The 57,671-nt window shown below is 69.3% G+C and carries 46 protein-coding genes, 1 tRNA gene, 2 pseudogenes and 1 riboswitch (2 of these 50 running past the window's edge); of the genes and pseudogenes, 24 read left to right on the top strand and 25 right to left on the bottom strand.

Annotated elements, in window-relative coordinates:
* The 4 genes in view from pcaG to pcaD are tightly spaced (at most 3 nt apart) and all read right to left on the bottom strand, a layout consistent with a single transcriptional unit that may run on beyond the window.
* Positions 1-161 carry the 5' end (the start) of a protocatechuate 3,4-dioxygenase subunit alpha gene (pcaG, locus tag ACLJK8_RS01065; RefSeq protein WP_413148102.1) on the bottom strand. 466 nt of this gene lie to the left of the window's left edge, so 161 of the gene's 627 nt are visible here — the first part of the coding sequence; it begins with the start codon at positions 159-161; its stop codon lies beyond the left edge, outside the window.
* 3 nt (positions 162-164) lie between these two features.
* Entirely contained in the window at positions 165-923 is a 759-nt protein-coding gene (pcaH, locus tag ACLJK8_RS01070; RefSeq protein ID WP_413148103.1) for a protocatechuate 3,4-dioxygenase subunit beta, read from the bottom strand.
* Positions 920-1,300 (bottom strand): 4-carboxymuconolactone decarboxylase, encoded by a 381-nt coding sequence (gene pcaC / locus ACLJK8_RS01075; RefSeq protein ID WP_413148104.1) that lies wholly within the window; start codon positions 1,298-1,300, stop codon positions 920-922. Before pcaC ends, pcaH begins: the two co-directional genes overlap by 4 nt.
* The gene (gene pcaD / locus ACLJK8_RS01080; RefSeq protein ID WP_413148105.1) at positions 1,293-2,087 is read right to left on the bottom strand and encodes a 3-oxoadipate enol-lactonase; all 795 of its coding nucleotides are present in this window, start codon (positions 2,085-2,087) and stop codon (positions 1,293-1,295) included. Before pcaD ends, pcaC begins: the two co-directional genes overlap by 8 nt.
* Before the next feature lie 90 nt (positions 2,088-2,177).
* Between pcaD and pcaQ the strand changes: the two genes are divergently transcribed.
* A complete protein-coding gene (gene pcaQ / locus ACLJK8_RS01085; RefSeq protein ID WP_413148106.1) occupies positions 2,178-3,071 on the top strand; it encodes a pca operon transcription factor PcaQ in 894 nt (297 codons plus the stop codon).
* 2 nt (positions 3,072-3,073) lie between these two features.
* Here pcaQ and prfB read toward each other — a convergent pair whose 3' ends face one another.
* Positions 3,074-4,207 (bottom strand): peptide chain release factor 2, encoded by a 1,134-nt coding sequence (gene prfB, locus ACLJK8_RS01090; RefSeq protein WP_413148107.1) that lies wholly within the window; start codon positions 4,205-4,207, stop codon positions 3,074-3,076.
* Between the two features lie 178 nt (positions 4,208-4,385).
* Between prfB and ACLJK8_RS01095 the strand changes: the two genes are divergently transcribed.
* Positions 4,386-4,820, top strand: a complete 435-nt coding sequence (locus ACLJK8_RS01095; protein WP_413148108.1) for a hypothetical protein — start codon at positions 4,386-4,388, stop codon at positions 4,818-4,820.
* Positions 4,821-4,886: 66 nt separating this feature from the next.
* Here the strand turns inward: ACLJK8_RS01095 and ACLJK8_RS01100 are convergent, their stop codons facing one another.
* Both ACLJK8_RS01100 and ACLJK8_RS01105 read right to left on the bottom strand, forming a co-directional pair.
* Positions 4,887-7,430: a penicillin-binding protein 1A gene (locus tag ACLJK8_RS01100; RefSeq protein ID WP_413148109.1), complete on the bottom strand. Its 2,544-nt coding sequence runs from the start codon at positions 7,428-7,430 to the stop codon at positions 4,887-4,889.
* Positions 7,431-7,530: 100 nt separating this feature from the next.
* Positions 7,531-8,820, bottom strand: coding sequence for an N-acetylmuramoyl-L-alanine amidase (locus ACLJK8_RS01105; RefSeq protein ID WP_413148110.1), 1,290 nt, complete (start codon positions 8,818-8,820; stop codon positions 7,531-7,533).
* A gap of 469 nt (positions 8,821-9,289) precedes the next feature.
* Between ACLJK8_RS01105 and ACLJK8_RS01110 the strand changes: the two are divergent.
* A pseudogene (locus tag ACLJK8_RS01110) lies at positions 9,290-12,085 on the top strand (Rne/Rng family ribonuclease); the annotation flags it as partial.
* An 877-nt stretch (positions 12,086-12,962) separates the two neighbouring features.
* On the opposite strand, the gene ACLJK8_RS01115 reads toward ACLJK8_RS01110, so the two are convergent.
* On the bottom strand, positions 12,963-14,102 hold the full coding sequence (locus ACLJK8_RS01115; RefSeq protein ID WP_413148111.1) for a pyridoxal phosphate-dependent aminotransferase: 1,140 nt from the start codon (positions 14,100-14,102) through the stop codon (positions 12,963-12,965).
* Between the two features lie 76 nt (positions 14,103-14,178).
* On the opposite strand from ACLJK8_RS01115, the gene ACLJK8_RS01120 reads away from it, so the two are divergent.
* The 5 genes from ACLJK8_RS01120 (at position 14,179) to aat (ending at position 19,067) form a co-directional block, all read left to right on the top strand.
* Positions 14,179-15,582: a M48 family metalloprotease gene (locus tag ACLJK8_RS01120; protein ID WP_413148112.1), complete on the top strand. Its 1,404-nt coding sequence runs from the start codon at positions 14,179-14,181 to the stop codon at positions 15,580-15,582.
* 10 nt (positions 15,583-15,592) lie between these two features.
* Positions 15,593-16,363 (top strand): DsbA family protein, encoded by a 771-nt coding sequence (locus ACLJK8_RS01125; RefSeq protein WP_413148113.1) that lies wholly within the window; start codon positions 15,593-15,595, stop codon positions 16,361-16,363.
* Positions 16,364-16,488: 125 nt separating this feature from the next.
* Positions 16,489-16,977 (top strand): acetyl-CoA carboxylase biotin carboxyl carrier protein, encoded by a 489-nt coding sequence (gene accB / locus ACLJK8_RS01130; RefSeq protein ID WP_413148114.1) that lies wholly within the window; start codon positions 16,489-16,491, stop codon positions 16,975-16,977.
* A 43-nt stretch (positions 16,978-17,020) separates the two neighbouring features.
* Positions 17,021-18,364 carry an acetyl-CoA carboxylase biotin carboxylase subunit gene (accC, locus tag ACLJK8_RS01135; protein ID WP_413148115.1) on the top strand — a complete coding sequence of 448 codons (1,344 nt, stop codon included), beginning with the start codon at positions 17,021-17,023 and terminating at the stop codon, positions 18,362-18,364.
* A gap of 28 nt (positions 18,365-18,392) precedes the next feature.
* Positions 18,393-19,067 carry a leucyl/phenylalanyl-tRNA--protein transferase gene (aat, locus tag ACLJK8_RS01140; protein WP_413148116.1) on the top strand — a complete coding sequence of 225 codons (675 nt, stop codon included), beginning with the start codon at positions 18,393-18,395 and terminating at the stop codon, positions 19,065-19,067.
* Between the two features lie 80 nt (positions 19,068-19,147).
* Here aat and ACLJK8_RS01145 read toward each other — a convergent pair whose 3' ends face one another.
* The 6 genes and pseudogenes from ACLJK8_RS01145 to tig all read right to left on the bottom strand — a co-directional run.
* A complete protein-coding gene (locus ACLJK8_RS01145) occupies positions 19,148-19,525 on the bottom strand; it encodes a DUF2155 domain-containing protein (RefSeq protein WP_413148117.1) in 378 nt (125 codons plus the stop codon).
* The gene (locus tag ACLJK8_RS01150) at positions 19,522-19,968 is read right to left on the bottom strand and encodes an outer membrane lipid asymmetry maintenance protein MlaD (RefSeq protein WP_413148118.1); all 447 of its coding nucleotides are present in this window, start codon (positions 19,966-19,968) and stop codon (positions 19,522-19,524) included. Before ACLJK8_RS01150 ends, ACLJK8_RS01145 begins: the two co-directional genes overlap by 4 nt.
* 27 nt (positions 19,969-19,995) lie before the next feature.
* Positions 19,996-20,370, bottom strand: coding sequence for an NADH:ubiquinone oxidoreductase subunit NDUFA12 (locus tag ACLJK8_RS01155; protein ID WP_413148119.1), 375 nt, complete (start codon positions 20,368-20,370; stop codon positions 19,996-19,998).
* A 263-nt stretch (positions 20,371-20,633) separates the two neighbouring features.
* Positions 20,634-21,899 carry an ATP-dependent Clp protease ATP-binding subunit ClpX gene (gene clpX, locus ACLJK8_RS01160; protein ID WP_413148120.1) on the bottom strand — a complete coding sequence of 422 codons (1,266 nt, stop codon included), beginning with the start codon at positions 21,897-21,899 and terminating at the stop codon, positions 20,634-20,636.
* A gap of 136 nt (positions 21,900-22,035) precedes the next feature.
* Positions 22,036-22,656 carry an ATP-dependent Clp protease proteolytic subunit gene (locus tag ACLJK8_RS01165; protein WP_413148121.1) on the bottom strand — a complete coding sequence of 207 codons (621 nt, stop codon included), beginning with the start codon at positions 22,654-22,656 and terminating at the stop codon, positions 22,036-22,038.
* 360 nt (positions 22,657-23,016) lie between these two features.
* Positions 23,017-24,345: pseudogene (gene tig, locus ACLJK8_RS01170) on the bottom strand (trigger factor); the annotation flags it as partial.
* A gap of 349 nt (positions 24,346-24,694) precedes the next feature.
* On the opposite strand from tig, the gene ACLJK8_RS01175 reads away from it, so the two are divergent.
* A tRNA-Leu gene (locus ACLJK8_RS01175) sits at positions 24,695-24,779 on the top strand.
* 245 nt (positions 24,780-25,024) lie between these two features.
* Positions 25,025-25,870 (top strand): hypothetical protein, encoded by an 846-nt coding sequence (locus ACLJK8_RS01180; protein ID WP_413148122.1) that lies wholly within the window; start codon positions 25,025-25,027, stop codon positions 25,868-25,870.
* 30 nt (positions 25,871-25,900) lie between these two features.
* Here ACLJK8_RS01180 and ACLJK8_RS01185 read toward each other — a convergent pair whose 3' ends face one another.
* From ACLJK8_RS01185 to ACLJK8_RS01205, 5 genes are all read right to left on the bottom strand, one after another.
* Positions 25,901-26,260 (bottom strand): DUF1850 domain-containing protein, encoded by a 360-nt coding sequence (locus ACLJK8_RS01185; RefSeq protein WP_413148123.1) that lies wholly within the window; start codon positions 26,258-26,260, stop codon positions 25,901-25,903.
* Positions 26,257-28,329: a TRAP transporter permease gene (locus tag ACLJK8_RS01190; RefSeq protein WP_413148124.1), complete on the bottom strand. Its 2,073-nt coding sequence runs from the start codon at positions 28,327-28,329 to the stop codon at positions 26,257-26,259. The genes ACLJK8_RS01185 and ACLJK8_RS01190 overlap by 4 nt, the downstream gene beginning before the upstream one ends.
* A gap of 34 nt (positions 28,330-28,363) precedes the next feature.
* A complete protein-coding gene (locus ACLJK8_RS01195; protein WP_413148125.1) occupies positions 28,364-29,314 on the bottom strand; it encodes a TAXI family TRAP transporter solute-binding subunit in 951 nt (316 codons plus the stop codon).
* 87 nt (positions 29,315-29,401) lie between these two features.
* Positions 29,402-30,037: a response regulator transcription factor gene (locus tag ACLJK8_RS01200; protein WP_413148126.1), complete on the bottom strand. Its 636-nt coding sequence runs from the start codon at positions 30,035-30,037 to the stop codon at positions 29,402-29,404.
* A complete protein-coding gene (locus ACLJK8_RS01205) occupies positions 30,034-31,533 on the bottom strand; it encodes a hypothetical protein (RefSeq protein ID WP_413148127.1) in 1,500 nt (499 codons plus the stop codon). The genes ACLJK8_RS01200 and ACLJK8_RS01205 overlap by 4 nt, the downstream gene beginning before the upstream one ends.
* Before the next feature lie 258 nt (positions 31,534-31,791).
* Between ACLJK8_RS01205 and ACLJK8_RS01210 the strand changes: the two genes are divergently transcribed.
* Entirely contained in the window at positions 31,792-32,769 is a 978-nt protein-coding gene (locus tag ACLJK8_RS01210) for a formylglycine-generating enzyme family protein (RefSeq protein ID WP_413148128.1), read from the top strand.
* Positions 32,770-32,794: 25 nt separating this feature from the next.
* Here ACLJK8_RS01210 and ACLJK8_RS01215 read toward each other — a convergent pair whose 3' ends face one another.
* Entirely contained in the window at positions 32,795-33,085 is a 291-nt protein-coding gene (locus ACLJK8_RS01215; protein WP_413148129.1) for a hypothetical protein, read from the bottom strand.
* Positions 33,086-33,159: 74 nt separating this feature from the next.
* Positions 33,160-34,497: an aspartate aminotransferase family protein gene (locus ACLJK8_RS01220; RefSeq protein ID WP_413148130.1), complete on the bottom strand. Its 1,338-nt coding sequence runs from the start codon at positions 34,495-34,497 to the stop codon at positions 33,160-33,162.
* 268 nt (positions 34,498-34,765) lie between these two features.
* Between ACLJK8_RS01220 and ACLJK8_RS01225 the strand changes: the two genes are divergently transcribed.
* The 7 genes from ACLJK8_RS01225 to ACLJK8_RS01255 all read left to right on the top strand — a co-directional run bounded on the left by ACLJK8_RS01225 (position 34,766) and on the right by ACLJK8_RS01255 (position 46,025).
* The gene (locus ACLJK8_RS01225) at positions 34,766-36,232 is read left to right on the top strand and encodes a SulP family inorganic anion transporter (protein WP_413148131.1); all 1,467 of its coding nucleotides are present in this window, start codon (positions 34,766-34,768) and stop codon (positions 36,230-36,232) included.
* 156 nt (positions 36,233-36,388) lie between these two features.
* On the top strand, positions 36,389-37,561 hold the full coding sequence (gene pobA / locus ACLJK8_RS01230) for a 4-hydroxybenzoate 3-monooxygenase (RefSeq protein ID WP_413148132.1): 1,173 nt from the start codon (positions 36,389-36,391) through the stop codon (positions 37,559-37,561).
* Positions 37,562-37,648: 87 nt separating this feature from the next.
* Positions 37,649-39,832, top strand: a complete 2,184-nt coding sequence (locus tag ACLJK8_RS01235) for a glycoside hydrolase family 3 protein (protein WP_413148133.1) — start codon at positions 37,649-37,651, stop codon at positions 39,830-39,832.
* Positions 39,833-39,969: 137 nt separating this feature from the next.
* Complete coding sequence (locus ACLJK8_RS01240) at positions 39,970-41,751, top strand: N-acetylglutaminylglutamine amidotransferase (protein ID WP_413148134.1); 1,782 nt, start codon at positions 39,970-39,972, stop codon at positions 41,749-41,751.
* The gene (ngg, locus tag ACLJK8_RS01245) at positions 41,748-43,517 is read left to right on the top strand and encodes an N-acetylglutaminylglutamine synthetase (protein ID WP_413148135.1); all 1,770 of its coding nucleotides are present in this window, start codon (positions 41,748-41,750) and stop codon (positions 43,515-43,517) included. Before ACLJK8_RS01240 ends, ngg begins: the two co-directional genes overlap by 4 nt.
* Positions 43,514-44,707: an osmoprotectant NAGGN system M42 family peptidase gene (locus tag ACLJK8_RS01250; RefSeq protein WP_413148136.1), complete on the top strand. Its 1,194-nt coding sequence runs from the start codon at positions 43,514-43,516 to the stop codon at positions 44,705-44,707. The genes ngg and ACLJK8_RS01250 overlap by 4 nt, the downstream gene beginning before the upstream one ends.
* A gap of 73 nt (positions 44,708-44,780) precedes the next feature.
* Positions 44,781-46,025 carry an AGE family epimerase/isomerase gene (locus ACLJK8_RS01255; protein WP_413148138.1) on the top strand — a complete coding sequence of 415 codons (1,245 nt, stop codon included), beginning with the start codon at positions 44,781-44,783 and terminating at the stop codon, positions 46,023-46,025.
* A gap of 18 nt (positions 46,026-46,043) precedes the next feature.
* Here the strand turns inward: ACLJK8_RS01255 and ACLJK8_RS01260 are convergent, their stop codons facing one another.
* The gene (locus tag ACLJK8_RS01260; protein WP_413148139.1) at positions 46,044-47,684 is read right to left on the bottom strand and encodes a Na+/H+ antiporter; all 1,641 of its coding nucleotides are present in this window, start codon (positions 47,682-47,684) and stop codon (positions 46,044-46,046) included.
* A 202-nt stretch (positions 47,685-47,886) separates the two neighbouring features.
* On the opposite strand from ACLJK8_RS01260, the gene yecR reads away from it, so the two are divergent.
* Positions 47,887-48,198 (top strand): YecR family lipoprotein, encoded by a 312-nt coding sequence (yecR, locus tag ACLJK8_RS01265; RefSeq protein WP_413148140.1) that lies wholly within the window; start codon positions 47,887-47,889, stop codon positions 48,196-48,198.
* A 509-nt stretch (positions 48,199-48,707) separates the two neighbouring features.
* Positions 48,708-49,688, top strand: coding sequence for a threonine-phosphate decarboxylase CobD (gene cobD / locus ACLJK8_RS01270; protein WP_413148142.1), 981 nt, complete (start codon positions 48,708-48,710; stop codon positions 49,686-49,688).
* Between the two features lie 66 nt (positions 49,689-49,754).
* On the opposite strand, the gene ACLJK8_RS01275 is transcribed toward cobD, so the two are convergent.
* The 3 genes from ACLJK8_RS01275 to cobO all read right to left on the bottom strand — a co-directional run bounded on the left by ACLJK8_RS01275 (position 49,755) and on the right by cobO (position 52,583).
* A complete protein-coding gene (locus tag ACLJK8_RS01275; protein WP_413148143.1) occupies positions 49,755-50,231 on the bottom strand; it encodes a hypothetical protein in 477 nt (158 codons plus the stop codon).
* 227 nt (positions 50,232-50,458) lie between these two features.
* On the bottom strand, positions 50,459-51,910 hold the full coding sequence (locus ACLJK8_RS01280) for a cobyric acid synthase (protein ID WP_413148144.1): 1,452 nt from the start codon (positions 51,908-51,910) through the stop codon (positions 50,459-50,461).
* 25 nt (positions 51,911-51,935) lie between these two features.
* Entirely contained in the window at positions 51,936-52,583 is a 648-nt protein-coding gene (gene cobO / locus ACLJK8_RS01285; protein ID WP_413148145.1) for a cob(I)yrinic acid a,c-diamide adenosyltransferase, read from the bottom strand.
* A 38-nt stretch (positions 52,584-52,621) separates the two neighbouring features.
* A riboswitch (cobalamin riboswitch) is annotated at positions 52,622-52,838 on the top strand.
* A 91-nt stretch (positions 52,839-52,929) separates the two neighbouring features.
* Here cobO and ACLJK8_RS01290 point away from each other — a divergent pair.
* The 4 genes in view from ACLJK8_RS01290 to cobG are tightly spaced (at most 7 nt apart) and all read left to right on the top strand, a layout consistent with a single transcriptional unit that may run on beyond the window.
* Positions 52,930-53,334: a DUF1636 family protein gene (locus ACLJK8_RS01290; RefSeq protein ID WP_413148146.1), complete on the top strand. Its 405-nt coding sequence runs from the start codon at positions 52,930-52,932 to the stop codon at positions 53,332-53,334.
* Entirely contained in the window at positions 53,331-54,374 is a 1,044-nt protein-coding gene (gene cobW, locus ACLJK8_RS01295; protein ID WP_413148147.1) for a cobalamin biosynthesis protein CobW, read from the top strand. Before ACLJK8_RS01290 ends, cobW begins: the two co-directional genes overlap by 4 nt.
* Before the next feature lie 7 nt (positions 54,375-54,381).
* Positions 54,382-57,627: a cobaltochelatase subunit CobN gene (gene cobN / locus ACLJK8_RS01300; protein WP_413148148.1), complete on the top strand. Its 3,246-nt coding sequence runs from the start codon at positions 54,382-54,384 to the stop codon at positions 57,625-57,627.
* A protein-coding gene (cobG, locus tag ACLJK8_RS01305; protein ID WP_413148149.1) for a precorrin-3B synthase crosses the window boundary here: on the top strand, positions 57,624-57,671 show its 5' portion. Its footprint extends 1,131 nt past the window's final position; 48 of the gene's 1,179 nt are visible here — the first part of the coding sequence; the start codon lies at positions 57,624-57,626; its stop codon lies off the right edge, out of view. Before cobN ends, cobG begins: the two co-directional genes overlap by 4 nt.

Below are 57,671 nucleotides of genomic sequence, written 5' to 3' on the forward strand. Positions count from 1 at the left end.
ACGGTGATCCGCTCGCCCTCCGCGTTCGGACCCGCGATGTCGGTGCCGAGCTCCGTCTCGAAGATCTCGAAACCCGCCGCTCCGGGTGCCAGACCGATATGGACATAGGGGCCCGCCGTCTGCGACGCGGATTCGTGGAGGTAGTTCAATGGCTGCGGCATGGCTCAGTTCCCCTCCAGACGGTTCTCGAAAAGCGTGGACCGGCTGCCGCGCAGCACGATGTCGAACTTGTAGGCGAGGCAATCGAGCGGCACGGCGGCGTTGAGATCGAGCGGCGCGATCAGCCGGTCGATGGCATCGGCGTCGGGGATGGTCGCCACGATCGGGCAGGAACGGATCAGCGGGTCGCCCTCGAAATACATCTGGGTGATGAGCCGCTGGGCGAAGCCGGAGCCGAAGACCGAGAAGTGGATATGCGCGGGGCGCCAGTTGTTGACCCAGTTCCGCCAGGGATAGGCGCCCGGCCTGATGGTGCGGAAATGGTAGTAGCCGTTCTCGTCGGTCAGGGCCCGGCCGCAGCCGCCGAAATTCGGGTCGATCGGCGCGAGATAGGTGTCCTTCTTGTGCCGGTAGCGGCCGCCGGCGTTCGCCTGCCAGAATTCGACCAGCGTGTTCGGCACCGGCCGCCCGCCCTCGTCCAGCACCCGGCCGTGGACGATGATCCGTTCGCCGATCGGTTCACCGTCCTTGGCGTAGTTCAGGATCAGGTCGTTATCCAGCGGGCCGAGGTCGGAATGGCCGAAGGTCGGGCCGGTGATCTCCGAGAGCGAATTCTGCAGCGAGAGCAGCGCGAGGCGCGGCGAGCGCCCGACGCTGGTCTTGTAGTTCGGCGTGTAGGCCGCCGGCTGCAGGGTGCGGTCGCGCTGGAAGAATTCGGCTGGCCCCGATCTCGCGTTCGAGCCGGGCTTGCCCGTCTGGGTCATGGTTCCACTCCCATTTCCTTGTAGGTGTCCTTGACGATCTTGAAGGCATGGTTCGCAGCCGGGACGCCGGCATAGACCGCGACATGCATCAGCGCCTCGCGGATATCGTCCGGGGTCGCGCCAGTATTGGCGGTGGCGCGGATATGCATCGCCACCTCGTCATGATGGCCGAGCGCGGCGAGAAGCGCGATCGTCACCATCGAGCGCTCGCGCCTGGTCCATTCGCCGCGCGACCAGACCGTGCCCCAGGCCCCCTCGGTGATCATTTCCTGGAACGGCGCGTCGAAGGCGGTCTTGTTCGCCTCCGCCCGATCGACATGCGCGTCGCCGAGCACGCTCCGGCGCGTCTTCATCCCGGTGTCGTAACGTTCAGACAAGTCCGATCTCCTTCGCGAAATCCCCAACCAGCCGGGCATAGGTTTCCGGCGCCTCGACGCAGGGGATGTGTCCCGCGCCCCGGATGAGTTCGAACCGGGCGCCGTCGATGCTCTCGGCCATCTCGCGGACCAGATCGGGCGGCGTCGAGCCATCCTCCGATCCGGCGATGACCAGCGCCGGCAGCCTGAGCCCGGCGGTCGAGTCGCGCAGATCCGTCTCGGCGAGCGCCGCGCAGCAGGCGGCGTAGCCATCGGCGGGGGTGCGGGTCAGCATGTGGCGCCAGCCGGCGAGATCGACGGCGCGCTCGCTCCGGAAGCTCTTCGAGAACCAGCGCTCCAGGATCGGGTCGGCGAGCGCGGCGATGCCCTTCGCGCGTACCGTCGCGATCCGCTCCTGCCACATCTCGCCGGTGCCGATCTTCGGCGCCGTGTTCGAGAGCACCACGCCGCGCAGGAGATCGGGGCGTTCCGCCGCCAGCCCCTGCGCGATCACGCCGCCGATCGAGAGGCCGACGAAAAGCGCGTCCCGGATGCCGAGGTGATCGAGCAGCGCGGCCGCGTCCTGGACCAGATCGCCCATGTAATAGTCGCCATCCGGCGCGTCGGACAGCCCGTGGCCGCGCTTGTCATAGCGGATGACGCGGATGCCCTCGGGCAGAAGCGGCGTGATCGGGTCCCAGACCCGGAGGTCGGTGCCGAGCGAATTGGCGAAAACGATGACAGGGCCATCCTTCGCCCCCTCGTCCGCGTAGTGAACGTTCAGCCCGTTGATCTGAGCCATTTTCATTGTCGGTTCCCCCTTGCGGCGAACCATCACATTTTGCGTTGGTTATGTAAAATGATAAGAAAGGTCTCGCTTATAACCCATAGGGTATGAATGCGCGACATCAGCTACCGTCACGTCCGGTGTTTCATCGAGATCGCGCGGCTTCAGAGCGTGAGCCAGGCGGCGGATGCGCTGGCGATCTCGCAACCCGCGGTCTCGAAGACGCTGCGCGAGCTCGAGGAGCGGCTCGGGGCACGGCTTTTCGAACGCGTCGGGCGCCGATTGCGGCTGACACAGGAGGGCGCGCTGTTCCAGACCCACGCGGGGCTCTCGCTGCTCGAACTGCGCCGCGGAGTCCAGGCGCTCCAGGCGGGCGAGAAGCTCAGCGAACGGATCGAGATCGGCGTGCTGCCGACGGTGGCGACCGATCTGATGCCGCGCGCCACCCTGACCTTCGCCGAGCGGATGCCGGGGGTCACGCTGACCATAACCACCGGGCCCAACTGGCTTCTGCTCGCGCAACTGCGCGACGGCGCGGTCGATCTCGTGGTCGGGCGGCTCGCCGCGCCGGCGTCGATGGGCGGGTTGGTCTTCGAGCAGCTCTACAGCGAATCGGTGATCGCGATCGTGCGCGCGGGCCATCCGCTCGTCACCGAGCCGGCGCGCCCGCTCGCGGAGTTCCCGCTGATCCTGCCGCCGGCGGGGGCGATCATCCGGCCGGTCGTCGAGCAGTATTTCCTCAGCATCGGACAGGAGATGCCGCGCGCCTTCGCCGAGACCGTCGCCCACGCCATCGGGCGCGGACTGCTCCTGCGCTCCGACGCGGTCTGGTTCATCTCCAGGGGCGTGGCGACCGATGATCTCGCGGCGGGAACGCTGGTGGAACTCGACCTGCCGGGCCTGCCGATCCCCGGCCCCGTCGGTCTCACGCAGCGCGCGGGCGGCACGCCGACGCCGGTCCTCGTCGAGGTGATGCGCGCGATCCGCGACAGCGTCGCGGTCTGAGCCTACTCGTCCAGCGCGGCCTGGGCGTCGGCACGGCTCTTGCCGGTGACCTGCTGGGCGAGGGCCGCGGCCATGAACGGGTCGAGCTTGCCGTCGAGCACGCCCTGGCTGTCCGATGTCTCCACATTGGTGCGGAGATCCTTCACCATCTGATAGGGCTGCAGCACGTAGGAGCGGATCTGGTTGCCCCAGCCCGCGTCGCCCTTGGCCTCGTGCTGGGCGGTGATCGCCTCGTTCCGGCGCCGAAGCTCCATCTCGTAGAGCCTTGATTTCAGAGCCGCCATCGCATTGGCGCGGTTCTGGTGCTGCGACTTCTCCGAAGAGGTCACCACGATGCCCGTGGGGATATGGGTGATGCGGACCGCCGAGTCGGTCGTGTTCACATGCTGCCCGCCGGCGCCCGAGGAGCGGTAGGTGTCGATCCTGATGTCGTTCGTGGCGACCTCGATCTCGATGTTCTCGTCCACCACCGGATAGACCCAGACCGAGGAGAAGCTCGTGTGCCGCCGCGCCGCCGAGTCATAGGGCGAGATCCGCACGAGCCGGTGCACCCCGCTCTCGGACTTGAGCCAGCCATAGGCGTTCTGGCCCTTGATCTGATAGGTGACGGAGCGGATGCCGGCCTCTTCGCCCGGGCTCTCCGACATCATCTCGACCTTGTAGCCATGCGCCTCGGCCCACCGGACATACATCCGCGCCAGCATCGACGCCCAGTCGCAGCTCTCCGTGCCCCCGGCCCCGGCGTTGATCTCGAGGAAGGTGTCGTTGCCATCCGCCTCGCCGTCGAGCAGCGCCTCGATCTCCTTCTGCGCCGCCGCCTCGCGCAGCGTCTTGAGCGCGGCCTCGGCCTCGGCGACCACCTCGTCGTCGCCCTCCGCCTCGCCAAGCTCGATCAGCTCGCGCTGGTCGTCGAGCTCCTGGGCCAGCGCCGTGTAGCCGTCGATTGCGTCGGCGAGCACCTGCCGGTCGCGCATCAGCTTCTGCGCCTTGGCCGGATCGTTCCAGAGCTCCGGGTCCTCCGACATCGCATTCAGCTCCTCGAGCCGATGCGGCGCCGTCTCCCAGTTCAGCCGCTGACGCAGGAGCGCGAGCGACTTCTCGATCTCGGTGACGACATGTTCGGTCTCGGCGCGCATGACTGCAAAGCTCCCCTCCGGCGGTTGCGTGTTCTATCCGCGCGCGGGGTTGGGGTAAAGGGGTGGGGGGGGTGAGAGCGAGGCGGTCAACCTTGATTAACTACTTGAACTACTATTTTCTTGACAGCACCGCCGCAGTAGTGATAGGGTTCGCCCTATCCGAACGAGGAGCAGAACCATGCAAATGCGGACGATCGAAATCGACTTCGACATTCACCAGATGATCGAACTCGAAAGAAAGAATTTTGATGAACCCGAAAATTCAGCACTCCGAAGATTGCTGAAGCTTCCGAATGCAAAGTCCGAACCCCCCAAGTCTGTCGCGGCGTCGGAACTGAGTAGTGCAAACCGCTCGTGGTCCCGAAGCGGAGTGGAGTTGCCGCATGGGACCGAGGTGAAAATGGAATACAATGGACAAGCGTTTCAAGGAGTTATTGAAGATGGCGCATGGCTTGTTGACGGACTCAAAACAAGAAGCCCGTCGGACGCAGCGGGAAGTGCCGCAAGGACAAAAAATGGTGGTCGTCCGAGCCTGAACGGCTGGATCTACTGGGAAGTGAAGCGGCCGGGCGACTCACGCTGGCGCAAGCTCAAGAGTCTTAAACCTCGTTGAAGGATGTCGCCGTCTGCTACCAATCGCGCCTACTAGCGCCAGATTCCGTTCCGAACGAGGGCGCTCCTAATAGAGCCCCCCGCTCGACATCGAGCCCATCGACGGGTTGCTCGGCAGCGCGCGTTCCTGGCCGCGGACCTGCACGCGCTCGATCTGCGACTGCGCCGCGCCGTCGTAGAGCGGCACGTCCGCGCTCATCCGCCAGCCGCCGTCGACCAGATCGCCATAGCCGCCGACGACGGTCTGCTGGCCGTCGCGGATGTACTCAGCCTGCACCATGTCGCCGCTCGCATTATCCGCGAGCCGCTGGCCGCTGCGCCGGTCGATCTTGATGAAATAGCCGCCCTCCGGCACGTCCCATTTGACCGGCCCCTGCCCTTCCATCGCGACCTTCATGAATTCGACGAAGATCGGCGCGCAGAGAGTGCCGCCATAGGCGCTCGGTCCGAGCGGGCGCGGCGTGTCATAGCCCATGAAGCAGCCGGCGACGAGGCGCGGGGAGTAGCCGATGAACCAGACGTCCTTGGCCTCGTTGGTGGTTCCGGTCTTGCCGGCGAGGTTCAGCCCCATCTTTCCGACCGTCGCCGCCGAGGTGCCGCGCGCCGCCGCGCCCTGGAGCATCGAGTTGATCTGGTAATCGGTGATCGGGTCGAGCAGCCGCTGCGCGTCGGTACGGATGACGGGCTGCGTCGCCGGGGTCACGCCGGGACCCTGGCAATCCTCGCAAGCGCGCTGGTCATGGCGGTAGATCGTGTCGCCGTAGCGGTCCTGTACCCGGTCCACCAGCGTCGGCTCGACCTTCAGCCCACCGTTCGCAAGTTCGGCATAGGCGGTCACCATCTTGTAGAGCGTCGTCTCGCCCGCGCCGAGCGAATAGCTCAGGAGTTCCGGCATGTTCTCGTAGATGCCGAAGTCATGCGCGTATTCGGCGACCGTGTGCATGCCGACCTGCTGCGCCATGCGAACGGTCATCAGGTTGCGCGACTGTTCGAGGCCGGTTCGCATCGGCGTCGGGCCATAGTAGCGGTTGCTCGAATTTTCGGGCTTCCAGAGCCCTTCCGGTGTCGCCACCTCGATCGGCGCGTCGAGCACGATCGTCGCCGGGCTGTAGCCGTTGTCGAGGGCGGCCGCGTAGACGAAGGGCTTGAAGGACGAGCCCGGCTGGCGCAGCGCCTGGGTCGCGCGGTTGAAGACGCTCGACTGGTAGGAGAACCCGCCCTGCATCGCGAGGACGCGGCCCGTCTGGGTGTCCATCGCCATGAAGCCGCCCTGGATCTCGGGGATCTGGCGGTATGACCAGCGCGTGCCGGAGTCGGTGGTGACCTGCCGTACCAGAACGACATCGCCGACGGCGAGGATGTCGGAGATGCCGGATGGCTCGCGCAGCCGGCCGTTGTCGCTCCGGACCCGCGCCCAGCTCACATCGGAGAACGGCAGGAAGTTGCCGTCCTCGCCCTCCTCGACGCCTTCGATGCCGATCCGCGCCGAGCGATCGCCGACTTCGAGCACGACCGCCGGGCGCCAGCCCGCGATGTCGCGCGGCACCTGCGTGGCGGAGAGCGCCGCGCGCCAGCCGGCTTCGGTCGAGAGGTCGGTCGCGGCCGGATCGATCGTGGCGAGCGGCCCGCGGTAGACCTTCAGGCCGCGGTCGTAGCTCTCCAGCCCGTCGCGCAGGGCCTGCGCCGCCGCCGACTGCAGCTCCGGATTGACGGTCGCGCGGATGCTGAGGCCCCCGGTGAAGAGCTGGTCATCGCCGAATTTCGCCGAGAGCTGGCGGCGGATCTCGTCGGTGAAGTAGTCGCGCGGCGGCATGCGGTTCCGGCCCGAGGGAATGTCGCCGCCCTGGACCGTCACCAGGTCCTGCGCCTTGGCCACATCCGCGTCCTCGCGGGTGATGTAGCCATTCTCCGCCATCTGATCGAGCACGTAGTTTCGCCGCGCGACCGCCCGGTCCTTGGCCCGAACCGGATGCAGCACGCTCGGCGCCTGCGGCAGCGCGGCGAGATAGGCCATCTCGGCGAGGCTCAGCTGGTCGAGCGGCTTGTTGAAATAGACCTCGGCCGCCGCCGTGACGCCGTAGGAGTTCTGCCCCAGAAAGATCTCGTTGAGATAAAGTTCGAGGATCTGGTCCTTCTCCAGCGTTTGTTCCAGCCGCGTGGCGAGGATGATTTCCTTGATCTTGCGCTCGCCCGAGCGGTCGCCGGTCAGAAGGAAGTTCTTCATCACCTGCTGCGTGATCGTCGAGGCGCCCCTGAGCCGCCCGCCCTGCGCCGCTTCATAGATCGCCGCCGCGATGCCGCGCGGATCGAAGCCCCGATGGTGATAGAAGTTCTTGTCCTCGGCGCTGATGAAGGCGTCCTTCACCAGATCGGGGATCTCGTAGATCGGCGTGAAGACCCGGCGTTCGCGGGCGAATTCGTCCATGACATAGCCTTCGCCGGAGTAGATCCGGCTCAGGGTCGGAGGCTCGTAATTCGCGAGCTGCTGGTAGTCGGGAAGATCGCGCCCGTAGATCACGAAGAGCGCGGCGAGGCCGACGAGGCCGACGACGGCGCCGATCGCCAGCCAGCTGAACACCAGTCCGAAGAACCTGAAGATGACACGGAGCACGATTCGAAGCCCTACGAGGATACCGGTGACCGGCGCACCTTATCCGTCCGGCCGCCTTGCGTCAAAAGACCGCCCGGGCGGAAATCCGCCCCGGGGACGGTCACTTCCGCGTCAACGGACCACCGGACTGCGCCCAGGCCACCAGTTCGGCCGCGATCGCCCGCGCCGCGCGGACGCGCCATTCGGGCGAGACGAGGTTCGCCCGATCCGCCGCGTTCGACAGGAATCCCAGTTCGAGCAGCGCCGCGGGCACGTCCGGGACGCGGAGCACCTGGAAGTTCGCCGATTGCAGCGGCGCCTGCGTTCCGCCCCCGATGACCCGCGCCAACCCGTCGGAGAGCGCGCGCGCGAGTTCGATGGAGCGCGCCTGGGCCTCGGTTCGCAAGACGCTTTCGAGCGCCGAGCCCACCGGATCGGCCGCGTCGGGGATGAACGGTCCGCCTGCGGCGTCGGCCCGGTTCTCGACCGCCGCCCGCCGGCGCGCCTCGCTGCTCGACCCGCCTTCCGACAGCGTGAAGACGATCCCGCCCCGGGCCCGCGCATCCTCGATCGCGTTGACATGCACCGAGACGAAGGCCCGCGCGCCAAGCGACCGCGCGAGGGTCGCCCGGTCGGCGAGCGGCAGGAATGTGTCGGTCTCCCGGGTCATCTCCACCCGGAAACGCCCCGTGGCAGCGAGGGCGGCGCGCAATTCCCCGGAGAAGGCCAGCACCACGTCCTTCTCGGCCACCCCGTCGCGGAACGCGCCGGGATCGATCCCACCGTGGCCCGGATCGATCACGATCAGGAGCGGCTGGCCGGTTTCCCCCGGCCCCTGCCCGCCGACCACCACGCCGGGTGGCGGGCCCGAGCGCGCAGCGAATTCCTCGGCGCCGACACGGCTCAGGGTAAGCCGGAGTTCCCCCGCACGCATCTCCGCCGTCTCGAGTGCGAAGGGCCGGGCCAGTTCGAAGACGAGCCGCGCCCAGCCGGGCGGCGCCGGCACGGCCCTGACCGCGGTCACGCCTCGCGCGAGCCTCGCTTTCCCCGGATCGAAGCCGGAGACGCCAAGCCCCTCAAGATCAACGACGATCCGCGGCGGTTCGGTCAGCGTGAAGACCCGGAACGGAACCGCCGCGGCCACGCCGATCGAGGCGTCGAGACTCCAGCCGAAGCCGAGAAGGCTCCGCTTCACGGCGACCTGGTCGGCGCGAAGCTGGCCCGGCCGCGGCAAGGGAGCGTGACCTGCGCCCGGCCAGGCCCCGTCGGATCGGGCGGTCTCGGCCATCGCCGCCCAGGGCGACGCGCCGCCCGGAGGCGCCGCGGAGGCCGGACCCGGCGCCAGGGCGAGGAAGCCCGCGCACAAGCTCGCGTAGAGTCCGGCCGCGAGCGCGCGAAAGATAAACCCCAATTCCAGCACCTTAGCCCCGCCGTCCGGGCATGGGTCCGGACATGGTCTTCCTTTCGCTTGACAAAATACCAATTGTCATTTGAGCGCCGCCATGCCTATTGTGCAAGCTGAGGATCGGGTGAATGCCACACCCTGATCTGCTCGTATTCGTCGCACGCTCGCGGCTTCGCGGAACAGCGCAGCGTTCCGGTCGACCCGGCAAATCGCGGCAGGCGTTCGCGCCAGACAGAGGAATTCCGCGGCCCAAAGCCCGGACAAGATTGGCCAAGCGTCCGCCAAAGGCGCCTGGCCGGAGAACGAACCGCGGTGACACGCGCAGGAACAGGACCGGTCCCATCGACAAGCCACCCTTCGGTGCGCGGGAACCTGTTCCGTTGCCCTGACGCCACCGCGTCCCCCACAACAACACGAGAAACCGACGCCGCGCGCCCCCGGTCGCGGGCGCCGCGCGGCGTTCCCGAAAGATATCATGACAAGAAAAATGCTGATCGATGCCACGCACGCGGAAGAGACCCGCGTCGTGGTCGTGGACGGACACAAGGTTGACGAATTCGACTTCGAGTCGCTGAACAAGCGCCAACTTGCCGGAAACATCTACCTCGCCAAGGTCACGCGGGTCGAACCCTCGCTTCAAGCCGCCTTCGTCGATTACGGCGGCAACCGCCACGGCTTTCTCGCCTTCTCGGAAATCCATCCGGATTACTACCAGATCCCGAAGGCGGATCGCGAGGCGCTGATCGCCGAGGAAGCCGCGCTCAGCCGCGAAGCCGAGGAAGAGACACCCCGTGAGAAGCCGAAGAGCCGGGCACGCTCCCGCCGCCGCGCGCAGCCGGCCGCGGAGGGCCTTGGCGGCGATGACGCGGTGGTCACCTCGGAGCCGCTGCCGACCGAAGCGAAAGCCGATGACGGCGCGGAGCGGACGGCCGACACAGAGGAAGCCGCGGGCGAACCGGAAGGCGGGGAGCCCATCGCGGCGGAGGCCGGCGACCCCTCCGCGCCGGATGTCTCGTCCACCGGCCCGGTGGAGGCGGCGCCCGTGGATGCCTCGCCCGACGAGACTCCCGATACCCAGGCCACTGCGACCGGCGAGATCGAGATCGACGGGCAGCCGCTCGACGACGCGCCGCCGCCCAACACCGCCTCGGGCGAAGTCGACATCCGCGTCGTCCCGGAGCCGGAGGGCGCCCCGGATCTCGTTCCGGTCGAAACGCCGCGCGACGACGAGGCGGAACAGCCGAAAAGCCGGCGCAAATCCCGGGCGAAGGCCAGGGACGCCGAGGAAGACGACGAGGCCGAGGACAGCGAATACGAGTCCGTCGGCGGCGACGACATCTCCGACGAACGCCCGCAGCGCAAGCAGGTCCGCCAGCGCCGGTACAAGATCCAGGAAGTCATCAAGGTCCGCCAGATCCTGCTGGTGCAGGTCGTCAAGGAGGAACGCGGCAACAAGGGCGCCGCGCTCACGACCTATCTCTCCCTCGCCGGCCGCTACTGCGTGCTGATGCCGAACACCGCGCGCGGCGGCGGGATCAGCCGCAAGATCACCAACGCGGCCGACCGCAAGAAGCTGAAGGAAATCTCGAACTCGATCACGGTTCCGGAGGGCGCGGGGCTCATCATCCGCACCGCCGGCGCCAACCGCACCAAGACCGAGATCCGGCGCGACTACGAATACCTGCTGCGCCAGTGGGAGCAGATCCGCGACCTGACGCTGAAGTCGATCGCGCCGGCGCCGATCTACGAGGAAGGCAGCCTCATCAAGCGCGCGATCCGCGACCTCTACAGCCGCGACATCGACGAGGTGCTCGTCGATGGCGAGCGCGGCTACCGCGAGGCCAAGGACTACATGAAGATGCTCATGCCTTCGCATGCGAAGAACGTGAGGCATTACAACGAGGCGCTGCCGCTCTTCTCGCGTTTCCAGGTCGAGAACTACCTCAGCGCGATGTTCAACCCGGTCGTGCAGCTCAAGTCTGGCGGCTACATCGTCATCGACGTGACCGAGGCGCTGGTCGCGATAGACGTGAACTCTGGGCGGGCGACGCGCGAGGCCTCGATCGAGGAGACCGCGCTCAAGACCAACCTCGAAGCCGCCGAGGAAGCCGCGCGGCAGATGCGGCTCCGCGACCTCGCGGGGCTGATCGTCATCGACTTCATCGACATGGAGGACCGGCGCAACAACGCCGCCGTCGAGAAGCGGCTGAAGGAAAAGCTGAAGAGCGACCGCGCCCGCATCCAGGTCGGGCGGATCTCCGGCTTCGGCCTGCTGGAAATGTCGCGCCAGCGGCTCCGTCCCGGCATGATCGAGGCGACGACCAAGCCCTGCGCGCATTGCCACGGCACCGGCCGGGTACGCTCGGACGACAGCCTGGCGCTCGCGCTGCTGCGCGAAGTCGAGGAAGAGGGCGTGCGTCAGCGCTCGAAGGAGGTGCTGATCGTCGCGCCGGTCGAGATCGCGAACTACCTCCTGAACCAGAAGCGCGAGCATATCGCGCTGGTCGAGAGCCGGTTCGGACTGTCGGTCCGGGTCGAGGGCGATCCGACGCTGATCAGCCCGGATTTCAAGCTCGAACGCTTCAAGACCGCCTCGCGGCTCGTCCCGGCGCCGACGGCGCTGGTGCTGCCTCCGGTCGCCTATCCTGACGATGATCTCGTCGAGGAGGAGGCCGAGGAGGAGGCCGAGGCCGCCGAGAACGGCGCCGCCGAGGGCAATGGCGATCCATCAGGCGACAAGCAGGGCAAGCGCAAGCGGCGGCGGCGACGTCGCGGCGGACGCGGGCCCGAGGACCAGGCCCGCGACGCGCAGCCGGTCGAGGATGTGCGCGAGGTCGAGGCGTCGACCTCGCTTCCCGCCGATGTGATGGAACCGGTGGAGGATGGCGTCGAGGGGATCGTCGCCGAGCCCCAGCCCGACGCGGAGCCAGCCGCGGCCGAGGCGAAACCCGCGCCGCGGGCCCGCTCGCGCCGCCGCTCGCGCGGAGGGGCGGAGACGCCGCCGGTCTCCGAGGGCCTGGGCGAAGTCATCGACCTCGGCGAAGGCACCTCCCCCGGTATCGTCGAGGTACCCGAGACCGCGGCCGCTCCCGCGTCGCGCAAGCGCGAAAGGGTGCGCCGCCCCGCGACGGCCGCGGCGCCGGAGCCAGCGGGCGTCGCGGAAGTGACCGCGGAGTCCGGGTCGGCGGAGGACGGCCCAACCGAGGCCAGCACGAGCGGCGAGACGCTGTTCGCGCCGGAACCGGAGCCGCCGGCGGCCGAGGTCGTCGACAGCGCGGACGCGACCGGACTGCCGCCCTCGGCCGAGGCGGCTATCCAGGAGGGCACCGCCGAGGCTACAGGTATCGGGGACACGGGTGTCGAGGACACGAGTGCCGGGGACACGGGCGCCGAGGTCACCGCCTCGGGGGAGGCCAGCTCGGAGGCGGTCGCCCCCACCGAGGCGCCCGAACCCGCCGCCGAGGAGCCGGGCGATCCCATCGGGACGGACGTGCCCGCGTCCGAGCGATCCGCGGCCGACGAAGACGGGAACGGGGCGCCGGCCTCCGAGGCCCCGCCCGCCGCGCCGGATTTCGAGCCGGAGGCTCCGGTTCCGGATCTGGCGGGTTTCGAAAGCCCGATGGAGGCGCCGGTGCCGTTCGACGTGCCTTACGAGGCACCCTACGAGACCTTGACCGCGGAGACACCGCCCGAGGACCCGATCCCCGGCGCGGCCGAACCCGCGGCCTCCTCCGGGTCCGAAACTTCTCAGGACGACCACATCGCGGAGCCCACGCCGGGGCCGAGTTCTGAATCCGGCTCGGAGTCAGTCGTCGCGGAACCGGGCCCCGAGCAAGCGCTGGAGCCCGCCCTCGCGGCCGCGGAGGGGACGGACGACACGATCCCGCCCGTGGCCTCCGGCGAGGCGTCCGACACCGCGGACGATCCCGCGGAGACCGGCGCCGGAGAGGCGGCAACGGAGGACGGGGACGCTCCGCGCGAATACGAGGCCGCCATCGCCACGGAAACCGAGGACGGGGAGCCCGCGCCGAAACGCCGCGGCTGGTGGTCGCGCGGCTGACCGGCCACCTGCGGCAACGCCGCGGGGTCGCGGCGAAGCGCCCTGGCTTCGCCGCGACCCCGCGCCACAGGTCAGCGCCCGGCTTTGGTCAGCGGCGCGACCACTCCCGCAGCCGGCGGAGTCCCTCGGCGATATCCTCGGTCGAGCGCGCATAGGAGAAGCGCAGCGTTCCCGCGCCGCGGCGCGGATCGAAATCGAGCCCCGGCGTGACGGCCACCCCCGCTTCCTTCAGAATTCTCGCCGAGAGCGCGCGGCTGTCCTCGCCGCGATCGCTCACGTCGGCGTAGATGTAGAACGCCCCGTCCGGCGGCGCGATGCGTCCGAAACCCGCCCCGGGCAGCTCCGCCAGCATGAGATCCCGGTTGGCGCGGTAGGTCGCCAGATTGGCTTCGAGCTCGCCGCCGGCGTCCATCGCGGCGAGCGCGGCGACCTGGCTCACATGCGGGGCGCAGATGAACATGTTCTGCGCCAGCCGCTCGACCTTGCGGACATGGGCCTCGGGGACCACCATCCAGCCGATCCGCCATCCCGTCATCGAGAAGTATTTCGAAAACGAGTTGATCACGTAGACCTCGTCGCTCACTTCGAGCGCCGTCACCGCGCGGGCGCCGTACTGGATGCCGTGATAGATCTCGTCCGAGATGAAGGCGATGCCGCGCGCCGCCGCCGCCTCGATCAGGGCGGAGAGCGCGGGTCTGTCGAGCATGGTGCCGGTGGGATTGGCCGGGCTCGCGATCAGGACGCCCGCGAGATCGTCGCGGTCGAGATCGGCGGGCACGGGCTGGAAGCGGTTCTCCGCCCGGGTCTCGATCCCGACCGGAACGAGGCTCAGCGATTTCAGGATGTTGCGATAGCTGGGATAGCCCGGCTCGCCGATCGCCACCTTCTCGCCCGCCTCGAAGAGCGCGGTGAAGGCGAGCAGGAAGGCGGCCGAGGACCCGGCCGTCACCACCACCCGCGCCGGATCGAGATCGACGCCGTACCATTCGCCATAGAGCCGCGCGATGCGCGCGCGCAGCGTCGGCAGGCCGAGCGCCACGGTATAGCCGAGCGGACCGTTGCCGAGCGCATGCCCGAGCGCCTTGAGCGCGGTGGCCGGCGCGGGCGTGCCAGGCTGCCCGACCTCCATATGGATGATCGACCGTCCGAGGGCCTCCTCGGCCCGGGCCGCCTCCATCACATCCATCACAATGAAAGGATCGACCTCGCCCCGGCTTGAACTGCGCACTGCGACTCTCCTACGCTTCCGCTCGAACAAGCCCCCCATGGGCCATGAAACGCGACAAGGCGCAATGGAGGCGCATTTGACCGGGCTCCTTCGAACCGGCGCGGCGTTCGTTCTCGGCTGTGTCCTGAGTGTCGCGGGACTGAACTTCGCAAGCCTGAGCCTCCCGGGCCTTGATGTCACGGGCCTGAACTTCGCGGGCCCCGCCGTCGCCGCGGACGGCCCGATCTTCATCCGCGACGCGGAGATCGAATCGACACTGCGCCGCGTCGCCGACCCGATCCTTCGCGCGGCGGGGGTCACACCAGCGACGACCGACCTCTACCTGATCCGGGATCAGGAGATGAACGCCTTCGTCGCGAACGGACAGAACATCTTCCTCCACACGGGCATGATCACCCGCCTCGCGACCATCGACCAGTTGCGCGGCGTCATCGCGCATGAGACCGCCCATATCGTCGGCGGCCATCTCGCCCGGCGCGGACAGGCGATGACCGGCGGCCGCAACATCATGCTGCTCGGGATGCTCGGCGCGGCCGCCGCCGGGGTCGCGGGCGCGCCCGATGCCAGCGTCGCCATCGCCGCCGGCAGCCAGCAGGTCGCGACGCGCGACATGCTCGCCTTCACGCGCGGCGAGGAGGCGGCGGCGGATCAGGCGGGCGTGCGCTATGTCGCGGCGGCGGGGGGCGATGCCTCGGCCGTGCTCGACGTGCTCCGTACTCTGCGGGGGCAACAGGCGCTCCTGAGCGGACAGACGGATCCCTATGCCCAGACCCACCCGCTGTCCTCCGAGCGCATCACGATGCTCCGGGAGAAGATCGCGACGCTGCCCAGGGGCGAACCGCCGAGCGCGGAGGAGGTCTACTGGTACGACCGGATGGTCACGAAGCTCGACGCCTTCCTCGACCGCCCGAGCCAGACGCTGCGCGATCATCCGCCCTCCGACCAGTCGGAAATGGCCAGGCTCGCGCGCGCCATCGCCTACCACCGACAGCCCGATCTGGCGCGGGCGGGGCACGAGATGGACGCGCTGATCGCCATGCGGCCCGACGATCCCTTCTATATCGAGCTCAAGGGCCAGTTCCTGCTGGAGATCGGCAAGGCCGGCGAAGCGGTCGCGACCTATCGCCGCGCGGCGGAGCTCGCCCCGAAGGAAGCGCTGATCCTCTCGGGGCTCGGGCGGGCGCTTCTCAACACCGAGGCACCCGGGGCGACCGAGGAGGCCCGCGACGTTCTGGTCCGCTCCACGCGCCTCGACGGACGCAATTCCGACGCGCTCCGCGACCTCGCGCTGGCGGAGGCGCGGCTCGGCAACGAAGGCGAGGCCGCGCTCGCCACCGCCGAGCGGTTCGCAATGACGGGCACGGCGCGCGATGTGCTGCGCAACGCCACCCGCGCCGCCGACCTGCTTCCCGTCGGCTCCCCGGGGTGGCGGCGGGCGCAGGATATGATAACGATCGCGCGGCGCGCGCTGAGACGATGAGGTACCCCCGATGCGAAACATGATCCTGGCCCTCCTGCCCCTCGCCGCCCTGCTGGCCGCGCCCGTCGCGCATGCTCAAGGCGGAGGGGATCAGGCGGGCGTCGAGATGACGGTCGCGGAGCGCGACGCCTTCCGCGCGGAGGTTCGCGACTATCTGCTCGAAAATCCCGAGATCCTGAACGAGATGGTGAAAATCCTCGACGAGCGGCAGAAGGCCCGGACCTCGCAGACCGATCAGCAGCTGGTCGCGGCGAACGCCGACGAGCTTTTCAACGACGGCTATTCCTGGGTGACGGGCAACCCGGAGGCCGATTTCACGGTGGTGGAGTTCCTCGACTATCAGTGCGGCTATTGCCGCAAGGCGATGCCCGAGGTGACGGAGCTTCTCGAAAGTGACGGCCAGATCCGCATGATCGTGAAGGATTTTCCGATCCTCGGCCCCGGCTCCGAACTCGCCGCCCGCGCGGTGACGGCGGCGATGATCACCGGCGGCCCCGAAGCCTATGAGCGGCTCCACGATGTCCTCATGACGGCGAAGGGCCAGATCGCCGACGAGAGCCTCGACCGGGTGCTGCGCGAGGCCGATCTCGACCCCGACACGATCCGTCCCGCGATGGAGGACCCCGAGGTAGATCGCCGGATCGACCGCAACCGCGCGCTCGCCCAGGAACTCGCGATCACCGGCACGCCGACCTTCGTCTTCCAGACCGACATGGTGCGCGGCTACATCACGCTCGCGGACATGCGCCAGGTCGTCGAGGAGCTCCGCGGGACGGAATGAGGCCGGGGCGAGGTCCCGCCGGGCGCGCATTGGCGCTTTTCAGAGCCGCGCGCCCCGCCTATACACGGGAAAACGCTGAGAGAGCAGGCCGGTCGCTCCGGCTCCAATAATAAGCAGGGCAATCCATGGCTATGAAACACCAGGAGTCGGACGTCGCCTTCATCAAGGCCCTGGCCGAGCTCCTGCGCGAGAACGACCTGACCGAGATCGAGGTCAGCCGCGAATACGGCGAGGATGATGCGCTGAACGTGCGCGTCGCGCGCCAGATCCAGGTCACCGCGGCGCCGGTCGTCCCGGTCGCTCCCGTGGCGGCGCAGCCGATCGTGCCGGCCGTGGTCGAGCAGGCCGCGGCGGCCGCGGTTTCCGATCCGGCGGAGGACCCCGGCGTCGTCGTCTCGCCCATGGTCGGCACGGTCTATCTTCAGGCCCAGCCCGGATCGCCCGCTTTCGTGAAGGTCGGCGACACGCTGGCGGAAGGTCAGACGATCCTGATCATCGAGGCGATGAAGACCATGAACCAGATCCCGGCGCCGCGCGCCGGGCGGGTCAAACGGATTCTGGTCGAGGACGGCTCCCCGGTCGAATTCGGCGCCCCCTTGATCATTCTCGAATGATGCCCGCCTCCCGGGGCAAGTCCAAGAACGCGAGGCGACAAGAATGTTCAACAAGATCCTGATCGCCAACCGGGGCGAGATCGCGCTGCGAATCCATCGTGCCTGCAAGGAGATGGGCATCCAGACGGTCGCGATCCATTCGACCGCCGATGCCAATGCGATGCATGTGCGTATGGCCGACGAAAGCGTCTGCGTCGGCCCGCCGCCCGCGTCGCAATCCTATCTCTCGATCCCGAATCTGATCGCCGCCTGCGAGATCACCGGAGCCGAGGCGATCCATCCGGGCTACGGCTTCCTCTCGGAGAACGCGAGCTTCGTCCAGATCGTCGAGGACCACGGGCTGACCTTCATCGGCCCGTCCTCGGAGCACATCCGGCTGATGGGCGACAAGATCACCGCCAAGGAGACGATGCGCAAGCTCGGCGTGCCCTGCGTGCCCGGCTCGGACGGCGGCGTGCCGACACTCGAAGAGGCGCTGCGTCTCGCGGACGAGATCGGCTACCCGGTCATCGTCAAGGCGACGGCGGGGGGCGGCGGCCGCGGCATGAAGGTGGCGCGGAGCCCCCATGACATGGAGATCGCCTTCGGCGCGGCGCGCAGCGAAGCCAAGGCGGCCTTCGGCAATGACGAGGTCTATCTCGAGAAGTATCTCGAGAAGCCGCGCCACATCGAGGTGCAGGTCTTCGGCGACGGCCGGGGCGGCGCGGTGCATCTCGGCGAACGCGACTGCTCGCTGCAGCGGCGGCACCAGAAGGTGCTGGAGGAGGCGCCCTCCCCGGTCATCGACGCCAAGACCCGCGCGAGGATCGGCAAGACCTGCTCCGAGGCGATCGGCCGGATCAAGTATTCCGGCGCCGGCACGATCGAGTTCCTGTTCGAGGACGGCGAGTTCTATTTCATCGAGATGAACACCCGCCTGCAGGTCGAGCATCCGGTCACCGAGGCGATCTATGATGTCGATCTGGTCCAGGAGCAGATCCGCGTCGCCGCCGGGAAGAAGATGTCCTTCACCCAGGAGGATCTGGTTCCGAACGGCCATGCGATCGAATGCCGGATCAACGCCGAGAAACTGCCGAACTTCCAGCCGAGCCCGGGCCGTGTCCGGACCTATTACGCGCCCGGCGGGCTCGGGGTCAGGATGGACAGCGCGGTCTACGACGGCTATGTGATCCCGCCCTATTACGACAGCCTCGTCGGCAAGCTGATCGTCCATGCCCGCAACCGCGATCTCGCGCTCGCGCGGCTCAGGCGCGCGCTCAGGGAGCTGGTGATCGACGGCATCGACACGACCACGCCGCTCTTCAACGCGCTCCTGGACGAGCCGGACATCCAGTCGGGGCGGTACAATATCCACTGGCTCGAAAAATGGCTCGCGCGCGCGGATTGAGCGCGCGCGGTCCGAGTGCGCGCCGGCCATGGCCTCCGAAGCCGCGCTGACCCCCCGCCTGCTGCTGCGCGCCTATGCCTCGGGCGTCTTCCCGATGGCCGACGACGCCGAGGCGGAGGACCTGTTCTGGATCGATCCGCTGCGCCGGGGCGTCCTGCCGCTGGACGAGATGCACATCTCCCGCCGGCTCGCGCGGGATTTTCTCCGCAAGGAATTCGAGATCCGCGTCGATGCCGACTTCGCCGGCACCGTCGAAGCCTGCGCCGAGCGCGAGAACACCTGGATCAATCGCGAGATCCATCGCCTCTACGCCGGGCTGCACCGGATGGGCCACGCGCATTCTGTCGAGGTCTGGCAGGAAGACAGGCTCGTCGGCGGGCTTTACGGCGTGACGCTCGGCGCGGCGTTCTTTGGAGAGAGCATGTTCAGCCGGATGCGCGACGCCTCGAAGTTCGCCCTGGTGGCCCTCGTCGCGCGGCTACGCGCTGGCGGATTCACCCTGCTCGACACGCAGTTCATCACGCCGCATCTCGAAAGCCTCGGCGCGGTCGAAATCTCCCGCGAGGCCTATCACGCACGCCTCGCCGATGCCCTGCGCCGGCCTGCGGATTTCCGTGCCCTGCCCGCCGAAGCGCCACGCCGCGCCCTGCTCGACCTCGCGCGTGACCTTGGCAAGATCGGGTCGGATGGACTCAACCCCTGAGAAGGGATCGTGCCCGGATTCAAGGAGTTGAAGCGGAATCCTTGGACCGCATCAGTCCGATGCGGTTTCGCTACGAGGGATCAGCCGTTCTCGCACCCCACCACCCAGACGTCATAGCGCGGATGGTCGAGCGCCGAGAGCGCCGGTGAGGAGGCGAACATCCAGCCCGAGAATCTCGGCTCAGCCTCCCGCGTGTCCCGGATCCTCAGGAATGCCTCCGCGTCGCCCTTCGGGTCGTCGGCCGGAATCCGGCAGGCATCGGCGGTGATCTCGAGCCGGCCGAAGCGGACGGTCTCCCCGACATTGAGCGTCAGATCGGTGGTTGCCCCGTTCAGGGTATCGAGCGCCTTCAGATCCACCCGCGCCACAGTCACGGTGCGCTGGTCGTTCGTGACCGTCTGGGCGGCGGCCTGAAGCCCCGCGCAGAGCCCTGCCGCCAGAACGACGAAGCGTATCACTGCGATGATCCGGTCCCGAAGCGCATCAGCAGGTTCAACAGGTCGATCGAGCCTTGCGTGTTCAGGATCTCGTCCCCGGACGCGAGCAGAACCTCGGAGGCGCCGGGCTGGATCTCGAGGAAGTTCCCGCCCAGGAGCCCCTCGGAGGCAATCTTCACATCGGAATCGTCCGGCACGCCGAGATCGTTCGGCACGGTGAAGGTCGCCGACGCCTGATAGGTCTGAGGATCGAGCGTCAGCCCGGTGACCGTCCCGACCTTGATCCCCGCGACGCGCACATCGGTGCCGACGGAAATGCCATTAGCATCGCGGAACTTCGCGGTGAGCGGCATGTCGGCCGAGCCGAGACCATGCCCGCTGGTCTGGCCCGCATAGAGTGCGAAACCGGCGGCGGTCACAAGAACGACGGCGCCGATGATCGCTTCGGCGGCACTGTTAGCCATGAAGTTGTTCCCTTGCTCGGAACGCCCTTACTCGGGCGTCCAGGCCTCGTAGTCGCGCGGCACACCCGGGCCGGTCGCGAGGAGGCTGCCTGACGGATGGTAGGCGGCCGGGCCGCCGGTCGGATTGGCGCGATGCGGCTGCACCCAGGACTTGGTCGGAAGCTCGGCCTCGGTCGGCGGCTGCTGCCAGGTAAAGTGCAGCCAGCCGTGCCATTCCGGGGCGATCCGGCTCGCCTCGACATCGCCGTTGAAGATCACCCAACGGCGGGTTCCGGCGGCGTTCTGGTAGTAGACGTTGCCTTCGGCATCCTCGCCCACCTTCTTGCCATGCCGCCACGTGTAGAACCGCGTGGCCAGGGTCTCGCCGTTCCACCAGGTCAGCGCCTGCAAGAGCCACTTCATGCCGTTCACTCCGTTCAACCTGATTCCTAATCGCACATGGACCCGACCCGGTCCAGCCCCGCCGAACGGCCCTGGCCATCACTGATCCGGTATCGTCGCGACCGACCTGCTGGAACCTCGTCCGATCCGCCCGCGCGCCGGTCCAGTACAGCGACGCGAGCCATGGCCGCGAGTCGCCAGAGTGGACAGCCCAAGGAAGCCCAAGGTTGCGCGCGCCCGGACGAGCGCGCGCAACCCGGAGGATTCGGCTACCCGCCCGGTTCTCAGGACGCCGAGGCCGAGCCTTCCTTGCGGTCGGCGTAGATCAGGAGCGGTTCTCCCTTGCGCAGGATGCAGTCCTCGTTGACCACGACCTCCTCCACGCCCTGCATCGAGGGCAGGTCGAACATCGTGTCGAGCAGGACCTCCTCGAGGATCGAGCGCAGGCCGCGCGCGCCGGTCTTGCGGTCGATCGCCCGCTTCGCCACGGCGCGCAGCGCATCCTCGGTGAAGGTGAGCTTCACATCCTCCATCTCGAAGAGCCGCTGATACTGCTTGATCAGCGCGTTCTTCGGTTCGGTCAGGATGGTGATGAGCGCGTCCTCATCCAGATCGTTCAGCGTCGCGAGCACCGGCAGGCGGCCGACGAACTCCGGGATCAGCCCGAATTTCAGCAGATCCTCCGGCTCCAGCTCCTGGAAGAGTTCGCCCACGCGGCGATCGTCGGTGTCCTTCACATCGGCTCCGAAGCCCATGGCCGAGCCCCGGCCGCGCTGCGCGATGATCTTGTCGAGCCCGGCGAAGGCGCCGCCGCAGATGAAGAGGATATTGGTCGTGTCCACCTGCAGGAATTCCTGCTGCGGATGCTTGCGCCCGCCCTGCGGCGGAACGGAGGCGACCGTGCCCTCCATGATCTTCAGGAGCGCCTGCTGCACCCCCTCGCCCGAGACGTCGCGGGTGATCGAGGGATTGTCGGACTTGCGGCTGATCTTGTCGACCTCGTCGATATAGACGATGCCGCGCTGCGCCCGTTCGACATTGTATTCGGCGGCCTGCAGGAGCTTCAGGATGATGTTCTCGACATCTTCGCCGACATAGCCCGCCTCCGTCAGCGTCGTCGCATCCGCCATGGTGAAGGGCACGTCGAGGATGCGGGCGAGCGTCTGCGCCAGCAGCGTCTTGCCGCAGCCGGTCGGGCCGATCAGCATGATGTTCGACTTCTGCAGCTCGACATCCGAGTTCTTCTGCGCGTGGTTCAGCCGCTTGTAGTGGTTGTGCACCGCGACCGAGAGCACGCGCTTGGCGATCTTCTGGCCGATGACATAGTCGTCGAGGACCTTGCAGATCTCCTGCGGAGTAGGCACCCCGTCGGAGGATTTGACGAGATTGCTCTTCGTCTCCTCCCGGATGATATCCATGCAGAGCTCGACGCATTCATCGCAGATGAACACGGTCGGACCTGCGATCAGCTTGCGCACCTCGTGCTGGCTCTTGCCGCAGAAAGAGCAGTAGAGAGTGTTCTTCGCGTCTCCGCCGCTTGTTTTGCTCATTCTCCGCCTCCGGCTTTCGCCAAAACTTTCCACGCCCCGCCCCGCGGCCCCCCGGGGAGGCCGGATTTCATAGGAGCATGGCTGTCACGCCAATGACAAGTCCAAAGGCGCCACAAGGTTTCGTGACGCCCATTGTTTACGCGGCGACCGTCTCGCGCTTGGTCACGATCTCGTCGATCAGACCCCACTCCTTCGAATCCTCCGCCGACATGAAGCGGTCGCGCTCCAACGCGGCCTCGACGACGTCGAAAGGCTGGCCGGTGTGGTGTTCGTAGATCCGGTTGAGCCGGTCCTTGAGCGCCTGGGTCTCGCGCGCGTGGATCATGATGTCCGTGGCCTGGCCCTGGTACCCGCCCGAGGGCTGATGCACCATGATCCGGCTGTTCGGAAGGCTGAAGCGCATGCCCTTCTCGCCGGCGGTGAGAAGCAGCGAGCCCATCGAGGCGGCCTGGCCGCAGCAGAGCGTGGAGACCGGCGGCTTGATGTACTGCATCGTGTCGTAGATCGACAGGCCGGAAGTGACGACACCGCCCGGGCTGTTGATATAGAGCGCGATTTCCTTCTTCGGGTTCTCGGCCTCGAGGAAGAGCAGCTGGGCGACGATGAGCGTGGACATCCCGTCATGGATCGGCCCGGAGACGAAGATGATCCGTTCCTTCAGCAGACGGGAGAAGATATCATAGGCGCGCTCGCCGCGGGCGGTCTGCTCGACCACCATCGGCACCAGATTCATATAAGTTTCAATGGGATCTTTCATCGCGGATCTTGCCTGTCGCTATATTGGGACCCCGCGCGCGGGGGGCCGTCACGCAAGATTAGTCATCGCCCCGCGGCTCCGCAAGGGGCCGGGGGCGCGATTCCGGGGCATGCTGAACGCGAGTCAAGAACTTCGTTAATCCCCGATTCACCCCGCGCCGAGGGAACCGGTACCGGCGCGGCCGCCACGGGCCGCGCCACGTCCGGGCGCCCTGGAAGACGCCGGTGGAACACGCCGGGACGATCAGCTCGCCGGGGAGTTCCCCGATGCGTTCTCCGCGGCATCCTCGGCGGCCGTCTCCGGGGCGCTCTCCGCAGCAGCCTTCTCGGAGCCCTTCTCGGTGGCGCCCCCGCCCGGGATCTCGTCGCCCAGCGCCTCGATCGCCGCCTGAAGCTCTTCCTTGGTTACCGACTTCTCGGTCACCTGGGCCTGCTCGACGATGTGGTCGACCACCTTGTCCTCGAAGAGCGGCGCGCGCATCTGCTGGAGCGCCGCCGGATTCTGCTGGACGAACTCGAAGAACTGGCGCTCCTGGCCCGGATACTGCCGCGCCTGCGAGATGATCGCGCGCTGCAGTTCCTGATCCGTCACCGTCACCTCGGCCTTCGCGCCGATCTCGGCCAGGAGGAGACCGAGCCGGACCCGCCGCTCGGCGAGCTTGCCGTGCTCGTCGGTCGGTTCGATCTCGCCATGGTCATGGCCGTGATGGTCGGAATGCTCCTCGTGCCAGAGCTGATGGGCGATCTGCCTGGCTTCCGCGTCCACGAGCACCGGGGGCAGTTCGAACTTCACGAGACCGTCGAGCGCGTCCATCAGGTTGCGCTTCAGGACCGCGCGGCTGGCCTGGCCGTATTCGTCGCGGAGCCGGCCCCGGACCTGCTCCTTCAGCGCGTCGAGCGAATCGGAACCGAACCGCTTCGCGAGTTCGTCGTCGATCTCCGCCGCCTTCGGCTTGCGCACTTCCTTCACGACGCAGGCGAAGACCGCTTCCTTGCCCGCGAGATGCGCCGCGCCATACTGTTCGGGGAAGGTCACCGTCACGTCCGGCGTGTCGCCCGCCTTGGCGCCGATGAGCTGCTCCTCGAAACCGGGGATGAAGCTGCCGGAGCCGAGCACCAGCGGGAAGTCCTCCGCCGCGCCGCCCTCGAATTCGGTGCCGTCGACCGAGCCCTTGAAATCGATGCTGAGCTGATCACCCGATTCAGCCGCGGTGCCTTCCGGCGCCGCTTCGAAGGCCTTGGCCGAGTCCGCGAGATTGCCGAGCGCCTCGTCAACCGACTCCTCGTCGATCTCGGCGACCAGCCGCTCGAGCGCGATGTCGCCGAGCGCGACCTCGGGAACGGTCGGCAGCTTCTCGTAGGCCATCGACACCTGCACGTCCTGACCCTCTTCCCAGTCCTCGTTGGCGACCTTCACCTCGGGCTGGACGGCGGGGCGGTCGCCGGTCTGCTCGAAATGCTCGCGCATCGCGGCGTCGATCGTCTCCTGCATCGCCTCGCCGAGCACGGACTTGCCGAACATCTTCTTCATCAGCGCGGCGGGTGCCTTGCCCTTGCGGAAGCCCTTCATCTGAAAGTCCTTGCGGGCTTCCTCGAGCTTCTCGTTGACCTTGGCCTCGAGCTCACCAGCCGGAACCGTGATCGAATATTCCCGCTTCAAACCCTCGTTCAGGGTCTCCACAACCTGCATCTCGCATCCTCGCCATATCGTTCGGCACGGGCGGGGGTTCTGCCACCCGCGCCGCGCGATGCCGAACCAGATCCGTCCGGTGCCGGCAACCGGGCCGGGAAACCCCTGATTTCCGCGAGGTTCCCGCTTCCCGTTCCGGCCTGTTCCCTTCCAAGCGCCGTCGGCGCGGCCACCAATCGCCCGCTTCCAGCGCCGGCCGCCGCCGCGCGCTGTCTACGAAGTCGCGCCAGCGAGCGCAAGGCCCCGCCCGTAGGCGAGCCCGCGCGCCGCGTCAAGCATCCCTCGGAAACCGGCGCCGCGCCGGCACCGGCTTGACAGCGAGCCCCTTCGCCCGGCATCTGGGGCCCGCGCGGGCGTGGCGGAACTGGTAGACGCAGCTGGTTTAGGTCCAGCCGGTGAGAGCCTTGGGGGTTCGAGTCCCTCCGCCCGCACCAGATCGCCCTCGAACCTTCCCGCCGCGGGAAGCGTTTCCGCGCTCGCGGAAGCGATCCCCATGCATGCACGCTCGCCGAAAACGGTCCCGGTGCCGTGCAACCCGCGGGCTGACCGAACCGGTCCCTCGGCGCCCGGACGCGTCGCCGGGGCGCGAATCCCCGGCGCCTCGCGTAGCCACCCCGGTCGCAGGAGCGTAGGATGGGCTTGGGTCGGGCTGATCGACTCCGAGCGGGAGGGATGGACGATGAGGCAGATGGCAATCACCCGCGATCTCGGCGCCCTTGTCGCAGCCGGGGTCGCAGCCGGGGCCGGGGCCGCGGCGGAGATCGCGATCGGGGTCGCAGCCGGTATTTCCGCGCTCGCGCCCGGGCCAGCGCGCGCCCAGGACGCGGCCGCCCAGGCCAACAATCCGATCGCCGATACCCAGGCGGTGAGCTTCCAGAACCTCTACGCCGGCGAGTTGACCGGGATCAATCGCGACGCGAACCAGTTCTACTTCCGCTACGCGCTGCCGTTCCGGGCGGTGGGCGCCCAGTGGCTGATGCGCGCGACCCTGCCGGTCAACAGCTTCCCCGACGCGGGTGGCGGGACCACGACCGGGATCGGCGATCTGAACATCCTCGCGGCCTATACCTTCGACACCGGCAACCCCGCGGTGAGCTTCGGCATCGGGCCGCAGTTCACGCTGCCGACGGCGAGCGACGACGCGGTCGGCGCCGAGAAGTGGCAGGCCGGTCTCGCGAACGTGCTCTTCAACGCGACGGACCCGACCTTCCAGTGGGGCTATCTGCTGACATGGCAGGCGAGTTTCGCCGGCGACGACGACCGCGACTACGTGAGCCTCGGCGCCTTCCAGCCGTTCCTCTTCTACCAGCTCGGCCAGGGCTGGTACCTGCGCTCGACCGGCGTCTGGACCTACAATTTCGCCAGCGACGCCTATTCCATCCCGGTCGGCCTCGGCCTCGGGAAGGTCGTCAAGACCGAGCGCGCGGTGGTGAACGCCTTCGTCGAGCCGCAGTATTCGGTCGCGACCCATGGCGACGGGCAGCCGGAATGGGGTGCCTTCGCCGGGCTGAACTTCCAGTTCTGACCCCCGCCCCCGCCGCACCTCGATCCCCCCTCAGTCGCAGGGGGAGAGCGTGACCGGCGGTCCCGGCTCCGAGGCGAGATCGCGGCATTCACCCGCCGCGCAGAGGGTCCAGCCGCCGCCCGTCGCGCCCGAGGCGGCGAGCACGAGGTCTTGCCGGGGTGGCAGGACGGGGCGGTAGCTCCAGCCGCCTTCGACCGGCCGCGCGCCCTCCGGCGGCTCCATCCCCGCGCCCGAGCCACGCACGCGCGCCTCGACGATCTCGAGCCCGGCCGGCGTCACCTCCCAGCGCTCCCACCATAGGGTCCGCTCGACCGAATGGGTCCAGGCGAGCGTGAACCCCGTCGCCGCGATCCGGATGAGACCAGCCGCGGTCGCGACGCAGAGGCTCACGCGACCCGCCTGCCCCGCCACCACTGCGCGCCGATGACGAGCGCGGCGAGGCCGAAGCCGACCTCGTCCGTCAACGGCAGCGCGACGATGAGACTGCCGGCGGCGCAGGCGGCCAGGAGCCGCTCCCAGACCGACATGCGCCCGATGAGAAACCCGACCACGGCGGCGCCCCAGAGACCCATCCCGAGGCAGGCCTTCAGCACGACGTAGACGACCTCGACCGGGTACCCCACCGCCGCGGCGATCGCCCCGCCGTCCTGCAGCATCAGCGCGGGGGTGAAGACGGCCATGAAGGGCACGATGAACCCTGCCACCGCCAGTTTCGACGCCTGCATCGCGATCCGCATGCCGGAAGTCTTCGCGATCGGCGCGGCCGCGAATGCCGCCAGCGCCACGGGCGGCGTCAGATCGGCCATGATGCCGAAATAGAAGACGAACATGTGGCTGACGAGCAGCGGCACGTCGAGGGCGAGCAGCGCGGGACCGGCGATCGAGGAGGTTATGATGTAGTTCGGGATCGTCGGAATCCCCATGCCGAGCACGAGGCAGGTCACCATCGTCAGCAGGAGCGACAGGAAGAGATGCGTCTCGCCGATGGCGATGATGGCGCCGATGAAGGTCGAGGCGATGCCGGTCAGGGTCAGCGTGCCGATGACGACGCCGACGATCGCGCAGGCGATGCCGACGGGCAGCGCGTTCTTCGCCCCTTCCGCCAGCGCGTCGACGCAGAGCCGAAGCGTCTCGCGGCCGCCCCGGATCAGCGCGCAGCCGAGGACGAGCCCGGCTATCACCAGTGCGAGAAGCTCGACGCCCCAGCGCAGGAAACTCGCCGCCGCGAGCCCGATCGCGATCCAGAACACGATACGGAACGCCATCGGCCCGATCATGGCGGCGAGCGGCATCCCGAGGATCAGCACCACCGTGAGCGCGAGACCCATCGTGCCGGCGAAGATCGGCGTGTAGCCCGCGAAGAGCAGGTAGACGAGCGTCGCGAGCGGCAGCACCAGCGGCCAGTGCCGGCGGATCGGGTCCCAGGGGTTCGGCAGTTCCGACTTCGGCAGGCCGCGCAGGCCGAACTTGCCCGACTCGAGATGGACCATCCAGAAACAGGCACCGAAATAGAGCGCCGCCGGGATGAGCGCCGCCTTGACGATATCGGCATAGGGCAGGTCCAGCGTCTCGGCCATGATGAAGGCGACCGCGCCCATCACCGGCGGCATGATCTGCCCGCCCATCGACGAGGTCGCCTCGACGCCACCGGCGAATTCCGAGCGGAAGCCGAAACGCTTCATCAGCGGAATGGTGAACTGCCCGCTCGCCACCACATTGGCGACGCCCGAGCCCGAGATCGTCCCCATGAGCGCGGAGGAGAGCACACAGACCTGCGCCGGCCCGCCCCGCCAGCTTCCGACCAGCCCGAGCGCGAAGTCGTTGAAGAGCGCGATCATCCCCGCCCGCTCGAGAAAGGAGGCGAAGAGCACGAAGATGAAGATATAGGAGGCCGAGACATAGATGGGCGTGCCGTAGATCCCCTCGGTGCCGAAGGCGAAGGTATCGACGAGCTGGTCGAGCCCGTAGCCCCGGTGGATGAAGGGCGGCGGAAAGTGGTTGCCGAAGAGGGCGTAGACGAGGAAGACGCCGGAGATGATCGCGAGCGGCCAGCCGAGTAGCCGCCGCGCCGCTTCGAAGACCAGGACGATCAGTGTTGCGCCGACCGCCATGTCGATCGGGGTCAGGAAGCCGCTCCGATGGATCAGATCGGCGTAGAACACCCAGTTGTAGATCCCGGTTCCAAACCCGAGCAGCCCGAGGAGCCAGAAGAGCGCGCGGCCCGCCGAGGTGCGCGCCCGGAGGTTGCCGATCAGCCCGAAGCCGAGCAGGAGCAGGAAGCCCACATGCATCGCGCGCACCACCTGGCTCGGCAGCGCGCCGAAGGCGGCGACCCAGATCTGGAAGGCCGCGAAGACGAGGGCGATCCCGAAGGCGGCCTGGCCGGCCCGGCCCTCGCCCCAGCCGGGCGGCAGACCGTCGCCCGGCGGTTCCTCCACTGGCGTGGAGGTCGTCGTCATCGCGCGTCCCTCATCGGTCAGCCGCTCGCCCCGGTCACTCGGCCAGCCCCGCCTCACGATAGTAGCGCTCGGCCCCCGGATGCAGCGGCACCGGCATGCCTTCGAGCGCCTTCGCCGGATCAATCGCCCGCGCGGCGGCATGGGCGGAGACGAGACGGTCGAGGTTATCGAACAGGGTCTTGGTCATCTGATAGGCGAGTTCCTCGGAAACGCCGTCGTGGCTCACGAGGAAGTTGCCCACCGCCGCGGTCGCCACATCCTCGGTCTGGCCGTCATAGGTGCCGGCCGGGATCGTCGCCGCGAGGAAGGGCGCGCCGATCTTCCCGACGATCTCGGGCGAGACCGCGACCACATTGATGGGCACCGAGGTGGCGAGGTCGCGAATCGAGGCGACGCCGAGCCCCGCGGATTGCAGCGTGGCGTCGAGCTGGCGGTTCTTGATGAGCTCGACCGATTCCGCGAAGGGCAGATACTCGACCCGCCCGAGATCCTCGTAGGAAAGGCCAGCGGCGGCGAAGATCGCCCGCGCATTCAGCTCCGTTCCCGAGGCGGGCGCGCCGACCGAGACGCTCTTGCCCTTCAGATCCTCGAGCGAGGTCACGCCGCTCTCCTGCGAGGCGACGATCTGGATGAAGTTCGGATAGATCGCGGCGATGCCGCGGAGCTTGTCGAGCGGGCCACGAAAGCCTGCCTCCTCATTGCCTTCGACGGCGGCCTTCACGCTGTCGCCGAGCGAGAAGGCGATCTCGCCGCGCCCCTGCTGCAACAGGTTCAGGTTCTCGACCGAAGCCTTGGTCGCCTGCACCTGCGTCCGCGCGTCGGGGATGGCCTCGGCGTAGATCTCGGAGAGCGCCACGCCGAGCGGATAATAGACGCCCGAGGTGCCGCCCGTCAGGACGTTGACGAATTCCTGCGCGCGCGTCTCGGCCGTGCCGAGGCCGAGCATGAGCGCGCCGATCGCGAATGCCTTTTGAAGACCAATCATCCGTTCCTCCCCATCGTCGGCGGAAACCGGCTCCGCCGGCGGACAGTCTTAAGGGCGTCGCGGCTTTTTCCAACCCGCCATGGCGCCTCAGTCGCGCCCGAAATGGGCCGCGGCCTTGATCACCAGTTCCGGCAGCGAATTCGCCCCGAGCTTGGCGCGCAGGCTGTGGCCGATGTTGATCACGGTCTTGTAGCTCAGCCGCGACATCTCGGCGATCTCCCGGTAGGACTTGCCGGCCGCGATCCGCGCGAGGATCTCGGTCTCGCGCGGGGTCAGGCGCGGCGCGTCGCCCGCGGCCTCCTCGGGCGCGTCGAGGAAGGCGAGCCGCGTCGCGATCTCGGGCGCGAGATAGCGCCCCCCACCGAGAACGGTGCGGAACGCCTCCTGGATCTCCTCGGTCGGCGCATCCTTGTTCACATAGCCGTTCGCCCCCGCCCGGAGCGCCGCCCGGATGATGACCGGGCTCCGGTGCATCGAGAAGACGAGGATCGGCAGCCGCTCGTCCATCTCGCGGAAGCGCGCGATCAGCGCCGTCCCGGCGAGCCGGTCCTCGCCGAAGGAGAGGTCCGCGACCAGCATGTCGGGCGGCGCCGCGTCGCTGAGATCAAGCGCCGCCTCCGGCGAGGATGCGAAGAGCGTCTCGCAGCCCGCGACGACGCGCGCGATCCGCGACCAGCCCTCGGCCACCACCGGATGATCATCGACGACGAGAACCTTCGTCATGCGGCGCTCATCACGTCGAATTCCGCGTCCGCGAGCGGCAGCGACAGGCGGGTCCGCGTCCATCCGTCCCCCCGTTCGGGCCGCCGGTACTCGCCACCGAGCGCGCGGGCGCGGTCGAGAATGCCCGCCTGGCCATAGCTCGGGGCCGCTCCGGCGGCCGGCCCCCGCCCGTCGTCACGGAGTTCGATCTCGACCCAGCGCGCGCCGTCCGGCCGCCGTTCCACCGCCGCCGCGACCGTGATCGCGCTCGCCCCGCCATGCCGCACGGCGTTCAGCGCGCTTTCCTGTGCGAAGCGCAGGATCGCGAGGCCGGCTGTCTCGCCGCAGGCGGCATGGGCGCCTGACCCGAGCTCCAGCCGCACCATGGTCTCGGGCGCGACCTCGGCGAAGCCGGCGGCGAAATCGGCGAGCAGATCGGCGAGCGACGCGTCCGCCTCGATCATCGGACGCAGCCGGTAGATCACGCCGCGCACCATCCCCCGAAGCGCCTCGGCATGCGCCGCCACCGCGTCGAGTTCACCGAGCAGGTCGCCGTTCTCCCCGCCTCCCACCGCGCCTCCCACCGCGCCTCCCACCGCGCCCCCCGCGGCGACCTCTCCGCTCCGGCGCGCGATGCTCCGCGCCTCGGAGACCGCCGTGCGCAGCGCGAATAGGAGCGGGCCGAGCCCGTCGTGCAGATCGCTCGCGACCTGACGGCGCTCGGAATCCGAGAGCGTCATCAGCCGCTGCTGCAACAGCCGGTTCTCCGCCTCCCGCGCGTCGAGATCCGATGCGAGCGCGCCGATGCCGTCCGCGAGATCGTCGAGTTCGGCGATCCCGCGCGGCGGCGGCGCCGCGGAGAAATCGCCGGCCCGGATCGCGCGCAGCACGCGGTCGCAGGCCCGCAACCGGCGATGCACGAGATGTAGGACGAGGAAGGTCGCGAGCGATGCGACCGCGCAGACGCCGAGGATGACGCCGAGAACCGCGCTCAGATCGCGCCAGATCTCCGCCGCCTCGTCGCGGTAGTCAGTCGAGAGCACGACCGCGCCGAGCCCGTCCGGATAGCGGCCTATCGGCGCCAGCGCCTCGCGCGGCTCGCCCGCGACCAGCTTCAGGAACCACTCCGGCGGCGCCTCAGAGGCTTCGGGCGCCGGTCCCCGCGGGCTGAGCAGATGACCGTCCACGCCCCGGACCTCCGCGCGGACATGGCGCATGACATTGATCTGGCGCGAGAAGCTCAGCGCCTCTTCCATCGGCCGCGGCCCGACCGCGAGGCGCCCGCGGAATTCGTCGAGATAGGCGTCGGCGAGCGCGAAGGCGGTGTTGACCTCATCCCGCGTCGCATTGCGCGCGTTGAGTAGCAGGATGCCGGTGACGACCGCGGAGAGCCCCAGGCTCAGGCAGAGCAGGAAGACCAGTCCGAGACGGCGGAGCGAGATCGACCACCCGCCCGCCCGCGCGATTTCGCGAGGTTCCGTGCGGTCGCCCCCCTGGCCGGATCCCCGGTGTCGCATGCATGGTCCTCCCGCCCCTGGTCCTCCGCTGGACGGAGCCCGGTCCGGCATCTTGCGCAACCCGCCCGCGGCTTGGCAATGGTGCGAAGGGATAGAGGGACCCGCGGCGGCATGCCGCGCGCCACGCCCGCCGTCGGGGCGCATGCCTTGCCTTCGGGCCGGCCACGCCGCACTCTGAGCGCGGCATTTCGGGAACGGCGGGCAATTCCGCGCCGCGCTCCCCGAGGGGCGGCGAGCGGGCGGCCAGGAGGTTTAGGGATGAACAAGCAGATGCGCGCCCCGGTCCCCGCCGGCATGCGGGCGATTCCCGCCGGCAGGTTCGTGATGGGGTCCGACAGCCACTACCCCGAGGAGGCGCCGGCGCATCGTGTGCGGGTCGCCGCCTTCATGATGGACGAGACCGCCGTCACGAACCGCCAGTTCGCCGCCTTCGTCCAGGCGACGGGCCATGTGACCGTCGCCGAACGCGCCCTCGACCCCGCCGTCTATCCGGGCGCCAACCCGCGCGACCTCGTGCCCGGCAGCATGGTCTTCCACATGACCTCGGGCCCGGTCGACACGCGCGACTTCCGGAACTGGTGGTCCTGGGTCCCCGGCGCCTGCTGGCGCCATCCCGAGGGACCGGGCAGTTCGGTCAAGGGGCGCAAGGACCATCCCGTCGTGCATGTGGCCTATGAGGACGCGGAAGCCTATGCGACATGGGCCGGCAAGGCGCTGCCGACCGAGGCGGAATGGGAATACGCGGCCCGCGGCGGGCTCGAGGGCAAGGAATTCGCCTGGGGCGACGAACTCGCGCCCCGCGGACGCCATGTCGCGAACACTTGGCAGGGCGCCTTCCCGTGGCAGAACCTGCTCGAGGACGGCCACCCCGGCACCTGTCCGGTGAGGAGCTTCCCGGCGAACGGCTACGGGCTCTACGAGGTCTGCGGCAATGTCTGGGAATGGACGGCCGACTGGTACGGGGCGAAACACGCGCCGGCGAACGCGGAGAAGCCGTCCTGTTGCGCCGCCGACAACCCGCGCGGCCCCGCCATGGTCGGCAGTTTCGATCCGGACCAGCCCAATGTCACGATCCCGCGCAAGGTCCTCAAGGGAGGCTCCTTCCTCTGCGCGCCCTCCTACTGCCGCCGCTACCGGCCCGCGGCGCGCCATCCGCAGATGGTGGATACGGGCATGAGCCATCTGGGCTTTCGCTGCGTCATCCGGCCGGGAGGCCGGTCCGGGTCCCGGGCGTGAGGCGCGTGAGACGCCACGGCGGCGCTCAGCTTCCCGTGTAGAGCACGCTCAGCACGGCGCCCGAGCTATCCGCCGAACAGGCCCAGGGCGCGTCGGCGCCGGCGACCTCGGCGCGCACCGAGGTTCCCTGCCGGGCGCGGACGACATCGATCGGGTTGACATCCGTCACCGGCCTGCCGACCCGCTCGGCGATGGCGATCTGGCAGGTCGAGACCATGGGGCCCCGCGGCGGGCTGGCACACCCGGCCAGAAGGGCAGGTGCCAGGAGGAGCACCGCGAGGAAGCCCGCGGGCGCGGGTCGGATCGGTCCGGGCATTCGACTCTCCATTCATGCGCCCGGAAATCTGTCCCCTGGCCCGCCCGGAGGCAAGCCGTGGCGACGCGCCCGCCTCACATCGCGAGATCGGCGAGGGCCGCGTCGATCGCGCGCGCGAGTTTCTCCACCAGTTCGCCGATCTCGGCGTCCGAGATGATGAACGGAGGCGCGAGCAGGATATGGTCGCCCCGGACACCATCGACCGTGCCGCCCATCGGGTAACAGATGAGTCCATCCTCGAAGGCGCGCGCCTTGATCCGGCGATGCAACCCGAGAGCCGGGTCGAACGGCGCCTTGCTCCCGCGGTCCGCGACGAGTTCGATGCCCCGGAAGAGCCCCCGCCCCCGGATGTCGCCCACGCGCGGATGCTGCCCGAGCGCCGCGCGCAGCGCCGCGTCGAGCCGCGCGCCCTGGTCGCGGACCCGGGCGAGCAGCCCGCGCTCCTCGATCGCCGCCAGGACCGCGCAGGCCGCCGCCGCCGCCAACGCGTGGCCCATGTAGGTATGGCCATGCTGGAAGGCGCCGGAGCCCGCCGCGATCGCCTCGTAGATCTTGCCCGAGACCAGAAGCGCCCCGATCGGCTGATAACCGGCGCCGAGCCCCTTGGCGATCGCGATCATGTCGGGGGCCACGCCATCCTCGGCGCAGGCGAAGAGGTGGCCGGTCCGGCCCATGCCGCACATCACCTCGTCGAAGATGAGCAGCACCCCGTAACGGTCGCAGATCTCGCGGACCCGCCGCAGATAGCCGGGCACGGCCGGTACCGCCCCCGCCGTCGCGCCCACGACCGGCTCGCAGATGAAGGCCATGACCGATTCGGGCCCGAGCCGCTCGATCTCCCCGGCGAGCGCGTTGGCCGCGCGCAGCCCGTAGGCTTCGAGGCTCTCGCCCTCGGCCTGCTCGCGGTAGGCGTAGCAGGGTGCGACATGGCTGGTCTCGACGAGCAGCGGCGCGAAGGGTTCGCGGCGCCAGAGGTTGCCGCCCGCCGCGAGCGCGCCGAGCGTATTGCCGTGATAGCTCTGGCGCCGCGCGATGACCCGCCGGCGTTCCGGCTGGCCCAGTTCCACGAAATGCTGCCGCGCGAGCTTCAGCGCCGATTCGACCGCCTCCGACCCGCCCGAGATCAGCCAGACCCGCTCGATCCCCTCGGGCGCCGCGGCGACCAGCCGGTCGGCGAGCGCCTCGGCGGGTTCGGAGGTGAAGAAGCCGGTATGGGCGAAGGCGAGCCGGTCGAGCTGACGATGCAGCGCCGCCCGGACCCCGGCGTCCGAATGGCCGAGCGAGGACACCGCCGCGCCGCCCGAGGCATCGAGATAGCGCCTGCCTTCGGCGTCGATCAGGTAGACGCCCTCGCCCCCGACCGCCATGCGCGGCATTTTCCCGGTCGCGCGGCCGAAGACATGGGACGGCATCGCGGCTCCTCCATGCATCCCTGTCCGGGCACGCGCGCCCCGACCGGGCGTTTACCGACGGTCACCGATTCTTTGACACGTTCTTTGACACGTTCTTTGACACGGGGGGCCGACCTGTGGGAAGGAGCCGCCGTGCCGCGGGACGCGATGCTTCCCGGCCTCGGCCTTTCCACCATCTGTCCCGCCGAAGCGGGCGGGGTCTCCTGTTCCGAAGGCCACGCGGCCGCGCGCGGCCATGTACCAAGTAACCTGTGCGAGGTATCGCTCGATGAGTACCGCCCTCGGCCTTCCCGCCCCGCTTCCGGCCTGGAGCCCCCGCTTCCTGCTCCGCGAAACGCTCGCCGGGATCGTCACCGCGCTGGCACTCGTGCCGGAGGTGATCTCCTTCTCCTTCATCTCCGGCGTCGATCCGACCTCGGCGCTCGTCTCCTCCATCGTGCTCTGCCTCGTGATGTCGGCGCTCGGCGGCCGCCCCGCGATGGTGACGGCGGCGGCGGGGTCGATCGCGCTCGTCGTCGGCCCGATGGTGCAGGCACATGGCGCGGGCTACATCCTGCCGACCGTGCTCCTCGCCGGGGCGATCCAGATCGCCTTCGGCCTCGCCGGCCTGTCGCGGCTCATGCGCTTCATCCCGCGCTCGGTCATGATCGGCTTCGTCAACGCGCTCGGCATCCTGATCTTCGCGGCGCAGGTGCCGCATGTGATCCATGGCGGCTGGCCGGTCTACGCGCTCTTCGCGCTCACCGTCGCCATCGTGCTGGCGGCGCCCTCGCTGACGACCGCCGTTCCCGCGCCGCTCATCGCCATCGTCGCGGTCACCGCGATCGCGGTCCCCGCCGGGCTCGGCGTGCCGAGCGTGGGAGGCGATGGCTCGATGGCCGGGCTGCCGGGGCTGAGCGAACTTCTGGTGCCGCTCAACCTCGACACCTTCCACATCGTCTGGCCATCCGCGCTCTCCGTCGCCTTCGTGGGACTTCTGGAGACGCTCCTGACCGCGAAGCTCGTCGACGAGATCACCGACACGCGCTCGAACAAGCGCCGGGAGTCCTGGGCGCTCGGCATCGCCAACATTCTCGCCGGTCTCTGGGGCGGCATCGCCGGCTGCGCGATGATCGGCCAGACCATCGTCAACGTGAAGATCGGCCAGGCCCGCGCGCGCCTCTCGACCGCCGTCGCGGGGGTCGCGATGCTGCTGCTCGTCACCGTGCTCGCGGAGGTGATGGGCGCCATCCCGATCGTCTCGCTTGCGGCGGTCATGATGATCGTCGCGATCCGCACCGTGAACTGGCACAGCGTCGCGCCGAGAACGCTGCGCCGGATGCCGCTGCCGGAAACGGCGGTCATGCTCTCGACGGTCGCGCTCACGGTCGCGACGGGCAATCTCGCGATCGGGGTCGGCTGCGGCGTCCTGCTCGCCATGGTGCTCTTCGCCCGCCGCCTCGCCCATGTGATCAGCGTCGAGCGCGAGGCGGGTCCGGACGGGCAGGTGCGCTACATCGTCCGGGGCCCGCTCTTCTTCGGCAGCAGCAACGACCTCTACGAGCACTTCGCCTATGCCGAGGACCCCGAGCGCGTCTCGATCGACCTGACGCAATCGCAGATCTGGGACGCGTCGAGCGTGGCTTCGCTCGACTCGATCATCGAACGCTTCAACGCCCATGGCACGCAGGTCACGCTGATCGGTCTCGACCGCAGGAGCTCGAGCTTCTATTCCCGGCTGACCGGCGCGCTCTGAGGTCGCCTTCGGCGCATCAATGGCCGCGTTGATCATTCCGGGCGTCGCGATTTCGTGGCTCCCTTCGCGCGGGAAAACATGCGACCGCGCCCCGATTCCAGGCGCGGACCGGCGGGCGCTGTGCCAGGACGGAAAACGACTGCGAGGGAGATCACAATGCGTACTCAGGTTGCCATCATCGGCTCCGGCCCGTCGGGGCTGCTTCTCGGCCGGCTCCTGACGCTGGCGGGGATCGACAATGTCATTCTCGACCGCGTGGACCGCGAGTATATCCTCGGGCGGGTCCGCGCCGGCGTGCTCGAACAGGGCATGGTCGAGATGATGCGCGAGGCAGGCGCGGCCGAGCGGCTCGACGCCGAGGGACTGCCGCATGACGGGTTCGACATCGCGCTCAACGGCGCTTTGCACCACATCGACCTCAAGGGCCTGACCGGCGGCAAGCAGGTCACGATCTACGGCCAGACCGAGGTGACGCGCGACCTGATGGACAAGCGCGAGGCCGATGGCGCGCGCACGATCTACAACGCCGAGCACGTGGCGCCGCGCGACTTCGGGACCGAGCACCCCTGGGTCTCCTACGAGAAGGACGGCCAGGGACACCGGATCGACGCCGATTTCATCGTCGGCTGCGACGGCTTTCACGGGCCTTCCCGCAAGGCGGTGCCGCCGCGCGCGATGCAGACCTTCGAGCGGGTCTATCCCTTCGGCTGGCTCGGCCTGCTCGCCGAGGTGCCGCCGGTCCGCGACGAACTCGTCTACGGCAAGCACCCGCGCGGCTTCTCGCTCTGCTCGATGCGCTCCGATGTGCTCAGCCGCTACTACATCCAGGTGCCGCTGACCGACGACGCCGAGAACTGGTCGGACGAGGCCTTCTGGGACGAGCTCCGCCGCCGCCTGCCCGACGAGGTCGCCGAGGCGGTGGTGACGGGCCCCTCCTTCGAGAAGTCGATCGCCCCCTTGCGCTCCTTCGTCGCCGAGCCGATGCGGTTTGGCCGGCTCTTCCTCGCCGGCGATGCCGCGCATATCGTGCCGCCGACCGGCGCCAAGGGCCTGAACCTCGCCGCCTCCGACATCCGCTATCTCTTCGACGGGTTGCGCGAGCATTATGTCGAGGAATCCTCCGCCGGGCTCTCGGCCTATTCCGAACGCGCGCTGGCGCGGATCTGGAAGGCGGAGCGGTTCTCCTGGTGGATGACGACGATGCTGCACACCTTCGCCGAGGACGACGCTTTTGGCCGCCGCATCCACGACACCGAACTCGACTACACCCTCTCCTCCATCGCCGCGCGCACCGCGCTCGCGGAGAACTACGTCGGCCTGCCCTACTGAGGCGCGCGCCCCGGCCGGTGACGCGAAACTTCCGGCCGCGGCGAGCGTTTATCGACGCGACCAGGACGGTCCCGGGGAGGAAATGAGATGCGCGCGTCGGTCATTGCGGTGAAATCGGGAGCGCTCGCGTCGGCGCTCGCATGGTCCGGGCTGAGTTCGGCCGCGCTGGCGCAGGCGCAGCCCGGGATCGAGAGCCGGGGAAAGGGCACCGTCACCGAGGCGGGCCTGAGTTTCCGGGACGCCGACGGCGATGGCGCGCTCGACCCCTACGAGGACTGGCGGCGCGCGACCGGGGAGCGCGTCGCCGATCTCCTGCCCCGGATGAGCCGGGTCGAGAAGGCCGGCATGCTGCTGATCGACACGCTCAACGCCGGCTGCGAGGGCGGCACCGAGGACACGACCGCGCGCGACTACATCCAGTCGCAGCGCATGACCCGGTTCATCCTGCGCAACACGGTCACCGGAAACCCGTCGGCCTGCGAGGGGGAGCCGGGCCGCGGCGGCTTCGATGTCTCCCCGGCCCGGATGGCGGAATTCACCAACGCGGTCCAGGAACTGGCCGAGGCCCAGCCGCTCGGCATCCCGGTGATCTTCAAGAGCAACGCGCGGAACCATTACAACACCAACCCGCGGTTCGGCATCTCGGGCGGCGCCGGCGCCATGACCGAGTTCCCGAAGGAGCCCGGCATCGCCGCGGCGGTCATCGGCACCGGCGGCACGGCGCCAGTCGAGAAGCTGACCGAGGTGATGGGCCGGGAATGGCGCGCGCTCGGCATCCGGGGGATGTACGGCTACATGGCCGATCTCGCGACCGAACCGCGCTGGTACCGCGTCGACGAGACCTTCGGCGAGAATTCCGAGGTCACCGCCCGGATCGCGACCGCGATCGTCGAAGGCCTTCAGGGCCCGGCGCTCGGCCCGGAGAGCGCCGTGGCGCTTACCATGAAACATTTTCCTGGCGGCGGACCGCAGCAGGGCGGGCGTGACCCGCATTACTCCTTCGGCAAGAACCAGGTCTATCCGGGCGGCGCCTTCGCCGACCATGTGGCGCCTTTCAGGGCGGCGATCGACGCGGGCGTCGCGTCGATCATGCCCTATTACGGCGTTCCGATCGACGCGGCCTGGGAAGGCGAGCCCTTCGAACAGCTCGGCATGTCCTTCTCCCGCGAGATGATCGACGGGTTCCTGCGCGAGGACCTCGGCTTCGGCGGCTATGTCAATTCAGATACCGGCATCATTCTCGACCGCGGCTGGGGGCTGGAGGACCGCGCGCCGGCCGAGCGCTTCGCGACGGCCGTCAACGCAGGCGTGGACGTGCTCTCCGGTTTCCACGATGTCGCGCTCGTCACCGGGCTGCTCGACACCGGATCGATCTCGGAGGAACGGCTCGACGAGGCGGTCGGGCGGCTGCTGACGGAGCAGTTCGACCTCGGGCTCTTCGAGGACCCCTACGTTGATCCCGCCGCCGCCGCGGAGATCATCGGCGATGCCGAGCACCGCGCCAAAGGTCAGGAGGTCCAGAAGCAATCGCTGGTGCTCTTGCGGAACGAGAACGGCATCCTGCCGCTCGCGGCGGGCGGCCGGGTCTATGCCATCGGCATGGCCCCCGACGCCCTCGCCGAGGCGGGCTATCAGGTGACGGACGGCAATCCCGCGGCCGATGGCGCGCGGCCGGGCGCGGCGGATCACGACGCGGCGGTCATCCGGGTGACGGTGGGCAACGCGAATACCCGGGACTACCGCAGCCGGTCCCCGGCATACGGGGCCGACCCGGACCGGCTCAACCCGGATACCGGCAAGGTCTGGGGAGCCGAGGACCCCTGCGAGATGTGGCCGGATCAGAACCCGAGATGCGTCGATGACGTCGGCCTGATCTTTGGCGGCGCGCTGCCCTGGGAGATCGACGACATCTCCTTCTCGGCGATGGCGGAGGCGGCCTCCTGGGAGATCACGCCGCCGCTCGCGACGATCCGCGAGGTGCTGGCGGAAGCTTCTCCGCAGAAATCGGTGCTCGTGATCAATTTCCGCGCGCCCTACGTTCTCGACTCCGAGAGCGGGTTGCGCGACGCGGCCGGGCTGATCGCGAATTTCGAAGTGAGCGACGCGGCGCTGGTGGCGGTTCTCTCCGGCGCCTTCGATCCGGTCGGCGGCCTGCCGTTCGCGCTCGCCTCGAACCTCGACGCGGTGATCGCGAACGATCCCGACCTGCCCGGCTATCCCGGGGAAGACACGCTCTATCCGTTCGGCTTCGGCCTCGACTACGGCCGCTAGACGCCGTTCCCGCGCGGAACCGGCGCGGCCGGGACGGGTTCACGACCCGACGGCGGGCCGCCTTGGTTGCAGCGCGGGGGCCGATGGCCTAGACTCGGAGCCGTCAAGCGAAAAATACTGGATCGGACGGGCAGCGCATGTGCGGACTCTGCGGCGAAATAACCTTTGACGGCGCGCTGGCGTCGGCGAGCCGGATCGAGGCGATGGCTCAGTGCATGGCACCGCGCGGACCGGATGGTTTCGGCGTCGTCCTGCGCGGCCGCGTGGCCTTCGGACACAGGCGGCTGAAGATCATCGACCTCAGCGAGGCATCCGCCCAGCCGTTCGAGGACACCGCCCTCGGCCTCACCATCGCCTTCAACGGTTGTATATACAACTACAAGGAGTTGCGTGCCGAACTTCAGGGGAAAGGCCACGTCTTCGCCTCGCAGGGCGACACCGAGGTGATCCTGAAGGCCTGGGCGGAATGGGGCCCGTCGGCGGTCGACCGGCTGCTCGGCATGTTCGCCTTCGCGCTGCACGACCGCGCGAGCGGACGCCTCTTCCTCGTGCGCGACCGCTTCGGGATCAAGCCGCTCTATACCGCCCAGGTCGGGAACACGTTGCGCTTCGCCTCCACGCTGCCGGCGATTCTCGCCGCGGGCGGCGTCGATACCTCGATCGACCGCGTGGCACTGCATCATTACATGAGCTGGCACGCCGTCGTTCCGGCGCCGCGCACCATTCTGAACGGCGTGCGCAAACTTCCGCCGGCGACGATCCGCACCGTCGAACCGGACGGCCGGACGAGCGACGTGGTCTACTGGACGCCCCGGTTCGAACGCACGCCCGAGGAACTCGCGCTCTCGCCGGAGGACTGGCGCGACCGGGTTCTCGACTCGCTCCGCGTCGCGGTCCGGCGGCGCATGGTGGCCGATGTTCCGGTCGGCGTGCTGCTCTCGGGCGGGGTCGATTCCTCGCTCATCGTCGGCCTGCTCGCCGAGGAAGGCCAGCGCGACCTCGCGACCTATTCGATCGGCTTCGAGGAGGCCCATGGCGAGAAGGGTGACGAATTCGTCTATTCCGACCTGATCGCCCAGCGCTACGACACCAACCACCACAAGATCTTCATCCCCTCCGAGGAGATGCGGACCCATCTGCCGGACGCGATCGCGGCGATGTCGGAGCCGATGGTGAGCTACGACAACATCGGCTTCTACCTGCTCTCCCGCGAGGTCGCGAAGACGATCAAGGTGGTTCAGTCCGGACAGGGCGCGGACGAGGTCTTCGCCGGGTACAACTGGTATCAGGCGCTGGCGCGCTCGAACGATCCGCTGACGGATTATTCCGAAGCCTTCTTCGATCGCCCGCATGGCGTCCTGGCGAACCAGCTTTCACCCGATTACCACGCCGACCGCGACGAGAGCCTCGAATTCGTGCGGGCGCATTTCGGCCTGCCGGGCGCCGACGCGCCGGTCGAGAAGGCGCTCAGGCTCGACACGAATGTGATGCTGGTCGACGATCCGGTGAAGCGGGTCGACAACATGACGATGGCCTGGGGGCTCGAGGCACGGGTGCCGTTCCTCGATCACGAACTGGTCGAACTCGCCGCCCGCGTGCCGGCGGAACTGAAGCTCGCGCAGGGCGGCAAGGGCATTCTGAAGGAAGTCGCCCGCCAGGTGGTGCCCTCCGAGGTGATCGACCGGCCGAAGGGCTATTTCCCTGTTCCGGCGCTCAAGTATATCGACGGCCCCTATCTCGAGATGGTCCGCGACGCGCTGACCGCGCCCGTGGCGAAGGAACGGGGGCTGTTCCGGGGTGAATGGCTCGACGCGCTCTTCGCCAATCCGACCGCGCATATCACCAAGCTGCGCGGTTCCGAACTCTGGCAGGCGGCGCTGCTCGAGATGTGGCTGCAGAAGCAGGGGATCGCGGCGTGAGAGAAAGCGAGCGGCGGCGACGCGCGACCTCGCAGCACCGACTGCGCCGCGACCGGATCCGGCCGTCGCTCCCGTCCGAGAAGAGCCAGGACCGCGATGCCAGCATCGATTGCGGCTGGGGAAGGCTCGTCTTCGCCAATACCTTCGAGAGCGCGGAGAAGCTGGCCGAGGTCCTGCGGGCGGAGCGTCCGGACCGGCGCGATATCGCCTTCTACGTGCGCGATCCGCACGTGCTGCTGGCGCTCGCGCCGCAGGAGCTCTTTCTCGACCCGTCGCATACCTTCCGGCTCGATCTCGGCACCTACCGGCCCCAGCATCAGAAGGCGCGGGGCTTCTTCATCCGCCGGCTGTCGACGCTCAAGGACGCCGAGGCGGTCAACGTCATCTATGGCGCGCGGGGCATGGTGCCGGTTCCACCCGATTTCTTCTGGACCAGGCGCGATGACCGTGCGCTGACCGTGCTGGTGGCGGAGGACGCGGAGACCGGCGACGTGCTCGGCTCGGTCATGGGGGTGCATCACGGCCGCGCCTTCGACGACCCCGACCGCGGCTCCTCGCTCTGGTGCCTCGCCGTCTCGCCGCAGGCACCGCATCCCGGACTCGGCGAGGCCCTGGTGCGCCGGCTCGCCGAGCACTTCGCCGCCCGCGGCGCGAGTTACATGGATCTCTCGGTCCTGCATGACAACGAACAGGCCATCGCGCTCTACAAGAAGCTCGGCTTCCGCCGCGTGCCGGTCTTCGCGGTCAAGCGCAAGAACCCGATCAACGAGAAGCTCTTCGCCGGTCCCGCGACCGAGAGCGAGCGGCTGAACCCCTATGCGCGGATCATCGTCGACGAGGCCCGCCGGCGGGGCATCCATGTCGAACTGCTCGATCCCGAAGGCGGGTTCTTCCAGCTCACCTATGGCGGGCGCTCGGTGCGCTGCCGCGAGTCGCTCTCCGAATTCACCACCGCCGTCGCGATGTCGATCTGCGACGACAAGCGCGCCACGCGCCGCGTGGTCGAGGCGGCGGGGGTCACGGTACCGGCGCAGATGACCAATGGCGCCGCGGAGGAGCGCGCGGCCTTCCTCGCCGAACACGGCTCGCTCGTCGTGAAGCCCGCGCGCGGCGAACAGGGCCGCGGCATCGCCGTCGACCTCACCACGCCCGAGGAACTGGAGCGGGCGGTGACGGCGGCGCGGGAGGTCTGCGAGGACGTGCTGCTCGAATCCTTCTTCGAGGGCGAGGATCTGCGGCTCGTGGTGATCGACTTCCGCGTCGTCGCCGCCGCGATCCGCCGCCCGCCGCGCATCGTCGGCGACGGCCGCTCGACGGCGCGCGAGCTCATCGAGCGACAGAGCCGCCGCCGGGCCGCCGCGACCGGCGGCGAGAGCCGCATCCCGCTCGACGCCGAGACCGAACGCTGCCTCACCGCCGCCGGCCTCGGCTTCGAGGAGGTCCCGTCCGCGGGCGCCGAGATCACGGTGCGCCGGACGGCCAATCTCCATACCGGCGGCACGATCCACGACGTGACGGGCGAGACGCATCCGGCGCTCATCGACGCCGCGATCGCGGCGGCGCGCGCGATCGACATTCCCGTCACCGGCATCGATCTGATGGTGAAAAGCCCGCGCGGCGGGGAATACATCTTCGTCGAGGCCAATGAACGCCCCGGCCTCGCCAATCACGAACCCCAGCCGACAGCCGAACGTTTCGTCGATCTTCTGTTTCCGCTATCCATGCCGACATCGGCGAGAGCGGCACAGCGGAGAATGACACGATGAACAAGCCCGAAACCCCGCGCACGAGCGCCCGGCTCGAGATCGACATCGCCTATCTGCGCGAGCAGCTCGACAGCCTGCTGACGATCCCGAGCCCCACCGGATATACCGACAATGCCGTGCGCCATCTCTGCGGCGAACTCGAGAAGCTCGGCGTCGGCTATGACCTGACGCGGCGGGGCGCGATCCGGGCGCATCTGCGCGGCCTCTCCGCCAATGGCTCGCGCGCCGTCGTCGGCCATGTCGACACGCTCGGTGCCCAGGTGAAGGCTCTGAAGCCGAACGGACGGCTGGAACTGGTGCCGATCGGCAGCTGGTCGGCGCGTTTCGCCGAGGGGGCGCGCACGATCGTCTTCTCCGAGAAGGGCGCCTATCGCGGCACCATCCTGCCGCTCCGCGCCTCGGGCCATACCTTCGGCGACGATGTCGACACCTTGCCTGTGGGCTGGGACTATATCGAGCTCCGGGTCGATGCCTATTCCTCCTCCGAGGAGGATCTGGAGCGGCTCGGCATCGACGTGGGCGATATCGTCGCGATCGATCCGCAGCCCGAATTCCTCGACAACGGCTTCATCGTCTCGCGCCATCTCGACAACAAGGCAGGCTGCGCGATCATGATGGCGGCGATGAAGGCGATCAAGGAGTCGCAGCAGCCGCCGCCCGTCGATACCTACTGGCTCTTCACCATCGCCGAGGAAGTGGGACATGGCGCGGCCTCGATCCTCTTGCCCGACATCGCCGAGATGGTCGCGGTCGACAACGGCACGACGGCCCCCGGGCAGAATTCCTCCGAATTCGGCGTGACCATCGCCATGGCCGACATGACGGGGCCGTTCGACTTCCACCTGACCCGGCGGCTGGTCGAATTGTGCGACGCGCTCGACATCCGCCGCCGCAAGGACGTGTTCCGCCACTACCGTTCCGACAGCGCCAGCGCGGTCGAGGCGGGGGCGGATGTGCGCACCGCGCTCATCACCTTCGGCGTCGATGCGAGCCACGGCTACGAGCGCATCCACATGCACGCGCTCCGCTCCTGCTCCGAACTGCTCACCGCCTTCGCGCTCAGCGGCATCGGCAATCCGCGCGACACCCGGCCGGTCAGCGGGCTGGCGGGCTTCCCGAAGCAGCCGACCCTGCCCGCCGTCCAGACGCTCAGCCCCGAATTCCAGCCCGCGCCGTCCGAGGAAGACTGAACCTCTCGCCTTGGCGCGGAGACCGTGGCAGGACTTGGGCGTACCTTGGCCAGGAATCAGGGGGGGCCCGCCCGTGAACGATGACAGTCCCGACGCCGCGCTCGGCAACTGGAGCGGCCGCCCCGCGCACCGCGCCTGGCTCGCCGCGCGGGCGGACGAGCTTTTCGACCTCTTCGGAAGCCGCGCGCTGAACCCGCGTGGCGGCTTCTACGAGCTGGACGCGGCCGGCGCGCCGCGCATGGACCCGAACCCGGTCCGGCCGATCCATCTGACGGCCCGGACGGGGCATTGCTTCGCCATCGCCGCCCTCCTCGGCCGCCCCGGCGCGCCCGAGATCGTCGATCACGCGACGCGAACCCTCTGGGAGCGGTACCGCGACCGCGCTCACGGCGGCTACGTCTGGTCGATCGATGACGATGGCCCGGCCGACGCGGCGAAACAGGGCTACGGCCATGCCTTCGTCCTGCTCGCCGCCGCCTCGGCGCTCACGATCGGCCACCCGCTCGCGCGGCCGATGCTCGACGACGTGTCCGAGATCATCGACCGCCGGTTCTGGGAGACCGAGAACGGCGTCATCGCGGAGGAATTCGGCCCCGACTGGACCCCCGTGCCCGGCTATCGCGGCCAGAACTCCAACATGCACCTGACCGAGGCGCTGATGGCCGCCTTCGAGGCGACGGGCGAGCATATCTACCTCGACCGCGCGGAGAGCATCGCCGAGCGCATCATCCACCGCGCCGCCGCCGAGGCCGGGTGGCGCGTGCCGGAGCATTTCACCGAGGGCTGGGTCGTCGATCGCGCCTACCGCGGCAACGAGATGTTCCGCCCCTCCGGCACCACGCCCGGCCACGCGCTCGAATGGGCGCGGCTGCTGCTCCAGCTCTGGTGCCTCGGCGGAGGGCGGCACGACTGGATGCCGGAGGCCGCGGCGGCGCTCTTCGAACGGGCGCTGGCGCTCGGCTGGGACGAGACCCGCGGGGGCATCTTCTACACCCTCGACTGGCAGGACCGGCCGTTGCGGAGGGAGAAGCTCTGGTGGCCGGTCTGCGAGGGCATCGGGGCCGCGCATTTCCTGAACGCCCATGTGCCCGATCCCGCGCATGAAGCCGCCTATCGCCGGCTCTGGGGCCTGATCGACCGCGCCTTCCTCGACCGCGAGCACGGCGGCTGGCACGAGGAACTGACCGAGGAGCTGACGCCCTCCTTCACGATCTTCCCGGGCAAGGGCGACATCTATCACGCGGTACAGGCCTGCCTGATCCCGCTCTATCCCGCGACCGGCAGCCTGACGCGGGTCATCGCCACCGTCGAGCCCTGAGGCCTCGGGGTCGAGTCCTCAGGCCCTCGCGTCGCGCGCCTCGATCAGGTCGATCTCGCGCACCAGATCGCGCACCATCTCGTCGGAGAGGCGGCGCGTCCGGCCGAGCCGGTAAAGCTCGTCGCGCTCCGCCCGGATCGCGGCGAGGCGCAGGTCGCGGATGATCTCCTCGGTCTTGAGCGCATTGTCGGCCTCGACCCCGGTCTTGGTCCGCCCATCGATGCGCGCCCGGTAGACTTCCATCAGCCGGGTGCCGGCCTCCGCGTAGAGATCGGCGTCGCGGCGGCCCTCGGCGAGTTCGTGCTGCGCTTGCTCGATCGCCCGGATCGCCGCCTGCGCCGCGGCGACCCGCGCCAGATCCTCCTCGCGCCGGCGCGAGGGCTCGGGCGGGAGGTCGAGCCCATGGAGAAGCCGGGGCAGCGCGATGCTCGCCGCGACGAGCGACACGATGATCACCCCCGCGGCGAGGCAGATCGCAAGATCGCGCGCCGGAAACGGCGAGCCGTCCGGGAGCGCGAGCGGCAGCGTCAGCACGCCCGCGAGCGTGATCGCCCCGCGCGCGCCCGCGAAGGCCATCGCCGCGAGAAGCCGTCGGCTCGGCCGGCGGAACTGCTCGCCGCGTCGCCCCGCGCGATAGATCGTGAACTGCAGCGACACCCAGGCCCAGAGATAGCGCGTTACCCCGAGCGCGAGGGTGATCGCGAGCACGTAGACGATGATCCACAGAGGATCGCGATGCCCGGTCTCGCGCACCGCGTCCGCCGCCGACCGCACGATGTTCGGCAACTGCTCGCCGAGCAGCACGAAGACGACCCCGTTCATCGTGAAGCCGAGCGCCTCCCAGACCGCCGCGCGCTGCATCCGCGTCGCGCCGCGCGCCCGGCCGGTCTGTTCGAAGAAGCTCATCGTGATCCCCGCCGCGACGGCGGCGAGGATGCCGGAGCAGCCGAGATGCTCGGCCGCGAGATAGGCGGCGAAGGGAATGAGCACGCTGATCAGGACCTGCGTCCCCGTCTCCTCGCCGATCCGCCGGCTGATCCAGCCCTTCGCCGCCATTACCGCCCAGGTCACCCCGGCGCCCACCGCGACACCGCCGAGCGCGAGCCAGACGAAGGTGCCAAGCGCGCCGACGATCGAGAAGCCGCCAGTCATCACCGCCGCCACGGCGAAACGCATGCAGACCAGCCCCGAGGCGTCGTTGAGCAGCGACTCACCTTCGAGGATGTGCATGAGCCGCTTCGGGATCGGCACGCGCGAGGCGATGGAGCTCACCGCGATCGGATCGGTCGGCGAGATGACCGCGGCGAGCGCGAAGGCGACGCCGAGCGGCATCGACGGGATCATCAGATGGATGAGCAATCCGATCCCGAGCACCGTCGCGACGACGAGCCCGAGCGCGAGTTCGAGGATGGTGCCGATATCGTGGAACAGCCCCTGTTTCGGGATGCGCCAGCCATCGTAGAACAGGAGCGGCGGCAGGAAGAGCAGGAAGAAGATCTCCGGGTCCAGCGCGACCCCCACATCCGCGACCGAGGCGATCAGCGCGCCGAGCGCGATCTGCACCAGCGGCACGGGCACGCCGACGGGGAGAGCGCGTGCGACGACCGCGCTGACGACGACGGCGAGGAGCAGGACGAGCGTGATGGTGATGCTCTCCAAGGCGAGCCCTCCGTCCTTTGCGAGACCGCGCAGCGGAAGCGCGGTGCGCGCCAGGCGCGCGCGCGGACATCTAATCGGGCCCGCGCCGTCATCGCAACCCACCGGCCCGAGATCGCGTTAACCTCTTGTTAAGACTTGGCTTGCCCGAACCCGCGGCCGCGGGCAATGCTGCGTTCAGAAGCTCACGCATGGGACCACCGGGATGCGCGCCGCCATCTTCGCCTGCCTCACATGTCTCGCTGGCTGCGCCCAGCCCGGCCCGGTCGTGACGCCTCGGGTCAGCGGTGGCAATCCCTCGGACGGGATTGTCACCCTGGCTTCGACCCGCACACTCTTCAATCCGGTCGCACCCGACTGGGGCGCCGCCCTCGGGACCGCCGATCGCCAGTGCCGCGCCGACGGCAACGCGCCGCCCGCGCGTTTCGTCGGCGATCAGGAAGCCTGCGAGCTTTATGACCGCGGCGGCCGTTGCCTCCGCGCGACGGTGACGCGGTTCTATTCCTGCGGCGAGTAACGGCTCCCGCGAGCCCGCGGAGGTCTCGCTTCCTCCCCTCCCGCGGCTCTCGTTGCTCGGCCTCCACGTCCGATGCGACACCTGCGCGAGGGGTGCTTCCGATCGCCGCAAACCGTCTCGCCGAACGCGCCGGATCGGACGGCGGCGCGTTCCATGAGTCCGAGGACGCGCGCCGCCGTCGGCACAGGGAGGACCGAGCCCCCCGCGCCGGCCCCTTCCGGCCCGCCCGTCGTCGTCTCGGCCGAAACCGCGGCGCAGGTTTCCGCGAGACGGATGCCGCGCCTGTCTGGCCCGGCATCCGGCCGATGCCCGAGCCGTCCGCGCGGGGTCCGCCTTGCTCACGCTCCCTCGGCGCCGGGTGTCTCTCGCTATCGACCACGCGGAGACGGAACCGCCGGAACCGCTCGGAGCACAGGGCCGCCACGCCTCGCCCACCGTCCGGGCGGGTCCTTCATCCCCCCGGACCGGTCTGCTAAGGGACGCGCGAGCGAAGGCCCGGAGGCAGGAGAATGCGCGATCACGGTGGCGATCTCGATCAGGCAATCCGCCGCCATGGCGGCGAGATGGCGGAGTGGATCGACCTCTCGACCGGGATCAACCGCCGCCCCTACCCCGTCCCGCCGCTGCCGGACTCGGCTTTCCGTGCGTTGCCGACGCGGGCGGAGACCGCCGAACTCGAGAACGTCGCCCGCGCGGCTTGGGCCGTGCCCGAATCGGAACCGAGCGAGACGCTGGCCCTCGCGGGGGCACAGGCCGCGATTCAGGCGATCCCGCGCCTTGCTCCGCCCGGCGAGGCCAGGGTGCTGGGGCCGACCTACAACGAATACGCGGGCGCGCTCGGGACGGCGGGGTGGGTCGTCACCGAGGTTTCCGCGCTCGAAGACCTCGCAGGGGCGGATCTCGCGATCCTTGCCAATCCCAACAATCCCGACGGCGCCAGCCACAGGCCGGCGGCGCTCGAACGGCTGGCTGCCAGCGTCGGGCGGCTGGTCGTCGACGAGAGTTTCGGCGACACTTGCCCCGATCTGTCGCTGCTGCGGCGTCCCGCGGCGGCCAACGTTCTCGTGCTGCGCTCGTTCGGCAAGTTTCACGGACTCGCGGGCATCCGCCTCGGCTTCGTCACCGGTCCCGCGACCGAGATCGCGGCGCTGCGGGCGATCGCCGGGCCCTGGCCGGTTTCAGGGCCGGCGATCGCGATCGGCCGCGCCGCGCTCGCCGACCACGGCTGGTCGGAGGCGACGCGAGCCCGGCTCGGCACGGAGACCGAGCGAATCGACGCGCTCGCCCGGTCCGCCGGATGGGGGCTCGCAGGCGGAACGGGGCTTTTCCGGCTCTATGCGACGCCGGACGCCGCGGAGGCACGGAGGCTGCTCGCGGAGCGGCGGATCTGGTCTCGGATCTTCCCCTGGCATCCCCGCTGGATCAGGCTCGGCCTGCCCGGCACTGAGGCCGAGTGGGAGCGCCTCGACAGGGCGCTCCGCGCGCTCTGAGCGGCGGTGTGCCGTCCTGGCGCCGGCTCGCCCCGGAGCGGCTAGCCTCGTGCCGGCGCGCCCGGATCAGCGGCGGCAGACGGAGAAACCGTCCTGCAGCCCGGCGCGCGCGCTCTTGAGTTCGGTCGCGGCGACGACCTGATGCCAGCCTGCGCGGCCCAGATCGAGCACCACGCTCAGGATCGATCCGTTCTCGCGGGGCGCGGGGATGTCGATCTTCTGACCGTTGACGGTGAACTTCTTGAAATTCTTGGTATCGCCGACATCCTGGAACGATACCTTGGCCTTGCCATCGGCGCCCGCCTTCACCGCGAAGCGGACCATGCCCTTGCCGCCGTCGTCGTAGCTGCCGGCGCTCCGGCCCTCGTGGTCGACGTGGTTCCCGCCCAGCGCGGGTGCTTTCCATTCGCTCGCATAGGGACCATCCCGTTTCAGGTCGCGCACAGCCGAGAGATCCGGCGTGAAATCCGAAAGAGACGTCACCGTTCCGGCGAATCCCGCCGGCGCGCTGGCAAGAAATGCCAGCAATGCAAGCCACTTCATCGTACAACCTCACAAATACTCAACGCTGGCGCGAGCCACGCCTTGCCCGAAGTCTGCCGCGGGGACCGTCGAATTGCGAGGTCGCGGGGGTGTGAAAGGTTAATAAAACGCCGATGCGTGGCAAAGCTGTCACTAAATCGCCCAGAACGAAACGGAACCAGACAGTATCCGTGGCGTACCGGGATGCGCGAGATCAACCTATAGTTGCAACACGCCTCGCGGCGCCCTCAACGCGCCAACGACAGGAGCCCGTCGACATCGAGGTGACGTTCGACATGGGCGGCGAGCGCGTCGAGCGTGCGCTCGATACCTGCCCCGTAACCCTGCCCCCCCGGCGTCACGCCCAATCCTTCGAGCCAGGCGGCGCGGAAAGCGTCATCGGCGAACATCCCGTGCAGGTAACTGCCGCTGACCCGCCCATCGGCCGAGGTCGCGCCCTCAGGCCCCTCGCCCTCGACGCTGGCGAAGGGGCGGGCGCGGTCCGGCCCTTCGGTCCGGCCGATGTGGATCTCGTAGCCCCGGATGGGCCGGCCGGTCGCCACATGCCGCCCGCGGACCTCGCGGAGCGTCTTGTCGCCCGCCATGACCGTCGTCACGTCGAGCAGGCCGAGCCCCGGCGTCTCGCCCGGCGGCCCCTCGATCCCCTCGGGATCGGCGACGTTTCGCCCGAGCATCTGGTAGCCGCCGCAGATGCCGAGCACATGGCCGCCCCGGCGGTGATGCGCGAGGAGGTCGATGTCCCAGCCCTGCGCGCGCAGGAAGGCGAGGTCGCCGCGGGTCGATTTGGTGCCCGGCAGGATCACGACCGCCGCGTCGCCGGGAATGGGCTCGCCGGGACGCACCATGCCGACCGAGAGCGAAGGCTCGGCGGCGAGCGGGTCGAGGTCGTCGAAATTCGCGATCCGCGAAAGGGCGAGGCAAACGATGCGCGTCCTGCCCTCCGCGTTCGTGGCGCGCGGCAGGTCGAGCGCATCCTCGGCCGGCAGCCGCGCGGCCTCGGCGAAATACGGCAGCACGCCGAAGCCGCGCCACCCGGTCCGCGCCTCGATGATCCGGTAGCCGTCGTCGAAGAGGCTCGGGTCGCCCCGGAAGCGGTTGATGATGAACCCCCGCACGCGGGCGGCGTCCTCCGGGTCGAGCACGGCCTTCGTGCCGACGATCTGCGCGATCACCCCACCCCGGTCGATGTCGCCTGCGAGCACCACCGGCACCTCCGCGGCGGCGGCGAAGCCCATGTTGGCGATGTCGTTGGCGCGGAGGTTCACCTCCGCCGGGCTGCCCGCGCCCTCGACGATCACGAGGTCGGTTTCGGCCATGAGCCGGCGGAAGCTCTCGAGCACCGGCGCCATCAGCGAGGGTTTCAGCACCGCGTAGTCGCGTGCCCGGCAGGTGGCGACGCGGCGTCCCTGGACCACGACCTGCGCGCCGATGTCGGTCTCGGGCTTCAGCAGCACCGGGTTCATGTCGACGCGCGGCGCGAGCCCGCTGGCCAGCGCCTGAAGCGCCTGGGCGCGGCCGATCTCGCCGCCATCCGCCGTCACGGCGGCGTTGTTCGACATGTTCTGCGGCTTGAACGGCGCGACACTGAGCCCGCGCGCGCGCGCCGCGCGGCAGAGGCCCGCGACGAGCAGCGACTTGCCGACGTTCGAGCCGGTGCCCTGGATCATCAGCGCGGGCATGGTGGCTCCGCCGCCTTCGCGCTGCTCAGAATTCCACCCCAGGCTGCGCCTTGATGCCGCCCCGGAACGGGTGCTTCACCAGCGTCATCTCGGTCACGAGATCGGCCGCCTCGACGAGTTCGGCCGGCGCGTTCCGCCCGGTCAGCACGACATGGGTGAGCGGCGGTTTCTCCTCGGCGAGGAATGCGAGTACCTCGGCCACGTCGAGATAATCGTAGCGGAAGGCGATGTTGATCTCGTCGAGCAGCACCATGCGGATCGCCGGATCGCGGATCAACTCCTTCGCCTTCTCCCAGCCGGCGCGGGCGGCGGCGATGTCGCGGGCGCGGTCCTGCGTCTCCCAGGTAAACCCTTCGCCCATCGCGTGAAACTGGCAAAGCTCACCGAAATGCCCGGTCAGGAGCCGCCGCTCGCCGGTGTCCCAGGCGCCCTTGATGAACTGCACCACCGCGCAGGGCATGCCATGCGCGACGCAGCGCAGGATCATGCCGAAACCCGACGAGCTCTTGCCTTTTCCGGGGCCGGTATGGACGATCAGAAGGCCCTTCTCACCCTCCTTGGTCGCCATCATCCGGTCGCGCGCCGCTTTGATCTTCGCCATCTTCGCGGCGTGGCGGGCGTTCTCGCCCGTGTCCGCGGGCGCCGCCTCGGCGCGGCTCTCGGTCTCGCTCATTTCGCGCGCTCCTTGCTTGACAAGGGGGGTGGCCTCGCCTCAGGTGAGGCGGCACTGGTTCCTGTCTATGACAGGCGAAGAGGGAATGTGCTAGGGGGCCCGCCCCCGAGGCCAGCCGCCCCCGCGACCGTGACCGGAGAGAGCGCCGATCCACTGGCCCGCCACATCGGCGATGGGTCGGGAAGGCCGGCGATCGATGGGCGAGACGCCCGGAATCCGCGAGCCGGGAGACCTGCCAGCGCAGGACGAAACGGGCGGACGGGGTGTTCCGCGACCGGCTCGGGTGCCTCGCGCGGCGCCGCGCTGGATCTCATGCCCCGACCGCTTCGAGAACCGAGGTGAGGCGATGGACGAGACCGCTGATGGCGCTTCGCAGGAGACCGGGACGACGCTCTTCGTCTGCGTCACCTGCCGCCGCGCCGACGCGCCCGTTCCCGCGAACGGTCATCGCCCCGGGGCCGCGATGCATGACGCGCTCGCGAAGGGGGCACTGCCGGAGGGCATGCGGCTTCGCGCCGTCGAATGCCTCTCGGCCTGTTCGAACGGCTGCGCGGTGGCGTTGACCGGACCGGGCCGCTGGACCTATGTCTACGGCAATCTCGACCCGGAAGCCGACCCGCCGGCGATCCTCTCGGGCGCCGCCGCCTATGCCGCCACCGCGGATGGGCTGGTCCCCTGGCGCGAACGCCCGCTCATCTTCCGGCGCAATGCGATCGCCCGGGTGCCACCCCTCAGACTGGAACCGCTATGACCGATCTCGCGAAGATCCCCGTTACCATCGTCACCGGCTTTCTCGGCGCCGGAAAGACCACGCTGATCCGGCATCTGATGACCAATCCCGGCGGGCGCCGGCTCGCGGTGCTGGTCAACGAATTCGGCACCGTCGGCGTCGATGGCGAGCTGCTGCGCGACTGCGCCGACGAGAACTGCCCCGAAGCCAATATCGTCGAGCTTGCGAACGGCTGCATCTGCTGCACGGTCGCGGACGAGTTCATTCCGACGATGGAGCGCCTGCTGGCGCTGCCCGAGCGGCCGGATCACATCGTGATCGAGACCTCGGGGCTGGCGCTGCCCAAGCCGCTTCTGAAAGCCTTCGACTGGCCCGCGATCCGCTCGCGCATCACGGTGGACGGCGTCGTGACCGTCGCCGACGCCGAGGCGGTGGCGGCGGGGCATTTCGCGCCCGACACGAGCGTGCCCGCCGATGCGCCGGAGCATGAGACGCCGCTTTCCGAGGTCTTCGAGGACCAGCTCGCCTGCGCCGACGTGGTGCTGCTCTCCAAGGCCGATCTCGCTGGCCCCGAGGGCGTCGAGGCCGCGAAGATCGCGATCGCGGCGGAACTGCCGCGCCCGCTGCCGATCCTGACGGTGAGCGAAGGCGTGATCGACCCGCGCGTGATCCTCGGTCTCGACGCGGCGGCGGAGGCGGATCTGGCCGCCCGCCCCTCGCATCACGATGGCGAGGACGAGCATGAGCACGACGATTTCGACTCGGTGGTGATCGAGATCCCCGAGGTCACGGGGCCCGAGGCGATCAGGGCGGCGGTCGTGCGGCTCGCGCGCGAGTTGAAAGCGCTGCGCGTCAAGGGCCATGTCGCGGTCCGGGGCAAGCCTATGCGCCTGCTCGTGCAGGCCGTGGGCGAGCGGGTCAGGACGCAGTACGACCGGCCCTGGGGCGCGGGTCCGCGCACCTCCGCCCTTGTGGTCATCGCCGAACGGGAGGATATCGACGCCGACGCGATCCGCGCGATTCTGCTCTCCGGCGCGGAAGCGGAGACAACGGGGGCCTGAGCGCGCCATGCATGTCGTCTTTCGGGAAAGCCACGGGCTCGACGAAGCCGCCGTCCCGACCGATCTCGGTCAGGACCCGGCGGATCTCGTCGCGCTCTCGTTTTCCGACAGCGACCTCGGCGCCTTCGCGGCCGGCTGGCACCGCGCGAAGGGCGCCCTGCCCGCGCTCCGGCTCGCCAATCTCTCGGCGCTCGCCCATCCGCTCTCGGTCGATACCTATGTGGAGCGCACGCTTTCCGGCGCGAAGGGCATCCTGATCCGGCTGATCGGCGGTGAGGCCTACTGGTCCTACGGGCTCGCCTCGGTCCAGGATCTGGCGCGGCGCAAGGGGATCGCGCTCGCGGTGCTGCCCGCCGACGGGCGCGAGGATGCGCGGCTCGACGAGGTCTCGACGCTGCCGGTCTCGACGCTCCGCCGGCTCGCCTTCCTCTGCGACCAGGGCGGCGCGGTCGCGGCGCAAGCGGCGCTGGCGCAGCTTTCGCTCGCCGCCGGGCTCTACGCCGGTCCGGTCGCGGGCGCGAAATCGGTGCCGGAGCACGGCTTCTACGATCCGGCGCGCGGCGTTGTCGCCGAACTTCCCGAGAGCATCGGCCCCCGCGCCCTCGTCACCTTCTACCGCGCCTATCTCACGGCCGCCGATACCGGCGCGGTCGATGCGATCATCACGGCGCTCCGGGCGCGCGGCTTCGACGCGCAGGGGGTTTTCGCGGCCTCGCTGAAGGCGCCGGGCTCGGCGGACTGGCTGCGCGGGCATCTGCGCGCCGACCCACCGGTGGCGATCGTCAATGCGACGGCCTTCTCCGCGAAAGGCGCCGATGGCGCCTCGCCGCTCGACGCCGCGGGCTGCCCTGTGTTTCAGGTCGCGCTCTCGACCGCCCGGCGGCGGGACTGGGAAGGCTCGGCGCGCGGCCTCTCGGCGGCTGATCTCGCGATGCATGTGGTGCTTCCGGAGGTGGACGGCCGGATCTTCGCCGGCGTCGCGAGCTTCAAGGCGGCGTCCGATCCCGATCCCTACCTCCAGTTCTCCCGCCTCGCGCACCGCGCCGATCCCGAGCGCGTCGAGGCGGTCGCGGATCGCGTCGCGGGCTGGCACGGGCTCGGGGCGACGGCGGCGGCGGAACGGCGGCTGGCGCTGGTGCTTTCGACCTATCCGGGCCGCGCGGATCAGATGGCGCACGCGGTCGGGCTCGACACGCTCGCCTCCGCCGATGCGATCCTCGCCGATCTTGCTTCTCGGGGCTACGCGACCGGCCCCGGCGCGCCGCTCACCCCGGTCTTGGGGACGGAAACGCTGGCCTTCCCGCTCGCGGATTACGAGGCCGCGCTCGCCGCGCTGCCCGAGGCGCTTCGCGCCGGTCTCACTGAGGCCTGGGGGGCGCCCGAAGACGATCCTTCGGTCAAGGACGGCGCCTTCCGTTTCGCGGCCACGCGGCGCGGGGCGGTGCTGGTGGCGCTCCAGCCGGAACGCGGCGAGCCCGGGACCCGCGCCGACGACTATCACGACCTCGCCCGCGTGCCGCGCCACGCCTATGTCGCCTTCTACCTCTGGCTCCGGGCGCAGGGCATCCATGCCCTCGTCCATCTCGGCGCGCATGGCACGCTCGAATGGCTGCCCGGCAAATCCGTCGCGCTGTCGGGCGAATGCTGGCCCGAGGCGCTGATCGGGCCCGTGCCGGTCATCTATCCCTTCATCGTCAACGATCCCGGCGAGGCGGCGCAGGCGAAGCGGCGGATCGGCGCGGTCACGCTCGGCTACGCGCCGCCGCCCCTGACCGCCTCGGCGATCCCGCCGGAGCTTCTGCCGCTCGAGGCGCTGCTCGACGAATATTCGACCGCCGACGGGCTCGACCCCGCCCGACGCGACCGGCTGATCGCCGACATCCGCGCCGAGGCGCGCGCGCGCGGCGTCGAGGAGGACATCGGTCTCGCCGAGGCCGCCTCGCCCGCCGAGGCGATCCCGCTGATCGACCGCTTCGTCTGCGACCTGAAGGAGAGTCAGTTCGGCGACGGGCTGCATATCTACGGCCGGGGCGAGCCGGGACCGGGGGAGCGGGACGGGCTGCTCGCCGCGCTCGCCGGGCGGTTCGTGCCGGGCGGGCCAGCGGGATCGCCCTGGCGCGGGCGGGCGGATGTCCTGCCGACCGGGCGCAATCTTTACACCACCGACCCGCGCGCGGTTCCGTCCCGCGCCGCCCATGCGCAGGGCGTGAAGCTCGCCGAGGAACTATTGCGGCGGCACCTGCAGGACCACGGCGACTGGCCGCGCAACCTGGTGCTCGACCTCTGGGGGTCGGCGACGATGCGCACGGCGGGCGAGGAATTCGCCATGGCGCTGCATCTCGCGGGGCTCGCGCCGAAATGGGACGAGGGTTCGCAGCGGGTCTCTGGCTTCGAGATCCTGCCGCTCGCGCTGCTCGACCGGCCGCGGATCGACGTGACGCTCCGGGTCTCGGGCCTGTTCCGCGATGTCTTTCCGGGGCTTTCGCAGCTTTTCGACCAGGCGACGGCCGCGCTCGCCGACCGCGACGAGGCGGCGGAGGACAATCCCTATCGGGCGGAGGGCCCGCGTGTCTTCGGGCCCCGCCCCGGCAGCTACGGGCTCGGGATCGGCGCGGCGATCGAGGATTACACGCCCGAGGGCCGCGCGCGGGCCGGCGAGGCCTGGCTCTCCGCCTCGGCCTGGGCGCTCGATGCCTCGGGCGAGGCGCGCCACGATCGGGCGGGGCTGGAGGCCCGCGTCGGCGCGGCGGAGGCTTTCGTCCACGCGCAGGATCTCGTCGAGACCGACCTGCTGCTCGCCGCCGACTACGCCGCGCATGAGGCCGGGTTCGCCGCCGCGGCCGCCGCGCTCGGGGGCACATCTCCCGCGCTCTACCATCTCGACGCGACCCGGCCCGATGATCCGCGCGCCCGCACGCTCGGCGAGGAGATCGCCCGCGTCGTCCGCGCCCGCGCCGCCAATCCGGCCTGGGCGGACGGGATGACGCGGCACGGCTTCCGGGGCGGCGCGGAGATCGCCGCGACGCTCGACCATCTCGCGGCCTTCGCCCATCTCGCGGGCGCGGTGCCGCCGCATCTTTTCGACCTCTATCACGCGGCGACGCTGGGGCGGGCGGAGATCGTCGATTTCATGGCGCGCGAGAATCCGGCCGCGCTCGCCGCGCTCCGCGACCGGTTCCAGCGGCTGCGCGACGCGGGGCTCTGGGTCACGCGGCGCAACTCCATCGCCGCGGCGCTGGAGGATCGGCCGTGATCTCCGCCGGGGACTCCGCCGCGGCCGCGCCCGGACCGCGTGTC

The organism is Amaricoccus sp. W119, assembly GCF_047275745.1.
GTDB lineage: Bacteria > Pseudomonadota > Alphaproteobacteria > Rhodobacterales > Rhodobacteraceae > Amaricoccus.

Bases quoted from the DNA above. Each gene is read 5' to 3' on its own strand.
- pcaH (WP_413148103.1), bottom strand. From the start codon at position 923: ATGACCCAGACGGGCAAGCCCGGCTCGAACGCGAGATCGGGGCCAGCC.
- pcaD (WP_413148105.1), bottom strand. From the start codon at position 2,087: ATGAAAATGGCTCAGATCAACGGGCTGAACGTTCACTACGCGGACGAG.
- pcaQ (WP_413148106.1), top strand. From the start codon at position 2,178: ATGCGCGACATCAGCTACCGTCACGTCCGGTGTTTCATCGAGATCGCG.
- prfB (WP_413148107.1), bottom strand. From the start codon at position 4,207: ATGCGCGCCGAGACCGAACATGTCGTCACCGAGATCGAGAAGTCGCTC.
- ACLJK8_RS01095 (WP_413148108.1), top strand. From the start codon at position 4,386: ATGCAAATGCGGACGATCGAAATCGACTTCGACATTCACCAGATGATC.
- ACLJK8_RS01125 (WP_413148113.1), top strand. From the start codon at position 15,593: ATGCGAAACATGATCCTGGCCCTCCTGCCCCTCGCCGCCCTGCTGGCC.
- accB (WP_413148114.1), top strand. From the start codon at position 16,489: ATGGCTATGAAACACCAGGAGTCGGACGTCGCCTTCATCAAGGCCCTG.
- accC (WP_413148115.1), top strand. From the start codon at position 17,021: ATGTTCAACAAGATCCTGATCGCCAACCGGGGCGAGATCGCGCTGCGA.
- aat (WP_413148116.1), top strand. From the start codon at position 18,393: ATGGCCTCCGAAGCCGCGCTGACCCCCCGCCTGCTGCTGCGCGCCTAT.
- ACLJK8_RS01150 (WP_413148118.1), bottom strand. From the start codon at position 19,968: ATGGCTAACAGTGCCGCCGAAGCGATCATCGGCGCCGTCGTTCTTGTG.
- ACLJK8_RS01155 (WP_413148119.1), bottom strand. From the start codon at position 20,370: ATGAAGTGGCTCTTGCAGGCGCTGACCTGGTGGAACGGCGAGACCCTG.
- clpX (WP_413148120.1), bottom strand. From the start codon at position 21,899: ATGAGCAAAACAAGCGGCGGAGACGCGAAGAACACTCTCTACTGCTCT.
- ACLJK8_RS01165 (WP_413148121.1), bottom strand. From the start codon at position 22,656: ATGAAAGATCCCATTGAAACTTATATGAATCTGGTGCCGATGGTGGTC.
- ACLJK8_RS01180 (WP_413148122.1), top strand. From the start codon at position 25,025: ATGAGGCAGATGGCAATCACCCGCGATCTCGGCGCCCTTGTCGCAGCC.
- ACLJK8_RS01190 (WP_413148124.1), bottom strand. From the start codon at position 28,329: ATGACGACGACCTCCACGCCAGTGGAGGAACCGCCGGGCGACGGTCTG.
- ACLJK8_RS01195 (WP_413148125.1), bottom strand. From the start codon at position 29,314: ATGATTGGTCTTCAAAAGGCATTCGCGATCGGCGCGCTCATGCTCGGC.
- ACLJK8_RS01200 (WP_413148126.1), bottom strand. From the start codon at position 30,037: ATGACGAAGGTTCTCGTCGTCGATGATCATCCGGTGGTGGCCGAGGGC.
- ACLJK8_RS01205 (WP_413148127.1), bottom strand. From the start codon at position 31,533: ATGCGACACCGGGGATCCGGCCAGGGGGGCGACCGCACGGAACCTCGC.
- ACLJK8_RS01210 (WP_413148128.1), top strand. From the start codon at position 31,792: ATGAACAAGCAGATGCGCGCCCCGGTCCCCGCCGGCATGCGGGCGATT.
- ACLJK8_RS01215 (WP_413148129.1), bottom strand. From the start codon at position 33,085: ATGCCCGGACCGATCCGACCCGCGCCCGCGGGCTTCCTCGCGGTGCTC.
- ACLJK8_RS01220 (WP_413148130.1), bottom strand. From the start codon at position 34,497: ATGCCGTCCCATGTCTTCGGCCGCGCGACCGGGAAAATGCCGCGCATG.
- ACLJK8_RS01225 (WP_413148131.1), top strand. From the start codon at position 34,766: ATGAGTACCGCCCTCGGCCTTCCCGCCCCGCTTCCGGCCTGGAGCCCC.
- pobA (WP_413148132.1), top strand. From the start codon at position 36,389: ATGCGTACTCAGGTTGCCATCATCGGCTCCGGCCCGTCGGGGCTGCTT.
- ACLJK8_RS01235 (WP_413148133.1), top strand. From the start codon at position 37,649: ATGCGCGCGTCGGTCATTGCGGTGAAATCGGGAGCGCTCGCGTCGGCG.
- ACLJK8_RS01240 (WP_413148134.1), top strand. From the start codon at position 39,970: ATGTGCGGACTCTGCGGCGAAATAACCTTTGACGGCGCGCTGGCGTCG.
- ACLJK8_RS01250 (WP_413148136.1), top strand. From the start codon at position 43,514: ATGAACAAGCCCGAAACCCCGCGCACGAGCGCCCGGCTCGAGATCGAC.
- yecR (WP_413148140.1), top strand. From the start codon at position 47,887: ATGCGCGCCGCCATCTTCGCCTGCCTCACATGTCTCGCTGGCTGCGCC.
- cobD (WP_413148142.1), top strand. From the start codon at position 48,708: ATGCGCGATCACGGTGGCGATCTCGATCAGGCAATCCGCCGCCATGGC.
- ACLJK8_RS01275 (WP_413148143.1), bottom strand. From the start codon at position 50,231: ATGAAGTGGCTTGCATTGCTGGCATTTCTTGCCAGCGCGCCGGCGGGA.
- ACLJK8_RS01280 (WP_413148144.1), bottom strand. From the start codon at position 51,910: ATGCCCGCGCTGATGATCCAGGGCACCGGCTCGAACGTCGGCAAGTCG.
- cobO (WP_413148145.1), bottom strand. From the start codon at position 52,583: ATGAGCGAGACCGAGAGCCGCGCCGAGGCGGCGCCCGCGGACACGGGC.
- ACLJK8_RS01290 (WP_413148146.1), top strand. From the start codon at position 52,930: ATGGACGAGACCGCTGATGGCGCTTCGCAGGAGACCGGGACGACGCTC.
- cobW (WP_413148147.1), top strand. From the start codon at position 53,331: ATGACCGATCTCGCGAAGATCCCCGTTACCATCGTCACCGGCTTTCTC.
- cobN (WP_413148148.1), top strand. From the start codon at position 54,382: ATGCATGTCGTCTTTCGGGAAAGCCACGGGCTCGACGAAGCCGCCGTC.